This is a genomic window from Halalkalirubrum salinum (assembly GCF_005543295.1).
GTDB classification, from domain to species: domain Archaea; phylum Halobacteriota; class Halobacteria; order Halobacteriales; family Haloferacaceae; genus Halalkalirubrum; species Halalkalirubrum salinum.
On the sequence record NZ_SRSG01000010.1, the window covers coordinates 54,359 to 109,234 of the forward strand.

A 54,876-nucleotide genomic window follows, 5' to 3' on the forward strand; every position below is an offset into this window, starting at 1 on the left:
CAACGGCTCATCGCCGGTAACGAAACCGAGACAGCCAGCGGTCGCTGTTGCGACAGTAACACCGAGTGCGATCGCCCCTCGTCGGGTGTACGTCGGCTGCATTCGGCTATCGAAAGCCCATCGCTTCGATCTGTTCTTGATACCGGTTCCGGATCGTGACTTCGGTGACCTGGGCGACATCAGCGACCTCTCGTTGGGTCTTCTTTTCATTACAAAGCAGTGACGCCGCATAGATCGCCGCGGCGGCGAATCCGGTCGGTGATTTTCCCGACAACAACCCCTGCTCTGCGGAGACGTCGATGATCTCTGTCGCTTTCGATTGCACCTCCTCAGAAAGTCCGAGTGAGGACGCGAACCGAGGGACAAACTGCTTTGGGTCGACCGGTTTGAGCTCCAAGCCGAGTTCCTGAGAGATGTAGCGATATGTCCGCCCGATCTCTTTTTGTGGAACTCGCGAAACCTCGGCGACTTCGTCGAGCGATCGCGGAATTCCTTCCTGTCGGCATGCAGCGTACAACGCGGCGGTGGAGACGCCTTCGATCGATCGGCCGCGGATGAGATCTTCACTGAGTGCGCGACGATAGATGACTGAGGCGACCTCGCGAACCGATCGCGGGACTCCCAGTGCGGATGCCATCCGGTCGATCTCTGAGAGGGCGAACTGAAGGTTACGTTCACCGGCGTCTTTGGTACGAATGCGTTCTTGCCACTTGCGCAGTCGGTGCATCTGGCTGCGCTTTTCTGAGGACAGCGATCGCCCGTAGGCGTCTTTGTCCTTCCAGTCGATCGTCGTCGTCAGCCCGCGATCGTGCATCGTTTCGGTGATCGGTGCGCCAACGCGAGACTTACTTTGGCGCTCAGAATGATTGAACGCACGCCATTCGGGTCCTCGATCGATCTGGCGCTCGTCGAGCACGAGCCCACAGTCGTCACAAACCAACTCGCCCTGATCGGCATCAGTAATAATCTCATCAGAGCCACACTCCGGACAAGAGAGCGTTTCATCCGCTTTTTGCTCCGATTCGCGCTGCTTTCGACGCTGTCTGCTCGGACGCTCCATTATATCCGGTTGTTGTTCGGTGGGTATTTAAATCTTTGCGGTAACTATAAATGTTGAGAGGGTTCTGTCGATTTGAATGTTACGACAAATTCACCGAACATACCGAACGATTTGCTCGTTCGTACAGCTCTCGTATGGTATTACCAACAGGTATGTGACAAATGCTTTTACATAACTATTGAGTATGATAGGGTATGCACGAATTGAACGGGGCCGAACACAGTATGCGCGACCACAGCGGCTCGATCGAACCAGGAGGCGGTAGCTGATGGCAACAAAACGAGCTCTCGCTGGACAGCTGTCGGTCGTAGCAGGATTCGACAATCCTCGAGCAGAACTCGAACAGTACCCAACACCGCCGGAGCTGGCTGCTCACGTGATTCACCTCGCAGATCTCCACAACGATATCGCCGGGCGTACCGTCGTCGATCTTGGGACTGGAACCGGGATGTTGGCACTCGGTGCCGCCCTTCGTGGGCCGGCACGAGTCATTGGCGTCGAGATCGATCGAACGGCGCTCACGACCGCGACGACAAATCGAAAACGGGTCGGGACGACAACACCAATTCACTGGATTCAGGGCGATGGCGGACAGGTTCCGCTTCGCATCCCCGAGCCAGCGACAGTCGTGATGAATCCGCCGTTTGGGGCCCAAAACGGGGCAAAAGGGGCAGATCGTCGGTTTCTCGCCAGCGCAGCGGCGATCGCCGACGTCTCCTACTCAGTCCACAACCGCGGCAGCAAGTCGTTCATCGAAGCTTTCGCTGCAGACAACGGTGGAGCGGTCACACACGCCTTCGAGGCTGCTTTCGACGTGGACAATCAGTACGATCACCACACGGACGAGCGTCGTGAACTCGCGACCGAAGTGTACCGGATCGAGTGGACATCGACAGACGACTGATCGCAGTCGCTATCTCACTCGCCGATCTTCGCCGTAGCGCTCTTTGTCGGCGATCCGGACGATCGTGTCTGTCCGCTCGTGTTCGACGAACAGTCGGCCCTCGACGTTGTGAATCGTAAAGTTTCCCAGCGACGTGTTTTCTCCAGCGGCAGGGATCGCAGTTCGGATCGCTTCGTCGCTGTCGATGCGTTCTGTGGGAGTCACCGAGTGGTTCCGCTCGTTCGACTCGTTCGTCACGTTCATTTCACTCGTCTCATTTGTCTCGGTTTCGTTGACGGCCGTCCTTGCGGGGGTCGCAACGACGACGAACTCCGCAGCTTCTGTAACGATCGACAGCCGACTGCCGGCGACGATCGGCTCTGCAGTCACGGGATCAGCGCGATAGGCCGTACGGGTCGTATTGTCGTGTGAAAGCGTAATTCGGTAGGTTGTCCCGCCGTTTGTCGCGACCCATCCCTCGCGTGTCGCGACCACGGTTTCCTGCCAGCCGATACCGCCGACGCGGACGGTCGATCGTCCCTCGAAGCCGAGCCGGCCGGCTGTTGTCGCGGTCGTCCAGACGTGTTTGTCGGTGTTCCTGACGATCACTCCCGAGGTGTTTACTTGGGTGGTCTCGCCGAACGCCTCGACGTCGACGACACCAACGAGGCCATCTGGGACGTCCTCGCCATAGGTGATCTCATACCCGTCGATCTCGATCGGATCGCCGGGGAGTGCAGCGTCGTCGGCGGTCGTAAGACTGACAGGGATCGTCGGGCCGACGAGCAGTGCGATCGCGACCACAACGACAAGCGCCGCGGCCTGTCGGCCAGTTGCCGAGGCGATCGATTCGCGAATCGTGTTCGGAGCGGTGACCGCACGGGCGGGGAGCAGGGGTCGATCGGGAGCGGTGGCTGCGGCCGCAATCACGGTCGCGAGCACGAACACGAGCGCCAGTCCAATCGCCCGATACAGCACGTACTCCTCGCCGCCGCGGTACCAGTATATTGCCCACAGCGACTGGCTAATCCCGTATAGTAGCGCACCGATCCACAGCCGCGAGGCCGACGGGGGCGTGTCACTTCGATACCACAGTAAAGCGAGCGCACATGCCACGCCAAAGAACAGGCCGATTGCGTGTCCCTGGACCGCGATCCCGGCGAACCACGGGGTGTTGTAGCCGGGCTGGGCAGTCGAAATCTGAACCGGAGTAGAAAACGCATTGTAGAGGCCGCTCAAGACACCGCGCGCCGAGAGGGCGACAATCGTCGCGATCGGGTAGTACACAAGCGCGAAGCCGGCGAACGCGTACACAACGCCCGAAAAGCCGATCGCCGGCCCCAACGAGAAGATCCCAGTCAGTATCCCGACAGCAACGACGCCGGCTGGGAAGACGAGAAACGCTCGCGCACGCGGGTCGGTCCACAGCCACGATCGCACATCGCCGATAGCCGTCGATGCGGGACGGCCGAACACGCCTGCGGCGTCGGATTTTGTCGTCGCGTAGTGGCCGAACGCGTACTCCGCAAGTGGCGCGAGCGCGAGCGTGCCGATCATGTTGCCACGGAGGTGTCCGTAGTTGGCGTGGGCGAACCCCGAAATCAACACCGCACCCGGATCGAAGTAACTCCACGCCCGAAACGGGATCACAGTCGGTTCGTATCGGTCGGAGATCCCGCCCTGGATGAAGAGGTAGACGCCGATCACGATCGCCATCGAGACCAGGGTCCCCCACGGCACGCCGTAGAGAAACCGCGATCGGAGGGCCGAAACCGGCTCCATTCCACCATCGAGTCGCGAGAGGACAACGACCGAAACCACAACTGTCACAGCGAGCAAAATCTCATAGATTGGAACGACACTGAGAGGTGGTAGTTCGGAAATTACAGCGGATCCGATAGCCGTGAGGGGCCCCGCGATCGCCATATCTCATCCATCGACCGAGGCGGTATCAATGCCTCGGTCGAACGCGTGGTATTTATCAAAACACGGGTTCAATCATAGCTATGGCTCCCGGTCATCCACATACGGTGCTCATTGTGGATGACAATCGCGAGTGTGCCGCGTTCATAAAGCGAATGCTCGAACGCGAAGACGAGGCCCTAGCCGTCTCCGTAGAGACCGAGCCCTCATCGGTCGATTCGCACGTGGCCGCCGGCGAGGTGGACTGTGTCGTCAGTGAGTACGATCTGGCGGCGACGACCGGTATCGAACTACTCACGAGGGTTCGTGAGTGCGATCCAACGCTGCCGTATGTCCTGTTTACGGGAGACGAGACGGCGATTACCGCCGGCCGTGCACTGAGGGCGGGCGTCACCGACTACGTACGCAAAGACGACAGCACCGACCAGTTTGCTGTGCTCGCAAACCGGATCAAAATCGCTGTCGAACATAACCGGGACACACAGCGACAACGTGACGGTCAACAGCGCACCCCCGTGGACGACAGAGAGCGCAATCGAGAACTCGAACGCTACACCCGTCTCATCGAGTACTCGCCAGATTTGCTCGTCGTATTGAACGAAGACATGTCCGTCCGGTACCAGAGCCCACCGTCGCCGCTATTCGAGTGGGAGCCGCGTGATATCATGGGTACTGACCCACTTTCGAACATCCACTCTGATGATCGATCGAAGGTTATCGATCACTTCGCACAGATCGTCTCGAACCCTGCCGCCATCGATACCACCGAGTTGCGTGTGAGAGACGCCAATGGGGCGTGGCGGTGGGTTGAGAGTCGAGCACAGAACTTCCTCGGCGATGAAGCGATCGACGGTATCCTCGTCGTACTGCGAGAGATCACCGATCGAAAACAACAAGAGCGACAGCTCACGCGGTACAGCGAGACGCTCGAGGCGTTGCAGACGACAACACGATCACTACTTGAGACAACAAAAACAGATGCTGCAGCACGACGGGCGATTGCTGGGCTCGAGACGGTCTTCGCGTTCGATATTGCCGGCATCTGGCTTCGCGAGGCCGACAAACCGGCACTCAAGCCAATCGCAATCTCCGATCGCGGCCGAGACCTCGTCGCAGATCCACCGACGTACACCGAACACGAACCGTCACTGTCGTGGGCTGCATACGAGGCGGGTGAGATCGACTACGTGTCCGATATGTCTGCCCGCAAATCGGCAGCCAACCCGGACACGCCGATCGCCAGTGAGTTGATCGTTCCGCTCGGCGAGTACGGCGTGTTGAACATCGGATCGACTGATACCGAGGCGTTCGACGAGCAAGAGATCCGGTTGGTCGAGTTATGGGCGGAGACACTCACGATGGTGTTCGCACGAATAACGCAACTCGAGGTACTCGAAGACCGCGAGTCGGCGTTACAACGTGAGCGTGACCGGCTCGACGAGTTCGCAGGGTTAATCTCACACGACCTGCGAAACCCGCTGAACGTCGCCGCTGGACGCGCCCAACTGGCGAGCGAAGAGTGCAACAGCGAGCACCTTCCCACGGTCACTAAAGCCCTCGATCGGATGGAAACTATGCTCGAAGACCTCCTTGAGTTGGCACGGCAGGGTTCAGTAGTCGGGGAGACCGAACCGGTCGACTTGGCGGCTCTTGTTGACGAGAGCGCACAAACCGTGTCGGCTGACGGTGGGAGAATCGACCTGATCGATTCTGCGACCGTGTTGGCCGACCAAAGCCGGCTGTCGGAGGCGCTCGAGAACCTCTTTCGAAACAGTGTCGAACACGCCGGCACCGATGTGACGATCACCGTGGGCGTCATCGCTGATCAGCAGGGGATCTACGTAGCCGATGACGGGATTGGGATCCCGGAACCAGACCGCGAGACCGTCTTCGAAAGTGGCTATTCGACGAGCGATTCGGGAACTGGCTTCGGACTCGCGATCGTCAAAGAGATCTGTACTGCACACGGCTGGGAGGTACACGTAACAGAAAGCGAGGCCGGCGGAGCCCGCTTCGATATCACCGGCATGGAGTTCATCAACGAGCAGTCACAAACCCCGTCAGCGGATTCTTAATAGCTCTTTGCGAAATACGCCGTCTGGGTTGCAGATTCACCACAGATCGCACACGTGTCCTCGTCGTCGACCTCTTCGTCTTCCTCAAAGGGACACATGACGATTTCCGCGGCGATCGGCTCTTTAATGACCGCCTCGCAGGCTTCGTCGCCACACCACGACGTCTTGACATAGCCGCCGTATTGGCCGATCGTACCGAGAATTTCTTCGCGGGAGTCTGCCTCGCGGACGTTTGCTTCGAGGTTCTCCTCGGCGGCTGCGTACAGTTTCGCGTACACCTCGTCGAAGTGATCGAACACGACCTCGTCGATTTCGTTTCGATCCTCGGCGGTTGACTCGCCGTCGGGACGGTGGACGACGGTTACCTCACGGTCTTCGACCTCGTGGGGACCGATTTCGAAGCGGACCGGGACGCCGTTGAGCTCGTGTTCGTTGAATTTGAAGCCGGGATTGCGGTCGTCGCGATCGTCGAGTTCGACGCGGACGCCCGCATCCTCGAGGTCTTCATAGATCCCTTCGGCATAGTCGAGCACGTCGTCTTTCGTGTCTTCTTGATAAATCGGGACGATGACGACCTGCTCGGGGGCGATCGTCGGCGGGAGGACAAGCCCCTGGTCGTCAGAGTGGGTCATGATGAGCGCGCCGATCGATCGCCACGACAACCCCCACGAGGTCGTATGTGCGGGTCGCTCTTCTTCGTCCTCGTCGGAGTAGGTGATGTCGAACGCCTCCGCAAAGGAGGTCCCGAGATGGTGGCTCGTCGCGGCCTGAACGGACTTGCCGTCGGGCATCAACGCCTCAACGGTCGTCGTCGTGTGCGCACCGGGGAACTTGTCGTGTTCGGGTTTACGACCGCGGAGCACAGGGATCGCGAGCAGGTCCTCGTAGATCGACTCGTACTGATCAAGCCGCAGTATCGTTTCGTCCCACGCCTCGTCGTGGGTTGCGTGGGCGGTGTGGCCCTCCTGCCAGAGGAACTCTTTGGTTCGGAAAAACGGCTTCGTGTCGGTCGCTTCCCAACGGACGACAGACACCCACTGATTGACCCGCAACGGGAGGTCACGATGGCTGCGGATCCACTGGGACATGTACGGAGCGATGATCGACTCGCTCGTCGGACGGACCGCAAGCGGTTCTTCGAGCTCGGTGTGTCCGCCTTTCGTGACCCACGCGACCTCTGGATCGAATCCCTCAACGACGTCCTTCTCGCGCTCGAGGTAGCTTTTCGGGATGAACATCGGGAAGTACGCGTTCTGGACGCCGGTCGATTTGAACTTCCCGTCGAGTTCGGCTTTGATCGCCTCCCATAGCGCGTACCCACGCGGTCGGGTGATAATGAAGCCGCTCATTCCTTCGGGCGCGTAGTTCGCGAGCCCGGCCTTCTGGACGACCTCGGCGTACCACTCGCCAGTCTGGTGCTCTTTGGACTTGGTTATCCCAAGCGCTTGCTCGTCGGTCATTACTCCGAAATTCCCGAGCGGACGCTTAAAAGGTGCGAAGCTGTGGGAGACGATGTCAGCAACGCAATCGCTCATTCGTGAAAATATATTCGTGGGTCTCGCGTACGTCAGCGTACCATGAGTACCGGTGTTGAACCGACAATTACGCCCACAGACGATGGTGACAGGTGGGTAGCAAAAGACACCGAGACAGGTGTTGTGAGCCAAGGAAAAACCCGAGAAGAGGCCCTAGCCAATCTTGATGAAGCGGTCGCAGGGTACCACGGCGAAGGGCGATCGCCCACGGACGAGGAACTCCGAGAGGCTGGAATTGATCCAGACAAGAACGTGTCTGGCGAGCCGAATGCCGACATTTTCGAGTCAGGACGAAAATAGGTTCTCAACGATCGATCGAAAACGGATTCTCGCGTTCGGTCCACGCCCAGCCGGGCAGCCGGGTCTGGAATCCAGCGGCGAGCGCGGCGTCGAGGTCGTCCGCACCGGCGTTCTCGTCATCACTCCCGTGAGTGTGTATATCCGCAAAATGAAATGTCGCCTGCGCCAAAAGCGCCAACGGCTGCCCGCCGGCGATCGTCGCCGCAAGCTCGCGACCCAATACTTCGTCGACGATGAATCCCGGATAATCGCCGTCGACATCCAGCTCGCGGAGCAGCCCAACGAACCCGGTGATGTTCACCGCGAGATCGCCGTCGGCGAATACCTCGTCGACCGCCTGTTGGTAGTCTACGGTCGTAACCGACGCGACGTCGGTCTCGAACAGCGTTCCGAGCCGATCGCGCGTCTCGTTGATAAGTGGAACGACGATCGACGCGCGGTCACGGACGCGTCGATGCGCAGCGGCGACTCGTTTCGGAGTGACGTGCATGAGTCAACAACGCAGTCAAGATGCTTCGGGTTTGCGAAGGCTTTTATAACAATAAGCAAGTAGAGAGGACTAAGCGGGTTTTCGCTGCCTGTTCCCGCATTCGTACACCTATCAGACAGTATCAGTATATGTGCTCGAACGGTGCGACTCATGTGGCCGTATGGCCCTGTCGCAGTTCCGTCGATCGGCAACTGCGCATCCTCGCGCCGTCGAGTTTCTCCGAGATATGAGTTCAGTAGATAAACAACTCGACGAACTGAAAGCAGAAGTTGAAGAGCAGATCCCGAACGACATCACCGTTTCGGACGTCAAATACGAGGGTCCCGAACTCGTCCTGTACACGCCCGATCCAAAGCGCTTCGCGAGCGACGGCGATCTCATTCGAACACTTGCGAGCCGGTTCCGAAAGCGGATTACAGTCCGTCCGGATCCGACCGCGCTGACCCAGACTGACGCCGCCGCAGAAAAGATCCGATCGATCATCCCTGCAGAGGCGAACGTCACCGATTTGGATTTCCACCACGATACCGGAGAAGTCGTCATTGAGGCCGCAAAGCCGGGAATGGTGATCGGCCGCCACGGCTCAACGCTGCGAGAGATCACAAAAGAGGTCGGCTGGACCCCGGAGGTCGTTCGGACGCCGCCGATCGAGTCGTCGACAGTCTCGAACGTTCGAAATTTCCTCAAACAAGAGCGCGAGGATCGTCGTGACATCCTCGAACGCGTCGGTCGCCAGATCCACCGCGAGCAACTGAGCCGTGAAGAGTGGGTCCGAATCTCGACGCTCGGGTGCTGTCGAGAGGTCGGTCGCGCGAGCTTCGTGCTCTCGACCGCAGACACCCGCATCCTGATCGACTGTGGGGACAAACCCGGCGCAGAGGGCGAAGTGCCGTACCTGCAAGTCCCGGAGGCGCTTGGCTCAGGAGCCAACTCGATCGACGCGGTCGTGTTGACCCACGCCCACCTCGATCACTCCGCGCTCGTCCCGCTGTTGTTCAAATACGGCTACGACGGCCCGATTTACTGTACAGAACCGACCCGGGATTTGATGGGACTGCTCCAGCTCGACTACCTCGACGTGGCGGTCAAAGAAGGCCGGACGCCGCCGTACGAATCCGAGATGGTTCGAGAGACAATCAAACACACCATCCCGATCGAGTACGGCGACGTAACCGACATTGCTCCCGACATCAAGCTCACCTTCCACAACGCAGGCCACATCCTCGGCTCTGCAGTGTCGCACTTCCACATCGGCGATGGGATGTACAACGTCGCGTTCTCAGGGGACATCCACTACGACGACACCCGCCTTTTCAACGGCGCAGTCAATGACTTCCCGCGCGTCGAAACCCTCGTCATGGAGTCGACGTACGGCGGACGAAACGACTACCAGACTGATCAGGAAGACTCCGAGCAGAACCTGATCGAAATTATCAACGAAACGTACGAGAAGGGCGGCAAAATTGTCATTCCGGCGTTCGCTGTGGGGCGCTCCCAGGAGATTATGCTCGTCTTAGAGGAAGCGATGCGATCCGGCAAGATCCCCTCGATGCCGGTCCACCTCGACGGGATGATCTGGGAGGCAACCGCTATCCACACGACCTATCCCGAGTATCTCCGTGACGATCTCCGCGATCGCATCTTCCACGAGGACAAAAACCCGTTCCTCGCCGACGAGTTCAACCACATCGACGCCGGCGAGGAAGAGCGACAGGAGGTTGCTGACGGCGATCAGTGTATCATCCTCTCGACGTCCGGGATGGTTACCGGCGGGCCGATCATGTCGTGGCTGCGCCACATCGGGCCGGACCCAGACTCACGGCTCGTCTTTGTTGGGTATCAGGCACAGGGAACGCTGGGCCGCCGTATCCAGAACGGCTGGGACGAGATTCCGATCAACGATCGAAACGGCAACGGCGGTCGGAATAACACGCTCTCTTTGAAGATGGACGTTGCGACCGTCGACGGCTTCTCCGGGCACGCCGATCGCCAGGGACTCATGAACTTCGTGCGAACGATGAACCCTCGGCCGGAGAAGGTGCTCTGTGTCCACGGCGACGAGCGATCGGTGCAGGACCTCTCGTCGGCGCTGTATCACAAATTTAACATGCGGACGTTCGCGCCGAAGAACCTCGAAACCTTCCGGTTCAAGTGAGCGGTTCTCAGAGCTATTGCGTCTAAGCGATCGATAAAAACAGATGGCTCTGTTGAAATCCTATTGTTCAGACATATTATTGCCTGAAACGTACGATCGCTGAAGGGTGCGTACCCACCGCAATGATAAAACGGCCCAATACTGTTGTGCCTATATGGATCGCACAGAATTGCTTCTCGCTCTGATTGCGTTCCTGTTAGCTGCGCTTGTTTACGAAACAGGGGATGGAAATACACCAGAATTCATCGTGATTCCGGTTTTGATGATTCTATTCATATTCCCTGTCTACGTTGTAGGAACGGTCATTATCGAGAACATCGTTAGTGGATAGTTCTCCTGTACTAAGCAATTGTAGGTGTAAAACTATCAACTTCTGAGGATTTCAACAACGCCAAACAGATTGTATTCACTCAACGGAGACCGACGAGTACACAACGGTTCGGACTCGACTACGGGTATGGACGAAATCGACGTCGAAGCCGTCGATCGCGTTGACGAGGGCGACGAACCACCCGAGGGAGGCGATACTGTCGACACCGAAGACAACCAGATCGAGGTAACGCCGACAGTCAGCGGGCTCCCTGACGGCGTTGATGCGCCCGAGTACGTGCTCTACGGCGGGAAAGGTGGTGTCGGGAAGACGACGATGGCCGCCGCGACAGCGCTGTCGAGCGCTGCAGGCGGTGTCTCGACACTCGTCGTCTCGACTGACCCTGCGCACTCGCTGTCAGATACACTGGGCGTGTCGATCCCGCCAAAGCCGGCGCGAATTCACCCGGAAATGCCGCTGTACGCCGCCGAGATCGATCCTGAGGCAGCGATGGAGGAAGGACTGTTCGGCGCGGAGGGCGATCCGCTCGGCGGGCTTGGCGCAGCCGGCGAGGAGATGGGCGGATTGTTCGGGCCAGCGGGTGAGGAAGATACCGAGGGCATGGGCGGGCTGCTCGGCGGCTCGATGCCCGGTGCCGACGAGGCGGCGGCGATGCGACAGCTACTCGAGTATCTCGACGACCCGCGGTTCGATCGCGTCATCGTCGACACCGCACCCACTGGCCATACGCTTCGGCTACTCGAGCTTCCCGAACTGATGGATTCGATGATCGGCCGAATTGCGAAGCTCAGACAACAGTTCCAGGGAATGATGGACAGCATGAAAGGCATGTTCGGCGGCGGTGACAACGGGGGTGACCCGATGGCCGACATGGACGAGTTGGCCGATCGCATCGAGCGACTCCGCGGCGTCCTTAGCGATCCGGCACAAACCGACTTCCGAGTGGTAATGGTGCCCGAAGAGATGAGCGTCGTCGAGTCAGAGCGGCTTGTCGATCAGCTCGGCTCGTTCGGGATACCCGTCCAGACGCTCGTCGTGAACCGAGTTATGGAGAACCTCACCGACGTCACTGATGCGACGGTCGATCCGTCGTGGGTTGTCTCGCCGAATCTCGAAGACTGTGAATTCTGTCAGCGGCGCTGGAAGGTCCAACAGAACGCACTGCAGCGGGCGACGGAGCTGTACCGCGGCCGAGACGTGAAGCGGGTCCCCCTGTTAGCCGAGGAGGTACAGGGTACAGAAGCACTCGGGGTCGTCGCTGCCTGCCTGGACTGAGTAGGGGTTCAGCCGAGTCGTCGGGCAAGCGAGAACAGCTGATCGCGAATGGTATCTGGGAGGAATCGAGCCAGTGAACCGTATCGGGCGATCGGTCCGACCGGAACCCGAGCAGGCGGTTTTGTCGCACTCGCGGCGTTGACGATGTCGGCGGCGACTCGATCGGGCGAGACCGCACCCGGACCGTCACCGGCGATGAGTGTGGTGTCCTCGAAAATCGAGTAGAACGCGTCGTATGCACCCGATCGATCAGTCTCTTCGACCTCAGACTGCGCCCGGCTGCGGAATTCGCTCTCGACAGGACCGGGTTCGATGAGCACGACGTCGATGCCGTGCGGTTCAACCTCGCTTCGGAGCGCGTCAGACATCGCCTCGAGCGCGAACTTCGAGCCGCAGTAGGGACCGCCACCGGGGAACGAAACCCGCCCGGCGAGACTCGAGACGTTGATGATCGTACCGTCTTCTTCCCGGCGCATGTGTGGGAGCACCGCTTTCATCAGCCGGTGGGGACCGGCGACGTTCACGTCGAGTTGTTGGTTGAGTTGGTCGGTCGAGGTGTCTTCAACCGGACCAAACAGCCCGTAGCCCGCGTTGTTAACGAGACAGTCGATCCGTCCCTGCTCGTCAAGGACACGATCGATGACTCGATCGACGTCGTCGTCTTTTGTGACGTCGAGGGTTGCGAGTTCGCAGCCGCGATCGCCGAGCGATTCGATGTCCGCAGGGTTTCTGGCCGTCGCGTACACGGTCCAGTCTTCTTCTCTGAACGCGAGCGCCGAGGCGCGGCCGATCCCTGACGAACAGCCGGTGATGAGGACCGTCTTCGGTTGCACAGTCACTTATTGCGCCGAGGGGGTGATAATTATGAGGATCATTAGTCAGCAGAGATTCCGTTTGACCTCATCGGCGTAGCGATCGGCCGCCCGGGTCGGCTCAGGCAGTTTGTAGCCCGCACAGAGCGCCTCGACAACATCGGCGGCAGTTTTAGCGCCCACGCGGTGGCCGGGACTGACATACAGCGGATTGATACTCGTCGATGCGTCGTGATTGTACTGTTTTGATTGTACGGCGTAGCCGATTGTCGTCCCATCGGGCGCATCGACGTTTGCGTCCGCGTGGATCGGCGCTCGCCAGCCGGCTGGTCGATCAGCCACTGGTTCCGCAGGGGCCCCACAGAGCAGCGACTTCGCGACACCGATCGACGGGAGGTCGTAGATGACGCCAATATGCGTCGCGAGTCCCGCCTGTCGGTAGTGGATGCGTCCGCTTCCGTCGAACAGCGCGAGGTCAGGTGTACACGAGAGGGTCGCAAACGCTTCACAGATCGGCCCCCCCTCGCGAAACGCCAACAAGCCCGGGATATACGGGATAGACAGCGGCGAGACCGCGTGGGTTCGTTCAACCACCGCACCGGCCTCGAAGGCGACGATCGCGCTGATGACGCGATCCTCGAGGAAGGACTGATCAACGCCAACGATCGTGAGCGCCTTGGAGCCCGATTGGAACGTTTCGTCGTCCGTGAACATCGCTTCGGCGGCGATCGCACGCTGGAGTGACTCCATCTCCGCTCGATCGAGCGCCGGATCGGGACGAAACTCGGGGCGGGTGGGCTCGATCGGCATCTATCGCCGCGGCCCACGCCCAGGACCGCCAGGACCGCGAGGACCGAGCTGAATTCCGGGCATTCCACCGCTGCGGGCCGGGCCAGTACCCTCAATTCGCTTGCCGTACGCGAGCCCGATGACGAAGCCGATCAAGTGTGCGAGGTGAGCAATGCCGCCAAGTCCCGCCGAGGCGGCGATCGACGGCTGGAGCACGAACACAATCGAGATTGCGGCGATCCCGTAGGTGAGGTATTTGATTTTCATCGGGATGACGAAGAACAAAAGCACTTCCAGATTCGGGCGCAACACCGTGACGACACCCAAAATTGCAAAGACAGCGCCACTCGCGCCGAGGATGATGACAGTATCGCCGATCGCGATCGAAAACAGGACATGCCCGAGTCCGGCAAGGATGCCGCTAACGAGGAAAAAGCCCAAGAACCGCTTCGAGCCGACGTAGCGCTCAACGAGCGGACCAAAAAAGAACAGCGCGATGCTGTTTCCAGCGATATGAAAGAGTCCAACAGGACTGTGCGAAAAGACCGACGTTACCCAGGTCCAGACGTATTCGGGATTCGCTGTCGACAGCGAGAAAATCGCACGGAAGGTCTCGAAGCCGAACAAAGAGAGGACGACGAACTCCAACACGAAGACGATCCAAAAGACACCCAACAGCGCGTACGTGACGTTTCCGCGGAAAAATCCCAGAAAGCCGCCAGTCCCGGTCACGTTCTGTTCGAACGATCGCTTCGCTCGGGCGATCGCCCCGTCATCCGTCGAACCGCCTTCGGCGTGGACACTGTCGTCAAACCCGCTGTCGAAGACGCCGCCGGGATCGTTCCAGTCGCCTAGACCGGGACAGTCGTGGTTCTCTGGGAGCCGATGCTCCGCACAGAACGTCTGTCCACAGCGGTGACATTGATACGGGAGATTCTCATAGGCCCCACACTCGTCACACTTTGCCATTACTCGCCTCTAGAAGCGGTGGGATAAAATGGGTTTGGCTCGGTGACGATCGACAGACGCACCCGAACGGAGCCTCCCCACGACAGCTACGTGTCGCGCTCGCAGATGTCTGAGGCACTGGCGGAATCCAATCGATCGACATCCGTCTCTGCGTCGGGATCGAAGTTGGTGGGGACGACCGTGAGGTGGTTCATCCCAATCGGTTGACGACGTACGGCCATAGTAACAATACGTAGGGCTGTCTCACTCAAAAAATTACCCATGCGCATAACACATCGGCAGCGCGTGGCGTATGTCTAACGTGCATATATTTCCGACTACCACCGATAGAGACACCAATTACTCAAAACGTCGCCACTCGATCGCCGTGAAACCGTTCAGAATTTCTCGTCGTACAGTTCCTGGGAGTGTTCGATTGCGTCGATCGCGGCAGTTTTGTCCTCCCAGCCGAGGGTTTCGACCTCTTTGCCGGCCTCAAGGTTTTTGTAGGTCTCAAAGAACTCGTCGATCTCAGCGCGGAGGTGGTCGGGCACGTCGTCAAGATCTTCGATGTGATCGTATCGTGGATCCTCGATCGGGACGGCAATGACCTTGTCGTCCTGTTCGCCGTCGTCGTCCATCTTCATGAGTGCAACTGGACGTGCTTCGATAACGCAGCCGGGGAAGGTCTGGTCTTCAACAAGCACAAGTACGTCGAGCGGATCGTCATCGTCGTACCACGTCTGGGGGATGAATCCGTAGTCACTCGGGTAGTGGACGTTCGAGTGCAAGACACGATCGAGCACGACACCGGGCAGGTCTTTGTCGTATTCGTACTTGTTCCGTTCGCCTTTCAAACATTCGACGACGGCGTAGATCGTCTCAGGAGCGTCTGGACCGGTTTCGAGATCTTCGAAGAGGTTGCTCATACAGTGTGTCGTTTCGACAACACGCTCAAAGGGTTTTCGAGATTCCTCGGCATCTTTTGAGCCCCAACGACTTTAGAAACGGATAAAACAGCGGCAATATTTAGTTATTGGTGAAAATTACCGAATCACACGAAGACACAGAATCTTGCTGAGAAATCTGTTAAAAATTACCAAACTGTTACACAGCAACGCCTTCCTTTCACAAAGCATCAATAGACTTACGAAACGTTATATATCTCCGTATCCTTTGGTCGAATATGTCAGAGGCACAAGCGATTGCTGACGGGCTAGCTGAAATCCGAGATCTGACCGCATTCCAGCAGAACATCCTCACGATTCTTGCTGCAGAGCCGATGTACGGCCTTGCGATTAAGCGGGAACTCGAATCGTACTACAATGCAGAGGTCAACCACGGTCGACTCTACCCGAACTTAGATTCTCTCGTCGGGTTGGGCTTCGTCGAGAAATCCGAGTTGGACAAGCGGACGAACCAGTACGAACTGACCGAAGAAGGATACCAAGCACTCCTCTCGCAGTTCGAATGGGCATTTGATAAGATCGTCACCAATGACGGTCGCGCCGACGACATCCGGGCACTACTCGACAACTAACGTGCGGCGACCGCTCACAGCGGATATGACGCGTCTGTGAGCCTGAACGCTATGCGGATCGACGCTTCGACGACCGCCTGCTGGCGTTCGCTCGCCCACGCATTCCGTGGATAATACTCCTCGTAGAACACCGTGAGCTGTTCGGCTGTCGCGGTGTCAAGCGGCTGGAGATAATGGTTTCCCATGAAATCCGCGAACGCTCGCACGTTTTTCGCGTGCAACGCTGAAGCGTCTTCGGCAACGGCTTCGACGATCGACTGGTTGTGCGCTTCGACCGCTGCCCAGTTGTCTCCTTCCTGTGGCCCCAGTGGCACCTCGATAGCTCGATCGGTATCGTCGATTCGATCGAACTGGACAGTCCCATCTTCGGTCCACCCGGCAGGATATAACACGAGTGTGGAGTCCTCCTCGCGGAGTCGAGCCGAGTAGTCGTGATCGGCAACGAGTCGATCGCGCTCACGACGATACGCCGCTTTTGCCGCGTTGTCAACCGCATCGGCGGCGAGGGCGGTGAGCCGTTCGGCCTCCGAGACCACATCTTCGGGAAGCGGACTATCCGCAGTGTCGTCGGTCATTTCAGGTGTGTGGTCAGTCATCTGGTTACCGTCCCTCTGCAAACGCCTCGTTCGCGAGATCGTCCGCACGCTCGTTGAGTTCACGAGGAACGTGCTCGATCGACCACTCGTCGAACGACTCGAGACACGATCGGACCTCAATTCGGTACTCGCGAAGCTGCGGATTGTTCGTCTGCCACTCGCCGCGGACCTGCTTGACAACGAGTTCTGAATCTCCACGGATATCGACGACCGAGAGCCCGTAGTCGATCGCCGCCTCAAGCCCCGCGAGAAGCGCCTCATACTCCGCACGGTTGTTGGTCGTCGGGTCGATCCGCCGGCTCCCCTCCGCAGCGATCCCGTCGCCGGTGATAATGACCCAGCCGATCGCGGCCTCACCAGGGTTACCTCGGCTTGCGCCGTCGAAGTACAGATAGCCACGGCCAGCCCCCTCGCGCAATAACAGTGTAAGATTGTCGGGGTTCGATCCCTGCACGACGATCTTGTCGTCGTAGGCCACCGCAACCGCATCTCCCCGAGTTGCCCGCCAGCGCTCGTGGGGGGTGTTTCCGTCGGTGAGTTCGACCCCTGCGGCCGCGAGCGTCTCAGCAGCAGCAGCCGGGTCGGCTTCGATCGTCGGCATACAAAGCGTTTTGAACTGATCGCCGTTATGTCGTTCGCTTCGAATCCGTGGTATCTTACCCGTGTGGCTGTCAGTGGCGTGTGGATCGAGCCCCTGCCACAAAGTTTTAAATATGCGTCGAAGATTACTATATAAATGCGATGAAACGGTCTACCCGCCAGCGGGGGCACCGATCGACAGGCACGCGTGAAGAAGACACGGCCGAGTCGGCGGCCGAGGCAGAATTAGACCCCGAAGAGATCGATCCCGAGGATCTCGTTCGGACGGCTGATGGAGAGCTGATACACGAAGAGACTGGACTAATAATCGAAGAAGACCAGATTGATCGGGGGCCCGAGTGGCGTGCGTTCAACCATTCGGAGCGACAGAACAAATCCCGAGTGGGTGCGCCAACGACGAAGACGATGCACGACAAGGGGTTGACGACGACGATCGACTGGAAGGACAAAGACGCCTACGGGCGATCGCTGTCCTCGGAAAAGCGCAGCCAGATGCACCGGCTGCGCAAGTGGCAAGAGCGTATTCGCACCAAAGACGCCGGCGAGCGCAACCTCCAGTTCGCCCTTTCGGAAATCGATCGGATGGCGTCTGCGCTCGGCGTTCCGCGATCGGTTCGCGAGGTCGCCTCAGTCATCTATCGTCGCGCACTCAGTGAGGACCTCATCCGCGGCCGATCGATCGAAGGCGTCTCCACCGCGGCGTTGTACGCCGCGTGTCGAAAAGAGGGCATCCCACGGAGCCTCGAAGAAATTTCGGAGGTCTCACGGGTCGATCGCAAGGAGATTGGGCGAACGTATCGCTACATCTCCCAGGAACTCGGCTTAGAGATGCGGCCTGTTGATCCGAAAAAGTACGTCCCACGGTTCTGCTCAGAACTCGAACTCTCCGAGGAGGTCCAATCGAAAGCAAAAGAGATCATCGACACCACTGCTGAGGAGGGGTTGTTATCCGGAAAGTCGCCAACCGGCTTCGCCGCTGCAGCGATCTACGCGGCGTCGCTGCTCTGTAATCAAAAAAAGACCCAGCGAGAGGTTGCTGATGTCGCCCAAGTCACCGAGGTAACGATTCGGAATCGATATCAAGAACAGATCGAAGCGATGGGTATCCACAGCTAGGACAGCGCCGATCGTCGCCGATCTTCGATTAGACAATTACTCTCGTCGATCTGCGACTCCACAATCACTCACCGCCGATCTGCGACTCCACAATCACTCACCGCCGATCTGCGACTCCACAATCACTCACCGCCGATCTGCGACTCCACAATCACTCACCGCCGATCTCCGACTCGACAATCACTCACCGCCGATCTGCGACTCCACAATCACTCACCGCCGATCTGCGAGTGAACAACTACTCGTCGGCCATTTCGCCGAAGACGCGGTCTGCGTCGGCGGGGACATCGAAGTCGTGGTAGTGTTCGCCTTTCTCGTTCGAGAGGATATTCAGCGCCGCGGCGGCCCCATCGCCCGCAGAGATCACCGCCTGCCACTCTTCGGCGCGAACCATCGCACCGGTCGCGTAGGCGTTCTCGACGCTTGTCTCCATCGTGACATCAACGTCAACGAGATCACCGTCAAACGCACAGCCGAGTGATTCGGCGAGATCGCGATTTGCACCCGTCGCCAACACCACGTACGCCGCCTCGACGCTCTCGTCATCGGTCTCGATGACGAATCCGTCCTCGGCCTCGGAGACGGTCGTGACCTCCGAACCCTGGCGACGATCGACGCCGAACGAATCGACCTGTGCTCGGGCGGTTTCCAGGAATGCAGATCCGTCAACAGAGCCAATGCCTAGGTAGTTGAACAGATGCGCTTTGTGCATCCACGTAGAGTCGGTGTCGAAGACGACTGTATCAAGGCCGTTCTTCTGGGCAAAAAGCGCCGCACTGAGCCCCGCAGGGCCACCGCCAACGACTGCAACAGTTGTGTCTGACATAACACCTATACTTTGGGCTCCAAACCTAAAACTCCAGCAGTGACATCGGTGTCAGTGGGCGAGCGAGCCGTAACCGATCTATTGGCCGCACAGAGTCAGAGGTCACGGCGGACAAAGAGTACCCGCGCCCCAACGAGCACGGCAGCAGTTGCCACGAGCAACACCGCCGCATCCTCGATCGCGTACGTTTCCTGCACAAGAATCGCCGTCGGATCGTAGTAGCCAGACGGCGTTAGCGACTGTACCACCGAGATCTCTTCAACGCTACCGGCGATCGAATCCAGCAGATAGAGCGCGAATATCGCGGCGATCGCGGCACGCTTGGCCACATCGCCGCGATTGAATCTGACAGAAAAGATGAGCCCGATCGCCGCACAAGAAAGCAGATACGGAATCGAAAGGAGATGTACCATCACGAGTCCGAGGGGACCGATCGGCTCCCCGATTGCAATCGTTCCGGCATACACGAGTGAACCGACGACTACGTTGACCGCGAGGATTGGAACCACCAGCGCGGCGAACTTTTCGAACAACACCCGCGTCCGGGAGACCGGCAGCGAGCACAACAGATCCATCCGATCGCCCTCAATATCGTCGGCAATGAGTCCTGCGGCGAGGTACGCGAAATACAATCCGAGGACAATTACCCAAACAAAATTGTACAGTTCGACGGCCAGAAAGCCCTCGATCGACGCGAGAGTAACGAGGCCGAACGCCTCCCGCATCGCCGGGGGCCACGCCTCAATCATCTGGTCGATGTCAATGTCCGCGGTCTGAAACGACGGATACAGCGCGATGAAAAAGACAGCGACGAGGCTGATTCCCGCGGTCAAAACGACGGTGCCACGGCGTCGGCGATCGACCTCGTACCGGGCGGTCTCAAGCATCTCCTGCCTCCAGTTTTGTTGCGTGATCGTCGGTCTCAGTGTCATCTCCATAGTAGTGCATGAATACGTCTTCGAGCGGCGGTTCGGTGATTTCGATGTCGAGGATCTCAAAGCTGGCTAGACGCTTGAGTAGTTCGTTGTACCCCCCTGCATAGGTAAAGTGCAGTTCGTGGCCAACAGTGTCGAGATCGAAGACGCCATCGAGCGATCGGACACGATCGTGGACGTCCTCGGAAGCCCGAAGATGGACCCGCTTGCCGCCCTGTGCTAACAGGGTATCAATGTCTTCGAGCGCGACGAGCGATCCTTCACGGAGGATGCCGACGCGATCGCAGACACGCCGGACTTCGCTCAGCACGTGTGAGGAGAAAAACACGGTCGTCCCACGATCACGCTCGGCGCGAATGAATTCGTGAAACCGTTCCTGTTTGAGCGGATCGAGCCCGGAGGTCGGTTCGTCCATGATGACGAGGTCCGGATCGTGCATGAACGCCTGGACGAGTCCCAGCATCTGTTTGTTGCCTGTCGAGTACTCCCGGATCGGCCGGTCGATCGGTGGAGAAAACATCGCTAACAGATCTTGTCGACGGCTGTCACCCTTGACTGCCCCGTGATAGTCGAGGACATCCTCGCCAGTGGCTCCTGGATCGAAGCCCAGGTTCGCCGGGAGATAGCCGACGCGTCGTTTGGCCTCGATCAACGCAGCTTCCTCGCGTACATCCGCGCCCAACACGGCGGCAGTCCCGCTGGTTGGCGAAATCAGTCCCAAAAGAAGTCGGATAAACGTTGTTTTTCCGGCGCCGTTCGGACCGAGAAAACCGAACACCTCGCCGGACTCGACGTGAAAGGAGAGCGAATCGACGCCAAGGACCGAGCCATACGTCTTCGTGAGCCCACTCGCCTCGATCGGATGCATACCGGACGTCGACCGCGTGATGGCATAGTGTTTTTGTCGGAGGACTGTCGCGGCGATCGACGGAGTGCATATAATAGCGCGGGCTTTATTCACACGCAACCGCAGGTCATCCGTATGGCACCGACGATCGTGACCGCCGCCCTTGGAGCGATCCTCGCGGCGGCGCTGTTAGGAGCGGCGTTCGATCGCCGCTCGGTTGCGATCGTCACGGCCGCGGCAGTTGTCCCAGATCTGGACGCGATCACGAGCCTCGCAGTGCAAAGCGGGACGAACGCGGTGTTGCACAACGCGTGGATCCCCCTCGCGATCGGCATCGTATTGTACTGGGACACGTCGCGGGATGACTCGTGGCTCCGTACCCAGTATGGCTGGTACGGGATCCGTGTCGCGTGGGTTTCGCTTGCGGCGTTCCTCGTCGTGGGGATCGGCGTCGATCTCTTCGGTGACTCGGGCGTGAACCTCCTGTATCCGTTCCACGACGCGTTCTATCGGATAGACGGACGGTTCCTGTACTCCACCCAGCGCGGAATTGTCCAAACGTACATCGGCTGGGGTGATGGGACGCTCGGCCCGCTGGCGATCGACAACCCTGGCACCACCGCCACCTACCACGTCTCCACGTGGGTCACACCCGAACCGGATGTCGGACTCTCAGCTGACGTTGACCGCGAGGTAACGATCGTCGAAACCGGCTGGCAGGTGGTTCTCGTCGTCTCGAGCGTCGCGTTGCTCGCGGTACGATTCGGCGAATCGTGGGTCGAAAAACGAACGAACAAACCAGCAATCGGAACCGACGGAGGCGATCGCTGATGCCATCAACCGTCGTCCACGTGGCGTTCGGACTCGTGTTGGCGATTGCACTCTTGCGGGGCACAGAAGACCGCGGCGCACTGGTATTCCTCGTTGTGTTGCTCGTACTCCCGGATCTCGACACGGTCCTTGGCCCGATCATGGCCGGCGCACACCGGACGGTATTGCACACGCTGTTGTTCCCGGCCGCGATCGCCGCACTCATGGCGTACGATACGCGGGTTCGTGACCGATCGCTGCTCCGCGATCGTCTGGGTGAGCAGTGGATTCGAGTGGCCTGGGCAGGGACGTTCGCCCTGGGGTTTGGTCACCTGCTCTTGGATTACGTCTATCTCGATGGAATCAATGCCCTGTGGCCGCTTCGCGATCAGTTCTACCGGCTCAGTGGAGAGATGGTCCTCTCGACGAGCGACGGGCTGACCCAGACGTTCGTCGACCTCTCCCCGGACGCCCCTGAGCCCGAACGACGGTCACGACAAACCGTTCACGTCAACAATCCGGTCGAGCCGAGCCGGGATCCACCGCCAGCGGAACCCGTCGATCGGCTGTTTCCGTTTGCTGTCACCGGTCGTGAGCTGTACCTGATCGTGCTCGCCGCGTTCGTCCTCGCCGCGCGGCGGTTACAGCGTGAAGGACCCGACGAAGCGTAAGCGCGTCTACGCAGTCAATGAAGATGGTTCGGACGGGAACGTTCTTGATCGTTGCCGGCGTACTTTCCGGTGAATGCGGCTGGACGACTACATCGAGCTCGAGGTCAACGAGCGCGCTGAGCGTCGGCGCCTCGTCGAGGAGAAGTCCTACGAGATCGTCGATCACCTCTCGGCGTTCGAAACTCGGTTCGAAGAGACCGTCCAGAACGGTGACCTGTTTGGGAGCGTCTCGCCGTCGATCTTCGTCGGGCGATCGAACTACCCGAACGTCTCGACTGGATTACTCTCACCGGTCGGCAACGAACCCGACGCCGCGCGATTCGAGACGAGCGCCGAGTGGTACAGAGAGGGCGTGAGCATCGAGGACGTCTTCGAGCGCCGGACGAGTCTGCTCAACTCGACGAAGCGATCGCCTGTCGAAACGAGCGTGCATGACGCGTGGGACGGCTTTCTGGGCGTTCAGCGAGAGGTTGCGATCGCCGACAGGCCGGTCCAAGTCGAGATCGGCCTCGACGAGCCGCCCGAGATTGATTTTGACGTAACAGCCGAAGATGTTGCGACCCCGACCGGACCGCGGGCGATCGCCAGAAACGCCGCTGTGACAGAGAATCCACACGTCCCGCGGGCGGTCAAAAAGACACTCGAAGACGACGACTGGGCCGCCCAGGGCGCGATGACGTACCTCTACAACCGCGGATTCGACGTCTACGACATCAACACGATCCTCTCGGCGGGCGCACTTGGCCAGGGCGAGAACCGCCGGCTCGTTCCCACACGGTGGTCAATAACTGCGGTCGACGACACAGTTGGCCAGTTCCTCCGAGGGCGGATCTGGGATGCGCCGTCGATCGACACGGTCGAAGTTCATCGAAACGAACACCTCGGCAACGCCTTCTGGATCGTCCTCGCCCCCGGACAATGGGAGTTCGAACTCGTCGAACTGAAAGCGCCGGGAAGCATCTGGAATCCCGATCCAGCCGCGGGGATGTGGCTCGCTGCAGACGCAGAGGGCAAGGAGGGACGAACGAGCTACGTCGAGGAAACCGCCGGCGCGTACTACGCGAGTCGGCTGGGTGTGCTTGAGTACCTCGAGTCGATCGGCCGGCAAGCAAAAGTTCTGATTGTTCGGCACGTCTCCGATGACTACTGGGGGCCGGTCGGCGTCTGGCAGGTTCGAGAAGCCGTCAGAAACGCGTTCGACGGCGAACACGGCGAGGCCGAGACGTTCGGAGACGCGATCCGCGGTGTCGCAGGACACGTTCCCGTATCGATGGCACAGCTTCGGCGAAAATCGACGATGGTTGCAGGATTACAGACGCAGTTGGCTGATTTTTGAAGTTACACTGATTCGAGCCGGTCAGCGATCAGTTCACAGCGACTCCAGACGATCGTACACACTGGCAACGAGTTCCCCGGTGTCAGCGATGATCGCATCCATCTCGTCGGTATCTTCGGCCATGCCCAGCATTTGAGCGATCCGCATAATGCTCACGTGGTAGACGACCTGCTCGTTTGGTGCTCGCTCCCAGACAATCATGTTGCACGGGAACAGCCCACCGATCTTGTTGTCGGTCGCCGTCAGCGCCCGATCGGCGATCGCCGGGTTACACGCGCCGAGGACGTAGTACGGATCGCGGCCCGCATCGACTTTCTCGTTGAGCATGTCGGAGGGTGAGAACTCGACTGGAATGCCAAAGCCCTCATCAAGGCAGATTTCACGGACCGTCTCGATCGCGGATTCGTGGTCGCTTTCGAGAACAGCCATGTGTTCGCCGTACATCTCGGGGGTGATCTCCGTGGGGTCGAACGGAAGCATCATACCACTATATTGTCGGCCGTACGCAAAAGCGAGGGGGTCGTGACTACTCGTCGGTCAACACAGGACCGGTACCGACGACGGCGGTAACCTCGTCGATGAATGTCTGGCGACGGTCGAAGTAGGTCGTATCGATCGATTCGAGCACAGTCGATAGTTCGGTGGCACCATCGGGCGTGCGGATCTCACTGTCGCCTTCCTGTTCGACGATCGCGCTTTTTGTCGCGGGCCAGGTCAATCGCGAGGCAACGCGGGCGAGCGGTGCACCCTCCACGGAAGGGCCCGTTCCGAGTTCGACCGCTGGTTCGTCCTCGGCGTCCTCATCTGACATGTGCGGCGATTCGACGGGCGGGTGGGTAACCTTTTCGAACCACCGCAGCGACGATCACTCGAGTATTATGATACCATTTGTCACACGATCGTCTGACGTACTGTTTTGTATCGGGCGATCGTACCCCCCGGTATGACAAGTCTCTCCGAGGCGTACCACGGGGACGCCGCAACCCGGACGGGCAGACGGCGACTCGCCGCAGGAGCTGGGTTGTTCACCGCGGGAGTACTTCTCGTCGTCGCCGGAATTCTCGTCGCTGGGACCGAGCTGCTTTTAAATCGCGGCTATGGGCTTGGCGACATCCGGCTCTACGGTGGTATTCTCGGTGGGATCGGGGTTCCAGCGGTGTTTCTTGGCATCTTCACCGTGTTACCGGCCAGCCGAAACACCCGGGCGGCGGCGGTCGTCGGGGCATGCCTCTCAGTATTCGGCGTTGCACTCTTTGTTCACGCGTATCCCTGTGGATGGATCGGCAACTCCTGTGCGGTCCAACAAACCGATCTCACCCTACCGACTGCTGGGATGTACTCTCTCGGGGTAATTACGACGTTTTGGTGTCTGTTCACCGGGGTTGTCAACTTCAAGACGCGGAACGATCCCGGCGGAACCGTCACAATGAACATCACCCGCCGTGGCGAGACGAAGGTCGTCGAAGTCGAAAAGCCCCTTTCGGGATTCGGAAGTGTCGGGCTGTTTGGCAGCGATCCAGACGGTGAGGTCGAAACTCAAACCAACGCGGTGTCGCCGACCAGCGACGGCGGCGAGCCCACACAGACAATCTCCTCACCGATGGATCAGCCATCACCGTCCCAGACCGCGAGCACGGACCGGGTTGATACGATCGGCCCGAAGTCCCGATCGAACGGCCAATCGGCAGGGAAAACGACAACAAACCGGCCCTCGGACGCCGCAGGAACGCAGGCTGCCAACACGTCCAACGAAGGAACCGCAGGCGGCATGGCTAACGACGAGTCAGTCGTTGAGTACCAGTCGAGTCCCCAGTCGGATGGACCGGTCGATCGCTACTGCGGCAGTTGCTCGCACTTTCAATACGTTCGGACCGATGACGGCATTCAGCCGTACTGTGGCTACCACTCTGCGCTCATGGACGACATGGACCCCTGTGAGGAGTGGACTCGACGCTGACTAGCCAGCTACTTTTTACGAATCGCTTGGAGCCGATCGCGAACGTCGGCCCAGTGACTTCCTTTCCAGAACAGCTGTCCACAGGACTCACACGCCCAGAGTCGACGGTCTTCAGGAGCGTACTCCGGCACGCTGTCGCCACAAAATCGCGTGACGTGTCCGTTACAACGCCCGCAGTACTGTGGTTCTGCCGGGAGCGTTAGATCGACACCCGCGGCAGCGATCGACCGAAGCTGTTCGTCAAGGGCTGTCGACGCAACGAAGATCGAGCCGTCCGTTCGCTCGGCGAGTTCACGATCACGCGTGAGAAGTGTCCTGTCGGTCCACTTGGCGATTTGACGGAGCCGATCGTCGGCCCCAACCCCGATATCGGGCCCGTAGACGGTATCATACCCACACATCCGAAGATAGGTGACGAGCGTGCCAAACATGGCGTCGACGAGGAAGCGCTGAGAGCGATCGGTCGGCTCGGTAGACGATGCTGCATTTGGGCCACTCGGGACCATCTCAATCGAGGAACGATCGCAGTTCGTCGGGAGACAGGCAGTTGATTACGTCACTGGCTTCGGTCCACCCGCGACGAGCGGTGTAGACGCCGTACCGCACGTACTCGAGCGAACCGGGCCCGTGAGCATCGGTGTTGATCGAGATCGGTGCGCCCGCGTCAATCGCCGCCCGGACGGCCTCGCCGTGCAAATCGAGCCGCGCAGGATTCGAGTTGACCTCGAGGGCTGTCTCGTGTGTAGCTGCGTGCTCAGCGATCTGAACGAAATCCAGATCAAGCCCTTCGCGGCTGTTGATAAGCCGGCCAGTTGGGTGACCAATTACGTCGACTTCAGGGTGTTCAATAACCTGACAGATGCGATCGGTTACCGCCTCGGTCTCGCCTTCGAGCGCAGTGTGTGGAGACGCCACGACAATATCGAGTTCTGCAAGTACGTCGTCGCCGGTGCTGACACCACCGTCTGCGGTAATGTTCGTCTCGACGCCGGCCAAGACTTCGATGTCGCGGTCCTCGTTCAACTGTTCGATCGTCGCGATCAACTCGCGGAGGTCATCGTCCGAGAGTCCAACGCCAGAGACAATTCCGGGGCCGCTGGCGTGGTCTGTCACGCAGTGGAATTCGTAGCCGCGATCGGCCGCCGCGTCAACCATCTCGCGGATCGTGTAGCGGCCGTCCGAGCGATCGCTGTGGGTGTGACAGTCCCCTCGGATGTCCTCGACGGCTACAAGTTCCGGCAGATCACCGGCGAGTGCGGCGTCGATCTCACCGGTGTCTTCTCGAATCTCCGGGGGAATCACCGGCATATCGAGTGCGCCGTACATTTCCGCCTCGGTCTCACCGCCCAGTCGGACACCCGCTCGCTGGCTATCTTCGTCATCAGGCACATCTGAGACATCGAAGACGCCATACTCGTTGAGTTTCAATCCGCGATCGATCGCGACGTTCCGCAGGTGAACGTTGTGGGCTTTGCTCCCGGTGAAATACTGTAACGCTGCGCCGTACTCTTCGGGAACGACAACGCGGAGATCCACCCGAACGCCGTCCGCGCGGACGCTGGATTTGCTCTCACCGGCCTCAATGACCGCATCCGCGCCGTCCCAGTCGGTAAACGCCTCGACAACTGCCTTGCCGTCGTCACTGGCGACGAGGACGTCGATGTCACCGATCGTGTCTTTCCACCGCCGTATTGAGCCGGCGACTTCTGCAGTTTCGACGGCCGATCGACCCCGAATGTACGACAACAGTTGGTCAGCAACTGGGCGGGCATCACCGAGGCGCTCGCGCTCTTGGGACTGTCGGGCGAACGGGATATTCTCGAGAATGTTTGACTCCGTCTTCGCACCGAACCCACTAATTTCCTGAATCTCGCCGGCTTCAGCGGCTGCTTCAAGCTCATCAAGGGTTGTAATCGAAAGCACCTCGTAGAGCGCTCCGACGGTTTTCGGGCCGACGCCTTCGACAGCGGTGAGTCCGGCCATGTCGACGGGTAGCTCCTCGCGAAGTTCTTCGAGTTCCTTGATCGACCCCGTCTCGACGTACTCGATGACTTTCGAGGCGATCGCCTCGCCAACCCGATCGATCGCTTCGACTGCATCTTGCCCCGTTGCAGCCAACTGTTCGATCGCTTCGGGGTGGTCTCTGATGTTTTCGGCAGCCCGCCGGTAGGCGTTGGGTTTGTACTCGACACCCTGGGCCTCCAGCAGGTCAGCGAACTCTTCTAGTCGTGTCGCGATCTCGTCGTTTCTGCTCATATAGTTATCAGGAAGATTACGTCCGACCGCGCGTGCCGCTCATCTCTTCGCGGCCCAAGGCTTTTTTCAGGAAATTCATCCAGCGTTTGGTGTCTGCGGCCGCCTGCCGGTCAGCTTCGGCCTGGAGGTCAGTTGGGTCAAGCTGTTCAAGTGCGTTCAGTGCCCGATCGATCGCGATGATCGACGACGCGATTTCCTGTCCGTTCTCGTAGCTCACCTCGTTGTTATCGATACGCGCGAGCCGCTCGGTTCGTTCGCGGCGGAGGTTTCGCTTTGCCTGCTCAACCCGATCGCGCTCGCCCCGGGGGATCGTGTCTCGACGTTTGATCTCAAAGACAAACGATCTGAGATCGATCTCCTCACCTTGGATCTCGATCGACTCCGGGAGGGTGACCCCAACGGTCGCGCCGTCGCGGCCGATCCGCTCAAGCAGTTGTTTCCGCTGATACTCCTCCATACCATTGATTCGGGCGGTTCGCACTTTGCTCCTTCGGCCCGCGGACCTGCGAGAACCACTCACAAGCCGTCACAGGTCCCGCCCAGTATCTCCGCGAAACTGAAACTACTTATGGCCCTCTCCGGTAAGAGAATGTATGGGTTTGTTCGATCGGCTCCGCGGTGAGAAATCCCCGCGCGTGGCCTTTCTTGGTATCGACGGCGTGCCGTTCAGCCTCCTTACGAACCACGAGGATGCATTTCCGAACCTGACAGCAATGGCCGAAGCAGGCTCGGCCGGGGAGATCGATAGCATCGTTCCGCCCGAGTCCAGCGCCTGCTGGCCCGCGCTGACGACAGGGGTAAACCCGGGGGAGACTGGCGTATACGGTTTTCAAGACAGAGAGATCGGGTCCTACGACACATATGTCCCGATGGGACGTGACGTGCAAGCGACCCGGATCTGGGATCGCGTCACTGAGGCGGGTCGAAACGCGACTGTCCTCAATGTCCCGGTCACGTTCCCGCCACAGCGAAACGTCCAACGAATGGTATCCGGATTTCTCTCGCCCGGCGTCGACAAGGCCGCATATCCGGATGAACTGCGCGAAACGCTCGAATCACAGGGGTACATCATCGACGTGAACGCGAAACTCGGCCACAAAGACGACAAGTCCGAGTTCATGGAGCACGCGAACAAGACGCTCGATCGCCGCTTCGAGGCGTTTAAACACTACTTTGAGGCCGATGATTGGGATCTGTTTTTCGGCGTGTTCATGACAACCGATCGCGTGAACCACTTCCTGTTCAAAGACTACGAGCGCGATGGCGAAAACAAAGAGCTGTTCATGGATTTCTACCGCCAGCTGGATACGTACATCGGTGAGTTGCGATCGATACTCCCCGACGACGTGACGCTCATCGTTGCCTCCGATCACGGCTTTACGTCCCTCGATTATGAGGTCCACTTCAACGCGTGGCTCGAAGAGAACGGGTGGTTGTCCTACGAGGATGACGACCACGAGGAGCTCGGAGACATCTCCGATGATACTCGCGCGTACTCGTTAATCCCTGGACGGTTCTACATCAACCTCGAGGGTCGTGAGCCGCGCGGCACCGTCCCGGAGGACGAGTACGAGTCTGTTCGTGCAGAGCTGAAAGCTGAACTCAAGTCGTTGACCGGACCCGACGGGACGCCCGTCTGTTCACGAGTCGTTGAAAAAGAGACGGCCTTCAGAGGCGATCACGACGAGATCGCACCGGATCTCGTTGCGATTCCAAACGGCGGCTTCGATCTCAAAGCCGGCTTCAAAGGTCACGACAAGGTCTTTTCCACCGGGCCGCGAAACGGCATGCACAGCTTCGACGACACCACGCTTTTGATCGACGATCCAGACGCATCAATCGTCGATGCAGATCTCCTCGACATTGCGCCAACGATCATGGACTTAATGGAGATTGATTACAACAGAACGGCGTTCGACGGCGCGAGCCTCGTGTAGGCCAGACCGCAATCAGAATAGATTTTCGAGTTCGTCGGTTTCGAAGACAGATCGGCGGTCGACCTCTGTCTCTTTTTTTTCTCGTTCCTCTTCGAGTGCCAATCGTGCGCGTTCGAGAAACCGTTCGACGCGGTTTGATCGCTCAACTCCGCCGAGGAGGATGAGTGCAGCGACCCGATCGGACTCGATCGGGAAGTCGCCGCCGCGAACCTGCATGCTTCCAGTTTCGTCTTCAAGCCAGCGCCGCGCCTTCTCGACACCTTTCCGAGAGATTCGCTCAGGATTTCCCGCAATGACTAAGAGTGCGGAGTCTGCATCGGTCGCACCCGGCAGGCTCGATCCCGTGAGGAGCGCGTTTCGAGCTGTGCTCGTGATCGCATTGAGATTCTCGGTCGGATCGTCGCTGGCGAGTGAACTCGCGTAGCCGAGCGCCGCGAGCCCACCCGATCGGAGCGTATTGATGACTTCGCTGGTGTCAACGACACTTTCGGCAACGCCCTGGGTCGCCTCGCCGGCGGCAAACAACAAGCCAAACCGTCTGGCAATGTTTTGATTGATCGCGTCGTAGCCCTCGCTCACGCTCTCACCGCTTTGTTTCCACGCGTCGTTGTCGACCAGCAACAGCGAATCAGCCTCGCGGGCGAGCGTCTTGAGCGATCGTCCGGCATTGACCTGATACAGCGTTCCCTCGTCTTTGCCAGGGAGAATACCGAGGGCATAGATTGGGATATCGTAGACGCGTTTCAGTCGACGGACTAACACGGGCGCACCACCAGAACCCGAGCCGCCGCCGAGCCCAGCAATGACAACAACTGCCTCAGTTCGAGCGTCGATTTTCTCACTGACCGTGCCCATCACTTCGTTGATATCTGATTCCATAACCTCCGCGCCGAGTTCGTTGTCACCGCCAACACCGTGACCGCTCACCTTATCTTGCCCGATAAGAGCAGTGTCCATCGGGAGCTCAGAAAGATCTGCCTTAGCGGTGTTTATTTCGAGTGCGTCGAGAACGGATCCGAACCCCATTTGTGCATCGAATTCCGCGAGCGCAGTGGTTATTTTCCCGCCAGCCTGACCCACACCAACGAGGACTGTTTTCATGCTAACAAGTGAGCAAGCAGTACTCTTCAATATTGCCCCGCGGTTTCTGGACGCGAAGTGACAACGCGATCGATCATGGCCGCTACTTCCAATCAATGGACGGCGGTAGCGGCCGACTCACAGACGATCTTTTTTGCCATCGCGTGCGGAGACACGTACAATGGACACTTACAGCGCGGTCTTGTTCGATATGGACGGTGTATTGATCGACTCTGAGCAGTACTGGGAAACGGTATGGCGTGAAACTATTTTTCCGCACCTCCAGGACGGCACACCGACGGTGGAGGAAGTGACCGGCCGATCGTACGACGAGAGTCTAGCGGAACTGGTCGATCGCTACGACAGCGACGTAACACTGGAAGCGCTCACCCAAATGTTCCACGAAGCGGCGATCGACATATACAGCCGAAAGGTCTCGCTGACGCCAGGGATCGACTCACTTTTCGAATCACTGACGAGTCGAGGGGTAGCGGTTGCGATCGTCTCATCAGCACACCCCGACTGGATCAAAACCGTCGTTGACCGTTTTGACCTTCCAGCTGTCGAGGCGATCGTGAGTGCTATCGAGATTGATGGTCTCGGAAAGCCCGAACCAGATGTCTATCTCGCTGGGGCTTCCGAGCTCGGTGTCGATCCGGCCGACGCGATCGTCGTCGAGGACTCACGAAACGGAATTGAAGCGGCGCTCGCAGCAAGTGCGACAGTAATCGGCTTCGCGAGGGATCATCCAGTCCCGGACGTCGAGGAACTCCATACGATCGCAGACACGCCCGAGGACCTCCGAAAGACGATCGAGTCGCTCCTCGAAGAGTAACCCGAAATAACGGGATGGGCCGCCCGCAAGACAACCGTTTTCTCGATCGACCCTCGAATAAATAGTATGTTGTACGACGCTGCGTCGGAGCCGGCTGCAGGGACAGTGTCCGCCCTGCGGGCAGCATACGACGAACAGCTGGCAGCAGTCCTTGAGTCGACAGACGTAGAGGCCGCTGCTTCGGAGACCGGAATTGCTGCCGAAACGCTGGCTGCGATCGCTGCTGGTGAGTCACCTGAGCTGACTGTTCGAGAGGCCGTGGCCGTGTTGGCACTCGATCCAGAACGGCCGGACGCCGACGCGATTGTGTACGAACTCCGCGATCACTTGCTCATGGGCATGACAACCGGCGTGTTGGACGTGGATACGATCGCCTCGCGGATCGCTATCGATCTGACCGGACAGGAGGTCCAGCAGGCGCTGGAAGGCCGGACTGAAATGACACTCGATCACCTTGCGGCGATCCAGCACGTGATCGAAACGCAAAACGACAGCACATGAGCGACCCAACAGACACCGTAGGTGAGCAGGTCGATGCCGTAATTCTCGGCTGTGGGTACGTCGGCATCGAATTGGGCCGACAGCTGACTGAGGCAGGGTTTGATGTAGTCGGTGTTCGTCGATCCGCCGACGGTCTCGACGCGATTGAGGCCGCCGGATTCACCGCAAAGGAGGCGGACCTGACCGCACCAAAGACACTCGAATCGCTGCCAGACGCCCGGTGGCTCGTCTTCGCTGCAAGTTCGGGCGGCCGCGGTGCCGATGCCGCACAAGAAATCTTTGTCGACGGGCTCGAAACGGCGATCGAAGCGTACGGAACGCGATCGACCCCACCCGAGCGGCTGGTGTACACCTCAAGTACTGGGGTGTATGGCGATCACGATGGAGAGTGGGTCGACGAGTCGACACCGATCAACCCAACAACGGACAAAACCGCGGTGCTCGCGGAAGCTGAACGAGTCGCGATCGAACGCACAGCCGAGCACGGAATCGACGGCACCGTCGTCCGGTTCGCCGGCCTGTACGGGCCCGATCGCTACCGCCTCTCGCGGTATCTTGAGGGACCGGTAACGGAGGGGTACCTCAACATGGTCCACCGCGAGGACGCAGCGGGATCGATCGCGTTTTTGCTCCGTGAAGGTTTCGCGCGCGGAGAGACCGTCTTGGTTGCCGACGACGAGCCAGCCGACAAATGGACGTTCGCAGACTGGCTGGCCGACCAGTGCGGCCGTGATTCACCGCCAAAGCAGACAAAGGCGGAGCGGATCGCCGATGGATCGCTCTCGGCGGCTGCGAAGCGGCGGATCAAGACGAGTAAGCGTTGTTCGAACGATCGGCTCAACGAACTTGGCTACGAGCTTCGATATCCAACGTATCGAGAGGGATATCGAGCGGCGATCGACGCCTATACCGGAAGCGATCGCTGAAGTGCGATGGACGCGATCGACCAATAAGCCTGCTGACTTTCTCGTAGGACTGAATTTCAGGGATAACAGGGTTGAGAGCTACGTGTATGGAATCCTGTCAATCCCTCACAGACTAAGTTTTTTCTTTAATACATATGAACCTTTAAATTAATTATATTATCTCCCCGAGCTATGTGAATAGTATGTCGCAAGACAACAACGGCAAGATGGCACAGTTTCTGGCAGAGCACCCGCGGCTGATCGGCGTCCTGTTTACGATGATGTTGTTATTGACGCAGGCGGGGAACGTTGCAGCGTCGAACTCTTCTTCAGTTGTTGGACCGTAAGTGTAAGATTATAACAGTGATACAAATTCATCACTCCATATTAATTTTCCTTCGTATATCATCGGAATTGAGGTAGGGGTAAAAAATGCATATAAATCGTCTTTTGATACGCTAATCGTATCGATGTACCCTGAAGAAAGGTACCGCTGATTAACTCGTGGGATATGTGGTGTAAATATCGTCCCCATGTCAGACTTCTGAGTCGGATACGTCTCAATCGTCACCTCAAACATATCATCATGTGAATCAACTACTTCACACACAAACGGTGTGACGTTCGTTTCTTCGGCGAGTTGGAGGTTACCTTCGCCGATTACCATGTACTGGTTCCCAACTAGTCGTTCCTGACGAGCGATATCAATCGCCGATCGCAAGGAGAATCCGTCCAACAGGAGCCGGATAAATTTCGCTCCAATCTCGACAGCAGGACCGTTCAACACTTCGCTCGTTGTAACAACACCTCCGACGCAACCCCCATCAACGAGTGCGTGTCCTTGCGTATATGATGCACACCCGTTAAGAATGAATGCATCGACGGAGTATCCTTCGTGATCGCGCGCGTCGAACATACCATCAGAGCACAAGATCCCATCAGGAGTGACGTGACCGACGTAGTGGACGAAGTCAACATCGGAGTAGAGAAGCTCCCGGAAGGCGTCGGTGCTCAAGTTTTCAATAATTTCTATAGAGACGTGTTCACCCTGCAGCCCTTTGAACACCTCTTCAAGACGTTCCCGTTCCGTGTTCATCGCGTCGTCGTTGACAGCCACCGCGATTTCGAGGTCTCCATCGCGTTCCAACTCGCGGCTAAGCCGGTTTTTAAACGAGTCAACCGTCGTTTTTCCGACTTTGATTGGGTCTGCATCGCCGACCCAAGTGTGTTCGACAGAGGCCGCGTCCGGAACGTCGACGAAAGCGGTACGTGGTGTATCGACCGCTCCTGCGTCCCGAAGGAAATCGCCGACAGATTCTGGGGCCGATTTCACTGTCTTTGTTGAGCCAAGTTCTGGACATCGAATGGCAGCGAGATCGCCAGCTAAGTACGGAAGCGCTTCGACGTACTCCGTATCGGGCTGGATATCTGTAGTCAAGCGCCATTCGGGTACAAGATCCACAATATCTTCGAATGGAATCTCCAAGTACTGGCCAACACGATCACCAATCGGAAGTTCGTATAGGCGTCTCCAGTCAAGTGAGTGTCGCTTCTCGAACTCGGATCGTTCGTACAACTGCATCTGGTAATAGCCCTCTGTGCGAGCCAGACAATCAAAGAAAAAGATGTGCTGGAGGGTTCGCGCAACGGCAGAGTCGTACGTTTCTGGACGGTCTGTCGTACCTAAATTGCACTCCCATCCTGGGCCAACCAGCCGAGCATCCGACGACGGAACCATCGTCGCGCCAAGATAGTACGCCAGCGACGTAGCCGGGAAGACGTATCGGTACTCAGGCGGACAGTGCAATTGGATCCCACTATCAGGCCGCGAAAGAGCTGATGGAACTTCGGTCGTTTCGCCAACCGAGATCGTCGGTGGATGCCCGCGGAGCGTCGGATACGATCGCTCCGGAGAGAGCGTTTTGAGCGCAGATCCGAAGTACGAAACGGCATCCATCACCGAGTACGGGTCTGCTTGTACTTGGATCTCCGCGGCAGGATGATCGTGCATAGACCGGTAGCCGATATGGAGTTCCGTCCGCGGGTCGAACTCGATCGTCGTCGAAAAGAAGTCTGACCGGACTACGACAGACGAGTCGACCCGAAGGTACGTCTTGATTCCCTCTGAACAGTCGATGAGGTACGTGTCCTGTGGGAGTTCGACGGAGCTGCCGTTCGTTGTTTCTGCGACGAACTCGCCATCTGCAGTCCAAATATGGACGTCCTGTAGCGAATCGAACTCGATCGCCCCTGTCTCGACACACACCGCATGCTCGACCGGGAAGTGAAACAGCTCGGAATCTGACGATCGGACCTCGACAGCCTCGGGGAAACCGAATCCAACAGAGGAGCGTTCGATCGGATCCCAGATCTCGAGTTCACGGCGATCCTCCGAGGGTCGGACCTCTGGTTTTTTGACACTCATAGTATCACCTAGAGTCGAACCCACTCTGTCGAGTAGTCGATCTGTGGGATGTGCCAGCGCTGTTCGGTCGGGAAGTCTCCTTGTCTACGGAGCTCCACCCTGGCGTCGAAGAGGTGTTTGAACTCCTCAACGAGCGGATCGTCGTCGTCGATCGGCAGATGATAGTGAGCCATCCCCTCGACGCCCTTGACGAGTCCGCCAATGATTCGGATGAACCGCGCGGCGTCGTAGTAATCGAAGCGCTCGACGATCGGCCGGAGCGTGAGGAGACTCATCCGAAGCTGGGAGGATTCGAGGTCACCGTACTCCTCGTCAAGGTCGGCGATCTCTTCGCAGATCCGGGTCTGGAGAGGGCGGAGCCGGCTGTCGATGAGCGGCTTCGGCGTTGGCGTCGATGGGGAGGGATGTTCAGTGGCGCTGGCACCACGCAGCTGGTCGGTTCCGACGTCGATAACGCGCGGCGCTGGAATGTACCCTTGTCTGAGGTAGTGATCGGGTTCGATCGTCAGATCCGTTGAAACGAGAATTCGTTCGCGGCATTTATTTGTCGAGCCAAGCAGCTCCTGGGTCGCGTGGAACGAGACGTTGGGCGCAACTTCGCCGGTGACGAGGATGTTCGATCCGATCTGCTTGAGCTCCGAGAGAACCTCGACGAGCTGTTTCGACTCGCCGCCAGAGAACGATGACCCAGCGCGTTTCATTATTTGACTACTATTTGCAAAGAGCTGTCAAATAACTTGCCATCCCTTCGGGTGTTACCTATTACCAGCGGCCAGAGTGCATAGTAGCTCCGAAACACCGAACACGACGCCGATCGTGGTGTAGATATGGACTACGAGACGCCGCAGTTTTTTCATCTGATGCAATACGCCTCGAACGCCGATCGCGACGTCATCGACATGGTCAGCGGTAATCCCGACTGGGAGCCGCCAGAAGCAATCAGAGCAGGCCTACACAAGTATGCCGACGGTGAGCCGTCGGCGTTTCAGTATCCACCGAGCGACGGACTGGCCGACCTCAAAACCGAGATCGGCGCGCGCCGGAACGTCGATCCAGATCAGATTATCGTCACAAATGGGACCGGCGAGGCGAACTACCTCGGGATGGCGCGCGCGATGGAGGCCTGTAGCGGCGATCGAGTGTTGCTCCCAGATCCGGTGTATCCGTATTACCCAGGAAAAGCGACGCTGCTCGGCGGGAAACCCGAGTTGGTGCCGACGAACGTTGACGGCTCGCTCGACGTTGACACGATGTGTGCAGCGATCGACGACGAGGTCGCGTGTATCGTCCTCAACACGCCGAACAACCCGACTGGCGCGATTTACGACCTCGAATCGATCCGGGCAATCGTTGCGGCCGCAGAGACCCACGATGCGCTCGTCGTCGTTGACGAAGTGTACGACCACTTCGATCTCGCGGGGACCTTCGAGAGCGCGCTGGCGATCGACTCAGCGAACGTCGTCGTCACCAGCGGCTTCTCGAAATCGATGGCGATCACCGGCTTTCGGGTCGGCTACGTGATCTTTCCAGAACACCTCGTTGCTGCAGCGAAGACGCGGCACATGCTCGTCAACGTTGCTGGGAGCAGGCCGGCCCAACAGGCCGTTTACGAGGCGTTGCGATCGACTCCGCCGGCGTACTACGAAGCCGCCAGAGAGACGGTTCGCGATCGCGTCGACGCCTTTACCGCCGCACTCGATGCCGCAGGCGCGGCCTACAGCCGGCCTGAGGGGTCGTTTTATGTACTCGCGCGGTTCGAGGACTTCCCGGGGACGATGGCGAACACAAAGCGACTGATCGATGAGGCTGGGGTGGCAGGTATGCCCGGCGAAACGTTCGGCACCGCTCGCGACGAATGGCTCCGGTTTGCACTCGTAACACCGAGGGTACAAGAGGCTGCAGACCGGCTCGCGGCGTACTTCGAGTGAGGATTCGAGCGAAGATCGAGGCCGAAACGGGTATCATCGCTCAGGATCGTATCATATGACAATGGATCGATCGGCCGCACTCGACCGCGTCGAGACACTCATCGATACCGTCGAATCTGAACCAATGGCAGTCCCGATACGGGAGATCTGGGTATACGGGGATGTAGCTCTGGGGTTAGATCCGATCGATCGACTCGACGTGTACGTCACCAAGGATATCCTTATGCGATCGGACGGCAACGCTGCCACAGAGTTCGAAGAGAGCCACGGGGTCAAAGGAATCGGCAGAACGGTCCGCACAGAGTGGGCCGAACAGTTCCCCGAATACATCCGCGCGAACGACGGCGGCTACGCAGCACCTGAGAAGTGCCTCGCTGCCCATCTGCTTGCAGCCGACGAGCCGATTCACCTCGAGGTCTGTAACGCGAGCTTCGACGACAACGTCACCCAGCGGCTGAAGGGAGCCCTTGCACAGGATGCCTACGAACAGATCCTCGACCCACGCGGGGTCTGTCTGTGGCTCGACGGTCGCCGCGGCGAGGACACGATGGAGAAGCTCCGCGGCGGAGAACTCCCGTTCCCGACGCTTTCTGGAGCGCTCGAGATGCTCGGAATGGACGCCGAGGAGGCGAGCGAAGCAGCCGACGTGGTCCGATCGCGCCGGGCGGAGGCAACGGGTGTAAGCGTCCGCGGCGACGTGGTGTAGTTCAGGCACTCACGGCACTATGTGTCCGAAGGTACTCACGGCACTATGTGTCCGAAGGTACTCACGGCACTATGTGTCCGAAGGTACTCGACCGACCGTGACATCGAACGGAACGACCTCAACGCGGCGGTAGGAGCTGTCCTGCATCTGTTCGACGATCGATCGGCCCATCTCGCGCCACTGCGAACGAAGTTCGTCGTACGACGTTGGTGCTGTCTCGGTGTCGAGCCCTCGCCGTAGTTCTGTGGCGTGATCGTCGAGTCCCGATCCACTGGCTTTCGCTGCTGCATCTGACAGTTCGGCCGAGGAGTACGGTGGCTCTGTCCGCTTTTCGTGGTGATACCGCGCCGTCGAGATTTCTTGGAGACCGATCGAGTCGAACAACGACGGGACGGCATCGCCGATCGAGACGTCTGTGTTGACGCCGCGGACAAACGCATCTCGTGCGGTCTGTTCGAGTCGCTGTTCGGCCTCGACTGTCGAGTCGACTCCGACGTGAGCGTTGTTCGGCTCGATCGTCGCCACGAGATCCGAAGAAACGCGGGCGAACTCCTCGAGCGCTGCGGCTGGCTTAGGGAGGTTTATCAACAACGCCTGGCAGACAACGAGGTCGAACGCGTCGTCAGCAAACGGAAGTGCGGTCGCATCACCCTGAGCATACTCGAGATCAGTCTCAGACTGTGCGACATCGAGCAGCGATCGATCGGCGTCGAGCCCCACGACGCGTGCGGGTGCTGCGTTCGTGTTCTCAGACTGCGACGCGGCTGCAAGGACCTGCGTTAGTTCGCCGGTTCCACACCCGACATCGAGAATCCGACGGCGGTTCGGGAGATCGAGGTCCGAGAGCGCGGCGATCGAATCGGCCCACATCCCCGCACGAGTGCGCGAGAGGTACGCCGCCGAGAACCGACGCATCTCGACTCAGGCCTCGTTACGAAGCGTTCGGACCCGATCGATGTTCCACGCGAAGCTCTTGCCGTCCTCAGTCGGCGTTTCGAGCACCAGTGGAACGTCAGCGATCGCGGAGTGGTTGACAAACGCGTTCATCCCCTCCTCCCCGATCAGTCCCTCACCGATGTGGGCGTGTTCGTCCTTGTTCGTCCCGCAGGCGTGTTTCGAGTCGTTGAGATGGACGCATTTGAGATGGTCGAGACCAACCACGTCGTCGAGTTCTGCGATCGTCTCCTCGACACCCTCTGCGGTCGAGAGGTCATAGCCAGCGGCGAAGGCGTGGGCGGTATCCAGACAGATGTCGAGATCCTGCTCGCTCAGCTCAAGAACCTGGGCGAGATGTTCGAACTTCCCGCCGAGTTTCGTGCCGCTGCCAGCATCAGACTCGATGAGTACTGTGACGCCCTCGGGGATCGACAGCTCGTCGAGCGCGCTTGCAGCGTTTTCGAGCCCACCCTCGACGCCCGCGCCGGTGTGTGCACCGAGGTGAACATTGACGTACGGAATTCCGAGCTGCTCGGCTGCGTCAATCTCTCGTTGCATCGAGTCGATCGACTTCTCGCGAAGGCCGTCTTTCGGGGTACAGAGGTTCACGAGATACGACGAGTGGATAACCCACGGGCCCTCGAGGGTCGCGTCAGTCTCTGATTTGAACAAGTCGGCTTCGCCGTCGTCGATATTGGGGTTCTGCCAGACTTGCGGCGAGTGGGTGAAGATCTGTCCGCAGTTCCCGCCGAACTGTTCCTGTCTGAACACCGCATTCGCGATGTTGCCGTGAGGGGGTTTTTCGGGATCGTTCGAAGCTTTCGAGGCAGAGATCGACACGTGGGCACCGACGCGAACTGTCATTAACTGAGACAGGATTCGGATGAACAAATGAACTTCGATCCGCCGGACGGGTTCGGGACGGATTGCTATGACGGGGTGTGAGCGATCGGTAGGTACTGGTTTTGACACTCGATTGAGACAGTTTGGCTACCGTTCGAGCACCCACGCGTCTGCGTTGTATTTTTCATCGACGCGATCGCGAGCGGCCGACAGCTCCGCGTCGGTCCACTCGCCGGGGACCGCAGCAACCCACGCCGCGAGCGTCTCCTCGAGCGTCGACACCGCCTCCGCCCGCGATATCTCGCTTTCCTCGTCGATTCCGGTCACCCGATCGCGGAATCGATCGACCGACACGGGGACCGAGCCGTCGGGCGCGTCGGGGTCCGCAAAGACGTCAAGGTGGGTTTCGGCGTCAACGTGGTAGGTCAACGAGCCGTGTTGGATCACGGCATCCGCTCGGCGATACTGGGCGTTGCCACTGATCTTTCGCCCGTTCGCGACGATGTCGTGAGCTGGGTGCAGCCCACGGAGGTAGCAGGCTGGCTCGTAGATCGCCGGGTGTGCTTCCCCGACGAACGACGCGGGGACGCCCATCCGATCAAAGGCAGTTAAGATTGGCTCACACAACAGCTCATAGCAATCCATCAGATCGCCCGGAAGCTCGGATTTTGGGGCGACGATCGAGTACGAAATGTCGCCATCGTAGTCATGATAGATGCCGCCGCCGCCGGTCTGTCTGCGAGTCACGTCGATGTCGTTGGCCTCGCAGAATTCCCAGTCAACGGTATCAGTTGCCTGTGCGTAGCCAAGCGAGAGACAACTCGGCTCCCAACGGTAGACTCGGATGGTTCGTGGCCCGCCCGCGGCGGCTGTTTCGGCGGCGATCTCGTCGAGTGCCATCTGCATCGGTCCCGGACGAACGTCCTCGCGGATGAGCCGCCACTCGCGATCGGCCAAGTCGGTCATACCGCTGACAAGCAGGCGATCGGGCAAGGCTGTTCCGCTCGAAAAGCGCAATCACGTAGCCGCCGGACTCGACACCGTACCCGAACGAATAGAGTCCGAATCCTCGACAAACTCAAGGGTTATTTGGGTCTGTCGAATACGCGAGCGGCGGGTCTCTGTATTGGGGGTATATGTAACGACGAACATATTCGGGAGGTGTTCTTGACCGATAGAAACCCGCGTAGGTTATTTACGCCGTGTTCAAACGCTGAATCGTGAGCGGCACTCGACGAAGCCGGCACACAACTCATGTCATCTGAGCAATCCAACCCGACGGCTGGGGAACGCACTGACACGGAAACACGCGAGACAGCCGAGGAAGCCGGCTTTACGCTGCCGAGCCTCTCGGTTAATCGCCGAGGCTTCATGAAAGCTGGCGCAGCAGCCGGCGCACTTGGCAGCCTCGCTGGCTGTACGAGCATGCTGAGCAGCGACGGCAACGGTGACGACGGTACGGTTGAAGCGGCTGGAGCCGATCATACAATCCCACCGAGGGAACTGGACGAGTACTACGGATTCCTGAGCGGCGGCCACTCCGGGAACATCCGGGTGTACGGGATCCCGTCGATGCGCGAAATCATGCAGATTCCGGTGTTCAACCGCGAGAGCGCCCGTGGGTACGGTTTCGACGACGAGACCCGCGAAATGCTCGAAGACGCCGGCGGGTACACGTGGGGAGACACCCACCACCCACGGCTGAGCCAGACCGACAACGACTACGACGGCCGATTCGCGTACGTCAACGACAAAGCGAACGGCCGGATGGCCCGAATCAACCTCAAGTACTTCGAGACGGACGCGATCGTCGACATCCCGAACCAGCAAGGAACCCACGGCGCGTGCGCCCGCTTGCCTGACACCGACCTCATATTCGGCGTCGGCGAGTTCCGCGTCCCGGTTCCGAACGACGGACGCGACCTCGAAGACCCCGACGCGTACGGATCGGTGATCGCGGCGATCAACCCCGAGTCGATGAACGTGGAATGGGAGGTGCTCGTCGACGGCAACATGGACAATGGCGACGGCGGCAAGGAGGGTCGGTGGTTCTTTGCGACCGGCTACAACAGCGAGGGAGCAACAAACGAGGAAGGAATGACCCGCGACGACCGCGACATGGTCAAAGCCTTCGACCTCCCGGCGATCGAGGAAGCCGTCGAGGCTGGCGAATACGAGATGATAAACGACGTGCCGGTCGTCGACGGTCGAAAAGACAGCCCCCTGAACGAGGGTGACGATCCGATCGTCTACTACATCCCGACGCCGAAGAGCCCCCACGGGGTGAGCGTCACGCCGGACAACAAGTACGCGATCGCCAGCGGCAAACTCGACCCGACAGCGTCGGTCATCGAAATCGACATGATCGACGAGGTTGACGACCCCGCAGACGCGATCGTCGGCCGGCCACAGCTTGGATTGGGGCCACTACACACCGCCTACGACGGCCGCGGACACGCGTACACGACGCTGTTCATCGACTCGCAGGTAGTCAAATGGGATATCGAGGCGGCCGTGGAGGCCGAGCCCGGGTCCGAAAGCCCGGTGATCGAAAAGATCGATGTCCACTACAACCCTGGGCACCTGATCGCCGCAGAGTCGTACACTGCCGATCCTGCGGGCGACTGGCTCATCTCGTTGAACAAGCTCTCGAAAGACCGATTCCTCCCGGTCGGTCCGATGCACCCAGAAAATGACCAGCTGATCTACATCGGCGACGACGAGGAGGGGATGCAGCTGATGAAGGACTCGCCGGCGTACGCCGAACCGCACGACGCGTCGATCTGTCACCGCTCGAAGATCGAACCCGCGTCCACGTACGACCCAGAAGACCTCGAGCTGGAACCGACAGCAAAGGGTGATGAGTCGATCGAGCGCGACGGCGACCGCGTTACCGTCGAAATGTACTCCGAGCGGAACCAGTTCGGGTTCGAGGAGATCATCGTCAACGAAGGCGATACTGTCGAGATGAAGGTGACGAACATCGAGACGACGAGTGATATCCTCCACTCGGTGGCGATTCCCGAGTACGATATCAATGTGAAGGTCGCCCCACAGGAGACGCGGAAGGTGACGTTCGAGGCAGACAAGCCCGGCGTCTACTGGTTCTACTGTGGGTTCTTCTGCAGTGCACTGCACCTCGAAATGCGTTCGCGGCTCATCGTTAGAGCAGCGGAATAACCACACACGAAAACACGAGACACAAATCCATGGTACCCTCGATCGATCGGTTCGGCGAACTCAGACGCGGCCTCCCGCTAATAGCCGCAGCGCTGTTGCTCGGCGCACTACTCGTCCCAGTGTGGCGGATCACGCTCACTGCGCCGCAGTATCCGGGCGAGGCGCTGTTTATTGATTTGTACGCGTATCCACGGCTGGGCGGCGATTACCTGGAGGTCCATGGACTCAACAAGTACGTTGGGTTCTACTATCCCGATCCGGTGTTCATCGAGCCGAACTTCCCGGTTCACGAGAAGTCGATCGCGACGCCGGAGTGGCTCCTCGGTCCCATCGTCTTCGTCGCGCTCTCGGCGACGGGCGTGTTCGTCGCGCTCGCCCCAACCGTCCGCAAGCTCAAGCTCGGGTTGACCGCGCAGCTCGTCGGGACGATCGGGGTCTTCATCGCCCTGTTTGCGTTCATCCAGTTCCGGCTCTACCAGGCTGGGCACTCGCTGGATCCAGACGCGCCGATCGCCGGCGTCGAAGGGTTCACACCGCCACTGTTGGGCAGCTACCAGGTGGCGAACATCAGTGGATTCGCGTGGTTTGGCCCCGGCGGCTACATGACGTTCATTGCGTTTGTCCTGCTCGTTGCAGCGTTCCTCGCACGGGACACCGACGCCCGGTTCACAGACGTGCCAGCGATCGTTCGATCACAGACCCAACGGGTACAGACGAAACTCGATCCCCGGAACCGAGACGAGAAACAACTGACTGGAGACACAAACGATCATGCATAATACCGCCACCGAGATCGGGTTCCTTGCGCTCGCCTGCGCGATCGTGCTCGTCGCCGTTGCCGTGCCGTTCGTCGCAGCGACACCGGATGCAGAGCCGATGGACCCGACCGCGGCGGCGGATTTCGCCCCTGGAACGGCCGCAGCCGAGGTGACTGCCCCTGATGCGGCGGGAACCGCGACGATCAACGGCGAGACGTACGAGAGTGTCTCTGCAGCAATCGACGCCGCTGAGCCGGGCGACACAGTCGTCCTCACAGGACGGTTCGACGAGCGGGTGAACGTCTCTGTCGACGATCTCACCATCGTTGCTGATGAGAGCGGTGCGGTCATCGATGGCGGCGACGAGGGACGCGTGGTGACGATTAGCGGCGAGAATGTCACCGTCTCAGGCGTCTGGGTCCGTGGTTCTGGGACAGATCTCACCGAGGAAGATGCAGGAATCTTCATCGCTGGCGACGGCGCGACGATCGAAACGGTTCGAGTGAGCGACTCGGCGTTCGGAATCTGGATCGACGGTGCCGATCGCGCGACGATCGCAGACGTCCGTATCGACGGTCAATCTGACGTGCACCCAGTGACAGAGCGAGGAAACGGGATTCAACTGTTCGAGACGAGCGACACCGTCGTTCGCGACAGTGAGATCACCGACACCCGCGACGGGTTGTACTTCTCGTGGGCGAGCAACGTGACCGCGGAGAACAACACGATGTGGAATACTCGCTACGGCGTCCACTACATGTACTCCGACGGAAATCGTCTCGTGAACAACACCGCAGTCGACAACGGCGTCGGCTACGCACTCATGGTGAGCGACGAGCTCGTGGTCAAAAACAACACTGCGGTGCGAAACACCGACACGAGCGGGCACGGAATCCTCGCGAAGGACATCGAGCGATCGGCGCTCACGAACAACACGATTGTCGACAACAAAAACGGCCTGTACGCCTACAACGCACAGCACAACCGGATCACGGACAACCTCGTGTTGGGAAACGATATCGGGATCCACAGCTCTGCGGGCAGTAGCGGGCAGACCCTTGCTGGAAACAGCTTCGTTGAGAACGGTCGCGCAGTCGCGGTGTCGACCGGTAAACTCCACCAGTGGAACGACACTGACCGTGGCAACTACTGGAGTGATGCACGGATACTCGATCGAAACGGTGACGGGACAAGCGAGATCAGACACCGACCGGCCGGCCTCGTTGAACACCTGATCGCCGAGTATCCGCAGGCCGCAATCTTCGCAGATAGCCCTGCCTTTGAGGCTGTCCGGATGGCCGAAAGCTCGTTCCCGATCGTCGACTCGCCGGGCGTCGTCGATCACCACCCGCTGACCGAACCACCACACGACTGGAAGCGGTACGTCGCCAAAGAGCCGACCAGCCACGAAACATAGCGCACTCAACAGGAAGACCATGGAGATCAACGCAACAAACGTACGGAAGACGTATGGGGACGTGACCGCCCTCGACGGACTCTCAGTATCGATCCCCGACGGATCGACCTTTGGGATCCTCGGGACCAACGGAGCCGGGAAGACGACGCTGTTCAAGCTGCTCATCGGCCACGATCGTCCCGACGAGGGAACGATCACCGTTGGCGGCGAGTCGGTGACCGACGCGGGGCGACGGATTAGAGAGCACGTCAGCTATCTGCCGGAACACATCGGCTTTCCGGCGTCGTTAACCGGACGAGAGGTACTGGCGTTCCACGCCCGCGTCCGTGGGCTATCTGCCGACGGCCGGACCGCCGACGCGATCGATCGAGTTGGCCTCTCACCCGAGGCAGCGGATCGGCCAGTTTCGGGGTACTCGAATGGGATGAAGCGGCGGCTTGGACTCGCGGCTGTGCTGCTCGCCGAACCGTCAGTGTTGATCCTCGACGAGCCGACTGCCGGGCTTGATCCGCGTGGAGTAACCGAGTTTCATCAAATTGTCGAACGAATCGGCGCAGAGACTGAGGCGACGATCGTCTTCTGTTCGCACGTCCTCTCGGAGGTCGAACGCCTCTGTGATCAGATCGCCATCCTCCACGAGGGCACGGTTCGTGCGAGCGGTCCTGTCGCGGAACTCGTCGGAGACTCCGTCGAGTTCGATGACGGTACGATTGAGCGATCGGGGCTCGATGCGGCGTTTCACGAGGCAGTCGGCGGCTCACCAGACGAACGCAATGAACTGGCGGAGGTACCCTCATGAACAATAACGGCACGACAGACGGAGATATGGCCACGGCAGGCGAGATCGATCCGGACGAGCGGGCCGTCTCAGACGGTGGCTATGTCGAGGCAGCGACGGATACGATCGGGCACGTCAACGCCACTGCGTCGACGGATGGCTGGCGAGCCGTCGTCCGTCACATCGGGATCGTCGGGGCGACGGAGTACCGACTGGCGGTTCGCAGTCGCTGGGTGATCGCACTCGCTGGGCTGTTTACCCTCTTTGGTGCGATGATCCTCACATTCAGCGGTTCAGCCGTCGGTCCAGAGGGCTTAGAGCGGGTTGTCGCCTCGCTGGCGAGCCTCGCGGTGTACTTAGTTCCGCTTGCGGCGCTGGCGTTCGGGTACGACGCGATCGTCGGCCGTGAAGCCGACGGGTGGCTCGCGGTCGTCCTCTCGCTGCCGATCGCGAGACGCGATGTCGTCGTGGGAACGTACCTCGGGCGGCTGCTCACCCTTACTGGCGCGGTCGTCGTCGGATTCGGGTTCACCGGCGTGTTGTTGCTGCGAGAGTTTGGCGCGGCCTACTGGGGATCGTACCTCCAGTTCTTCGTGGCAGCGATTGTGCTCGCGGCGGCATTCCTCGCGATCGCGACCCTGATCTCGACGATCGCCCGCGAGAAGACACACGCGCTCGGAGCGGCACTGCTCGTGTGGGTGTGGTTCGTGTTGATCCACGACCTGCTCTCGCTTGGGTTCGTTGCGGCGTTTTCGCTGCCAGACGTCGCGCTGTCGGCGCTTGTGCTCGCGAATCCGGCGAGCGCCTTTCGGGTGCTCGTGTTGAGTGGGCTCGGTGCAACGACCGGCGGATTCGCTGACGCACTCGCGGGAACCGCCCTCTCAACGAGTGTGCTCGCTGCGACGCTTCTCGCGTGGTGTATCCTGCCGATCGCCACTGCAGCGATCCTGATCGATCGCCGGAGGCTGTGATGAACGACATATAGTCTGACAGTATATTCAACGTCGAATCAAAAGAGGCACCCTCGATCGCTGGAACTGAACGACTACTCTCCTTTGATTTTTCGTTCGATCGCCTGACTCGGAACCGAGAGATCATCAATGAAGTTCTTGATGACCGCCTCCTCAGCGCGGTGGAGTGTCTCACTACAGGTCGACTTTGCGATCCCCACAGCATCGGCGAGTTCGGTCAGCGAACAGTCACGCGGAGTATTGTAGTATCCCATCTCGACGGCCCGAAGCAAGAGGCGCTGTTGTTTTTCAGTCAGCAACTGACTCGTGTGCAGCCGTTCTTGGATGTACTCAACCTCGAAGTCGAGTCCGAAGTTCCGAAACTGTGTGCCGAGCGCCGACAGCCGCTCGTGGCTGCCAGTCACATCTAACGTCGCCTTTCCATTTTGCATTTCGACCGGGAAGTCGATCGCCATCCCCGCCGACTGAGCCGAAAGCATGATGAGCGGCGCGGTCGTTTCAAACTGGACGGTCGCTTCCCCCTCAGTCCGCTGGAGAATTTCCATCTCGACGATCGTCTCGTGTGCCTGTGCCTCCGCTAACAGCTCGTCGATATCATCGCTGATGAGCCGAAAGAGGGCAAATCCGGCGTCTTCGCTCGGAACTGCGCTCAGTACATGCAGCGTGGCCTCAGGGTACTTTCGAGAGATTTCCCCAACCCAAAGCAGCTCCGGCATCGTCAGCGTCAGCCGTGCCTGTGTCATGGCTCACTGTTGAGCCACCGGACGTAAAGTGGTTTCGAGAAGAGTCGAACATGTTCGTCCAGAATGGCTGATCGGAGCGGACGTTACAGGTCTGTGACCCAGATCGCCGAGACAACTGCGCCGTCTGTCTGGACGCCGAGGAACGTCGGGCCCGGATCCGTTGCTGTCACGTACGTGTAGCCTCGGTCGTCGAGTTTTGGATAGAGAAACTGTGGGGCGCGATCGTTCAACTGTACTAGTACGGTCTCCTCTGGCAGTTCGGTCAACAGTTCCAGCGTTTCTTTGAGCGGCCCCGGCGGACTCAACTCGCGAACGTCGAGGACCTCGACGGGGCGATCGCGTGGTACCGCTGGCTCTGTGGATGTCTCAGCCATGACAAATAGAGGTAGCCACGGGCAACACCAGTGAATTCCGCCGAACATGTTTGCCCATCTTGTCGCCGGCTGGGAATAATCGTGCGAGGTATATGTACTGCCACCATATCATGAAATGAGATCAATGAGCGACAACAACCGGCTCGATCGGCGTAAGTTCGTACAGTTGACGGGCGCGACCGCAGCGACGGCGTTCATCGCGGGTTGTGCAGGCGGAGACGGTAACGGCGTCGATCCGAGCGAGGATGGGAACGGCGATGACGGCAACGGGAACGGTGGAAACGGGGACGATGGTAACGGCGATGGTGGCAACGGCAACGGCAATGGCGGTGGTGGCGAATTCCTCGACGATGAGCCGGACTATGAGGGCTTTTTCGACGACGTCGAGAACTACGAAAGAACCGTCGACATGACGGATCAAGACTCGGTTACGGTCATGGTCGGTGCCGGCGGCGGTCTGCTGTTCGATCCTCCCGCAGTCGCCGTTAGCCCAGGCACAACCGTTACCTGGGAGTGGACCGGCGAAGGTGGCGGACATAACGTCGCCGCCGAGGACGGGTCTTTCGAGAGCGACACCGTTGAAGAGGAAGGCCACACGTTTGAACATAGTTTCGAGGAAGAAGGCGTCTTCACGTACGTGTGTACGCCTCACGAGGCACTCGGGATGAAAGGCGCAGTCGTCGTACAGTAACGAGACAAGACTGGCGAACAATTCTTACCGATCGTGTGGTCCGGCGAAATAATACACGATCGCGCATAGAACACTGAACTTCGAACCGTTTTTGGGCTCGACCGTCCAACAGCCCGCATGACCAGAATTGTCGTTATCGACAACCACGGGCAATTCACGCATCTAGAGCACCGTGCACTGCGGGATCTCGGCGTGGATACCGAACTCATCGACAACGAGACCGCACCCGACGCGGTTGCGGCCGACGGGATCGTTCTCTCGGGAGGGCCAGACATGGATCGTGCGGGTCGGTCTGCAGAGTATCTCGACGGTGATCGGCCCGTCCTCGGAATCTGTCTGGGGATGCAGTTGATCGCCGAGGAACTGGGCGGCTCGGTCGACTCGGGCGACTACGGCGGCTACGCAGACGTCGACGTCGAGATCGTCGACGCCGACGACCCGCTCGTGGGATCGCTGGCGCCGGAAACACGCGTGTGGGCGAGCCACGCTGACGAGGTTAAAACCGTCCCAAACGGCTTTACTCGTACCGCAAAAAGTGACGTCTGTGGAGTCGAGGCGATGAGTAATCCCGAGGCAGGGTTGTACGGCGTCCAGTGGCACCCAGAGGTTGCACACACGGAGCGAGGCCAGGAGGTCTTCGAGAATTTCCTCGCGATCTGTGACGCCTGGTAGCGGTCAGTGAACACGCGTCCTGCTACGTTCCGCCGCTGGGCTCAATCCCAGGAAGCCGTCGACGCGACGCCGTTGTCTTCGAGTCAACGTCGGCCATCGCTGGATCGTCTGCAGGGCGAATCCGGGTGACAAACACCGGGATCTCTGCAGTCCGAACGACGCGTTCTGTCACGCTGCCGGCGTGGATGAACCGGCCGATCGCCGATCGACCATGGGTCCCAACGACGATGACGTCGGCGTCGTACTGATCTGCGGCCGCGACGATCTCGTCGGCGGGAACGCCCCGGCGAAGGTGTTTGTGTACGTTAATTCCATGCTCGGTCGCGGCTGTTTCGATCGTATCGAGCGCCTTCGTACCTTCGTCTTCCATCCGCTCGACGATCATATCGTACTCTGTCGCGCTCGGGTACCGGTGATCGACGACATACAGCGCTTGGACCTCTGCGTCCGAGAGCCTCGCCAAGCGAATACTATGTTCGATGACCGGCGTAGATCCAGGGCTGCCGTCTGTCGCAACGAGTATCCGATCGTACGAGTCCATGCGTGTCACTGACACGTACGGATGAAAAATAGTCTCCGGTCGATCAGGTTCGACGGAGGCGGAGCTCACGCGTCGATATTGATCCACAACTCGGACAGACGTGGCGGTACTGCACCCGACTGCCAGTCGTCACCGCCTGCCACTCGCCGTCGGTATCGTCATAGCCACACGCTGGACAGGTTCGACTGGCTTTGTCGAGGCGCATTTTGTACCGATCCAGCGCCGTCATTCCAATGATATGTGAAGACATAACAAGATATGCGGCAGAGAGCTACATAATTATTCGGTGGGAATAGTGGTCGGTTGCCCTGCGAGGGGCCGACTACGCAAACAGTTCGTCAACGGCAGATTCGGCCGCGTCAACCGCCTCCTGGGCGATCACGTCCGGATCAGGATCGTCGGGCGCGTTGAGATACACGTCAACCTCCAGCACGCCGTCTTCGAACTTCACCGTGACATCGAAGTCACGAACGTCGGACTGCGAATAGTTCGAGAAGATGACGCCCTCTGCGGCTTCCGCAGCGGCGTTAACGACCTCCTCGTCGGTCGGTTCACCCATCGATTATGCGCCGCCTGCACCGCCGGGGCCGGCCGGACCGCTTGGACCGCCCATGCTGCCTTGCAACAACTGCTGAAGCTCTTCTTGGAGATTTTCGAACTGGCTCCGAACGCGATCTTCCTGTTTCGTGAGCTGTTCGACACGAATTTCCAGACTGTCAACTTTGTCTTCGAGATCGTCGCTGGCTTCCCCGAGGTCCGTCTCGATGAAGAGTTCGCCGACCTCACGGTACATTGTCGCGTCATCGTCGACGTCATCAAGCGCGTTCAGCGCAGTCTGGGCCTCGTTAAGCGCCGTCTCTGTGGACTGTTTCTGTTGGGCGACGTTCTGGGCCGTCTCTTGAAGCTCCTGTAGCGTTTCGAGCTTCTCCTGTGCTTCCGGTGGTAGATTACCCTGCATGGACGGATCGATGGCCGCCAGCGGGAAAAACCCGCGGGATTCCGATAGCGGCCGCACCGTCCGCTATTCGGCGGTTTCCGGCGTTTTTGACCCATTTACAATCGATTCGGCAACAGAGACGAGCCGGGTCCAGCTGTTTGTCCCTGCCCGAAGCGCAATGAAATCGGTTGCGGATACATGAACAATCACGGTTGTGTCCTCGCGATCTACCGTTGCAGTCGCTCTGTCATCATCAATCTCGCCGACTTCGACCGAAACCGCGTCTGCAACAATCGCTGCCAGTTCGGCGGAATCGTAGGAAAATGAAAGCGAAGCGGTGTGGTCAGCGCAGTCCATGCGGTCGATCGCCGCGTTACTTGACGTCGACTTCTTTGATGTCGCGGGCGCGCTCTTTCAGCAGTACCCGGTGGCCACAGTAGGGACACCGAACGCCGCCGTACTCGTCGAGTTCGACGTCGCGTTTACAACGGGAACACTTGTAGCTCATAGTGAGAGGTGGGGTTATTCTTCGTCCGCAAGCGCCGCGCGGATCGATCGTCGGACCTGCGTGCCGCCGGGAGTCTGTGGCTTGTACGCGCCGCCGGCGAACTTCTCGCCGGTCTCCTCGTTGACCCAGATGCCCGTCCCGATCCGCTTGACACTGTCGCCGTCGACGGTCGCCGCGCGCATCTCGGCTTCGATGTCTTTGACCCGTTTTCGGGCGACTCGCCCGTAGCGTGCGCCGAATCGACCGGCGCTGCCGACGCTTCGTGCCTGCTTATCAGCCATAGTGGGAGAGAGTATCCGAGGGGAGAACAAAAAGGTGTTGAGTCGAATCGGTCGTGTGCCGCCGTCACACCCAGCGTACAAACCGTTTTGAGCCAGCGTCCGAATCGACATGTGTCGATCGAGGGGAGCTAGTTGGAGGCACCTACGAGGCTACTGTAGCTCCGCTTCTCGGAGCGCCTCGTTGAGATCGTCGCGGACCCGTTCGCCGGTATCGTGATTCATCGCGGTCGTGACCACCCGATTCTCTTGGACGCTTGAACCGTCACGCAACAACATCCTGACGTTGCCGTTGCTGTCCGCTCGGGTGATCTTCGCGCGGAGCCCAGACTGCGATCCTGTTCCGCCCGCGTCGATCGGCCCCGGGATGATCTTTTTGACGTGTGGGTGACCCGCGACGACGGCGATCGACTTGCGTCCCTTTCGGCCGCCGATCAACGTGGAGTGTCGGCCGCCAAGTTTCTCCCTCGGAGGGGTCTCGACGACCTCCAGGGCACGGGTGCCGCGGCGATCGATCACCGACTGGACGGGTTCATCGTCGGGGACGCGGTAGAACTCGTAGTGCAGTTGGGCGTTGGTCTCGCGGAGGGGTTCGCGCTCGCCGGCCGCGAAGACGGTTTCGGGGCGCTTGCGGCGAACCTCGTCGGCAACCCGGCCGGCGAAGTTCCGAAGTTCGACCACGACGGCGCGATCGTCTCGATTATCGTCGGGTTCGGGCACGGTCGTGATCGTCGTCTCGCCGAGGATATCCTCTCCGTCGAGCATCGTCAATGTCGCCTTGTCACGATCGAACTTGATCACGACCGCATCGCAGTTTGCAGTGTCACACGACAGACAGTAGTCGCCGGGCCGATCGAGCGGGGTGTGACACCGCGAGCACTCCATTGCCCGTTATACGATTGGGACGAGTAAAACTCCGTCCGTTTCCGCCAGCCCCAGTTCGCGAGTTGAGTACCGATGATACGTTTGTCGCCGACATCTCGCCATTGGGTGGCGTCAAACAATGTCGGTGCTACTCGTGGCCGGACACTCGAACCGGCTCGTAGGGTTCTTCGAGATAGTCGATCTCGCTGGTCGAGAGATCAATGTCGACCGCTTCGACCGCTTCTTCGAGATGTTCGACGCTCGAGGTGCCGACGATCGGCGCGGTCACCACGTCTTGGTGGAGCACCCACGCGAGCGCGATTTGCGCCATCGATCGATCCTTCTCTTCGGCGAGTTCCTGTACGCGAGCGTTGATTTCCTCACCGCCGCCCTCCCGATACGGCCGGCCGATCGACGTCTCGTGTTCGCCGCGTGTGGTCGCGTCGTCTTGTTCGTACGGCCGTGCGAGATATCCCGCAGCGATCGGGCTCCACGGAATGACGCCGATGTCCTCGTTTTCGCACACCGGGAGCATCTCGCGTTCCTCTTCGCGGTACGCGAGGTTGTAGAGGTTCTGCATCGTCTCGAATCGAGCGAGGCCGAGCCGATCGCTCGTGTGCAGCGCCGACTGGAACTGGTAGGCCCACATTGAGGAAGCGCCGATGTGTCTGACTTGGCCGCGCCGGATGGTGTCGTCGAGCGCCCGGAGTGTCGTCTCGATCGGAACGTCGTAATCCCAGCGGTGGATCTGGTAGAGATCGACGACGTCCATCCCGAGTCGATCCAGCGAGTCCGACAGCTCCTGTTCGATCGTTTTCCGAGAGAGACCAGCCGAGTGTGGCTTCTCGCCCACACCGAAGCGCACCTTCGTGGCAACGGTGAACTCGTCGCGATCGTATTCGGACAGCGCCTCCCCGAGGATTTCCTCGCTTTCGCCCGCCGAGTAGACGTTTGCGGTGTCGAAGAAGGTGATCCCGAGGTCGATCGCCCGATCGACGAGTTTCCGCCCGTTCTCCGCGTCGAGCATCCACTCGTCGCGGTTTTCTTTGCCGAAGCTCATACACCCCAAACAGAGTTTGCTGACCTCGATTCCTGTCGATCCGAGGGTCGTGTATTCCATATTGGGCGATCGGCGGGGTGCCACATAGTGTTGTGTGTCCACCGCTCCCCGCGATCGTCTGGTGGGTCCATCTCTCCTCGCGATCGTGAGCGATCGGGCGATTACGTAGCAGTCGGATTGCCGGACACACTGCTGGTTTCGCTACAATTAACCCCTGTTCACTGTAGCAATAAATAATGACACACGCGTGGAGAGACACCATTTCTCTGACCGGCGAACAGCGGCTCGTTCGCGACAGCATCCGGGATCTCTGTTCGGACTTCGATGCGGCATATTGGCGCGAAGCCGATCGATCGGAGACGTACCCCTCGGAGTTTGTCGACGCGCTCGCCGACCACGGCTGGCTTGGGATCCTCGTTCCCGAGGAGTACGGCGGAGCTGGCATGAGTACCTCGGAGGTCGTGGTGATGATGGAGGAGATTGCTGCCAGCGGCGGTGGCTTCTCTGCGCCCCAGGCGATCCACGGCGGGATATACAACAGCGTGCCGCTCGTGAAGTACGCGAGCGAGGAGCTCAAATCCGAGTTACTTCCGCGCGTTGCCAGTGGCGAGGCGTCGATCCAGTCGTTCGGACTGACCGAGCCGAATGCCGGATCGAACTCGACGGCGATCGAAACCCGCGCCGAGCGGACCGACGACGGCGATGCGTACATGATCAACGGCCAGAAGATATGGATCTCTCGGGTCGACCAGAGTGACTACATCCTCCTCATGGCCCGAACAACACCACAAGAGGAAGTCGAAAAATCGACTCGCGGTATCTCGATGTTCCTCGTCGATCTGGCCGACGCCTACGAACAGGATGGGTTGGAGATCGAAGCGATCGACAAGACCGCAAGCGGCTTCGTCCACTCCTTCGAGATGTGGTTTTCGGACCTCCGGG

General features: G+C 59.4%; 63 protein-coding genes (2 of these 63 only partly in view). 26 read left to right on the forward strand and 37 right to left on the reverse strand.

Going from position 1 to position 54,876, the window contains the following annotated elements:
* Both E5K03_RS03695 and E5K03_RS03700 read right to left on the reverse strand, forming a co-directional pair.
* Positions 1-102, reverse strand: partial view of a DUF6517 family protein gene (locus E5K03_RS03695; protein WP_138005021.1) — the start only. Its footprint begins 579 nt before the window's first position; only the first 102 of its 681 coding nucleotides appear in the window; the start codon lies at positions 100-102; the stop codon falls past the left edge of the window.
* Between the two features lie 4 nt (positions 103-106).
* Positions 107-1,060, reverse strand: a complete 954-nt coding sequence (locus E5K03_RS03700; protein WP_138005022.1) for a transcription initiation factor IIB — start codon at positions 1,058-1,060, stop codon at positions 107-109.
* A gap of 268 nt (positions 1,061-1,328) precedes the next feature.
* Here E5K03_RS03700 and E5K03_RS03705 point away from each other — a divergent pair, with 268 nt between their 5' ends.
* Complete coding sequence (locus E5K03_RS03705; RefSeq protein ID WP_138005023.1) at positions 1,329-1,964, forward strand: METTL5 family protein; 636 nt, start codon at positions 1,329-1,331, stop codon at positions 1,962-1,964.
* 9 nt (positions 1,965-1,973) lie between these two features.
* Here E5K03_RS03705 and E5K03_RS03710 read toward each other — a convergent pair whose 3' ends face one another.
* A complete protein-coding gene (locus E5K03_RS03710; protein ID WP_138005024.1) occupies positions 1,974-3,773 on the reverse strand; it encodes a rhomboid family intramembrane serine protease in 1,800 nt (599 codons plus the stop codon).
* Positions 3,774-3,949: 176 nt separating this feature from the next.
* Here E5K03_RS03710 and E5K03_RS03715 point away from each other — a divergent pair, with 176 nt between their 5' ends.
* Positions 3,950-5,941 (forward strand): ATP-binding protein, encoded by a 1,992-nt coding sequence (locus E5K03_RS03715; RefSeq protein ID WP_138005025.1) that lies wholly within the window; start codon positions 3,950-3,952, stop codon positions 5,939-5,941.
* Here E5K03_RS03715 and proS read toward each other — a convergent pair.
* A complete protein-coding gene (gene proS / locus E5K03_RS03720) occupies positions 5,938-7,401 on the reverse strand; it encodes a proline--tRNA ligase (RefSeq protein ID WP_138005026.1) in 1,464 nt (487 codons plus the stop codon). The two genes, E5K03_RS03715 and proS, sit on opposite strands and share 4 nt — an antisense overlap.
* A gap of 117 nt (positions 7,402-7,518) precedes the next feature.
* Between proS and E5K03_RS03725 the strand changes: the two genes are divergently transcribed.
* Positions 7,519-7,776 carry a type II toxin-antitoxin system HicB family antitoxin gene (locus tag E5K03_RS03725; protein ID WP_138005027.1) on the forward strand — a complete coding sequence of 86 codons (258 nt, stop codon included), beginning with the start codon at positions 7,519-7,521 and terminating at the stop codon, positions 7,774-7,776.
* Between the two features lie 4 nt (positions 7,777-7,780).
* Here the strand turns inward: E5K03_RS03725 and E5K03_RS03730 are convergent, their stop codons facing one another.
* Entirely contained in the window at positions 7,781-8,266 is a 486-nt protein-coding gene (locus E5K03_RS03730) for a hypothetical protein (protein WP_138005028.1), read from the reverse strand.
* A 226-nt stretch (positions 8,267-8,492) separates the two neighbouring features.
* Between E5K03_RS03730 and E5K03_RS03735 the strand changes: the two genes are divergently transcribed.
* Both E5K03_RS03735 and E5K03_RS03740 read left to right on the forward strand, forming a co-directional pair.
* A complete protein-coding gene (locus tag E5K03_RS03735; protein WP_138005029.1) occupies positions 8,493-10,421 on the forward strand; it encodes a beta-CASP ribonuclease aCPSF1 in 1,929 nt (642 codons plus the stop codon).
* 457 nt (positions 10,422-10,878) lie between these two features.
* Positions 10,879-12,027, forward strand: coding sequence for an ArsA family ATPase (locus tag E5K03_RS03740; protein ID WP_138005030.1), 1,149 nt, complete (start codon positions 10,879-10,881; stop codon positions 12,025-12,027).
* 8 nt (positions 12,028-12,035) lie between these two features.
* On the opposite strand, the gene E5K03_RS03745 is transcribed toward E5K03_RS03740, so the two are convergent.
* The 5 genes from E5K03_RS03745 to E5K03_RS03760 form a co-directional block, all read right to left on the reverse strand.
* Positions 12,036-12,860 (reverse strand): SDR family oxidoreductase, encoded by an 825-nt coding sequence (locus E5K03_RS03745; protein ID WP_138005031.1) that lies wholly within the window; start codon positions 12,858-12,860, stop codon positions 12,036-12,038.
* A gap of 45 nt (positions 12,861-12,905) precedes the next feature.
* Positions 12,906-13,649, reverse strand: coding sequence for an endonuclease V (locus E5K03_RS03750; protein WP_138005032.1), 744 nt, complete (start codon positions 13,647-13,649; stop codon positions 12,906-12,908).
* Positions 13,650-14,597: a rhomboid family intramembrane serine protease gene (locus E5K03_RS03755; RefSeq protein WP_138005033.1), complete on the reverse strand. Its 948-nt coding sequence runs from the start codon at positions 14,595-14,597 to the stop codon at positions 13,650-13,652.
* Between the two features lie 86 nt (positions 14,598-14,683).
* Positions 14,684-14,818 (reverse strand): hypothetical protein, encoded by a 135-nt coding sequence (locus E5K03_RS17665; RefSeq protein ID WP_265338710.1) that lies wholly within the window; start codon positions 14,816-14,818, stop codon positions 14,684-14,686.
* A gap of 156 nt (positions 14,819-14,974) precedes the next feature.
* Complete coding sequence (locus E5K03_RS03760) at positions 14,975-15,505, reverse strand: inorganic diphosphatase (RefSeq protein WP_138005034.1); 531 nt, start codon at positions 15,503-15,505, stop codon at positions 14,975-14,977.
* Positions 15,506-15,762: 257 nt separating this feature from the next.
* Here E5K03_RS03760 and E5K03_RS03765 point away from each other — a divergent pair, with 257 nt between their 5' ends.
* Positions 15,763-16,116, forward strand: a complete 354-nt coding sequence (locus tag E5K03_RS03765; RefSeq protein ID WP_138005035.1) for a PadR family transcriptional regulator — start codon at positions 15,763-15,765, stop codon at positions 16,114-16,116.
* A gap of 14 nt (positions 16,117-16,130) precedes the next feature.
* Here the strand turns inward: E5K03_RS03765 and E5K03_RS03770 are convergent, their stop codons facing one another.
* Complete coding sequence (locus E5K03_RS03770) at positions 16,131-16,712, reverse strand: DUF7108 domain-containing protein (RefSeq protein ID WP_240729927.1); 582 nt, start codon at positions 16,710-16,712, stop codon at positions 16,131-16,133.
* A 4-nt stretch (positions 16,713-16,716) separates the two neighbouring features.
* Positions 16,717-17,313 (reverse strand): ribonuclease HI, encoded by a 597-nt coding sequence (rnhA, locus tag E5K03_RS03775; RefSeq protein ID WP_138005036.1) that lies wholly within the window; start codon positions 17,311-17,313, stop codon positions 16,717-16,719.
* 140 nt (positions 17,314-17,453) lie between these two features.
* Between rnhA and E5K03_RS03780 the strand changes: the two genes are divergently transcribed.
* On the forward strand, positions 17,454-18,428 hold the full coding sequence (locus tag E5K03_RS03780; RefSeq protein ID WP_137197224.1) for a transcription initiation factor IIB: 975 nt from the start codon (positions 17,454-17,456) through the stop codon (positions 18,426-18,428).
* A 238-nt stretch (positions 18,429-18,666) separates the two neighbouring features.
* Here the strand turns inward: E5K03_RS03780 and E5K03_RS03785 are convergent, their stop codons facing one another.
* From E5K03_RS03785 to E5K03_RS03795, 3 genes are all read right to left on the reverse strand, one after another.
* The gene (locus E5K03_RS03785; RefSeq protein ID WP_138005037.1) at positions 18,667-19,254 is read right to left on the reverse strand and encodes an NAD(P)/FAD-dependent oxidoreductase; all 588 of its coding nucleotides are present in this window, start codon (positions 19,252-19,254) and stop codon (positions 18,667-18,669) included.
* Between the two features lie 95 nt (positions 19,255-19,349).
* Positions 19,350-20,141 (reverse strand): ABC transporter permease, encoded by a 792-nt coding sequence (locus E5K03_RS03790; RefSeq protein ID WP_138005038.1) that lies wholly within the window; start codon positions 20,139-20,141, stop codon positions 19,350-19,352.
* On the reverse strand, positions 20,134-21,057 hold the full coding sequence (locus E5K03_RS03795) for an ABC transporter ATP-binding protein (RefSeq protein WP_138005039.1): 924 nt from the start codon (positions 21,055-21,057) through the stop codon (positions 20,134-20,136). Before E5K03_RS03795 ends, E5K03_RS03790 begins: the two co-directional genes overlap by 8 nt.
* Before the next feature lie 114 nt (positions 21,058-21,171).
* On the opposite strand from E5K03_RS03795, the gene E5K03_RS03800 reads away from it, so the two are divergent.
* The 3 genes from E5K03_RS03800 to nreA all read left to right on the forward strand — a co-directional run bounded on the left by E5K03_RS03800 (position 21,172) and on the right by nreA (position 23,853).
* Positions 21,172-21,867, forward strand: coding sequence for a hypothetical protein (locus tag E5K03_RS03800; protein WP_240729928.1), 696 nt, complete (start codon positions 21,172-21,174; stop codon positions 21,865-21,867).
* Positions 21,867-22,517 (forward strand): metal-dependent hydrolase, encoded by a 651-nt coding sequence (locus E5K03_RS03805; protein WP_138005040.1) that lies wholly within the window; start codon positions 21,867-21,869, stop codon positions 22,515-22,517. The genes E5K03_RS03800 and E5K03_RS03805 overlap by 1 nt, the downstream gene beginning before the upstream one ends.
* A 73-nt stretch (positions 22,518-22,590) precedes the next feature.
* Positions 22,591-23,853, forward strand: coding sequence for a DNA repair protein NreA (nreA, locus tag E5K03_RS03810; protein WP_138005041.1), 1,263 nt, complete (start codon positions 22,591-22,593; stop codon positions 23,851-23,853).
* Between the two features lie 33 nt (positions 23,854-23,886).
* Here the strand turns inward: nreA and E5K03_RS03815 are convergent, their stop codons facing one another.
* Together E5K03_RS03815 and E5K03_RS03820 are read right to left on the reverse strand one after the other, a co-directional pair.
* Entirely contained in the window at positions 23,887-24,336 is a 450-nt protein-coding gene (locus E5K03_RS03815; RefSeq protein ID WP_138005042.1) for a DUF302 domain-containing protein, read from the reverse strand.
* 43 nt (positions 24,337-24,379) lie between these two features.
* Positions 24,380-24,664 carry a DUF5789 family protein gene (locus tag E5K03_RS03820; protein WP_138005043.1) on the reverse strand — a complete coding sequence of 95 codons (285 nt, stop codon included), beginning with the start codon at positions 24,662-24,664 and terminating at the stop codon, positions 24,380-24,382.
* 132 nt (positions 24,665-24,796) lie between these two features.
* Between E5K03_RS03820 and E5K03_RS03825 the strand changes: the two genes are divergently transcribed.
* The gene (locus E5K03_RS03825; protein ID WP_138005044.1) at positions 24,797-25,810 is read left to right on the forward strand and encodes a DUF7139 domain-containing protein; all 1,014 of its coding nucleotides are present in this window, start codon (positions 24,797-24,799) and stop codon (positions 25,808-25,810) included.
* 8 nt (positions 25,811-25,818) lie between these two features.
* Here the strand turns inward: E5K03_RS03825 and E5K03_RS03830 are convergent, their stop codons facing one another.
* Genes E5K03_RS03830 through E5K03_RS03840 form a run of 3 tightly spaced genes read right to left on the reverse strand, consistent with a single transcriptional unit; the run spans position 25,819 to position 28,523 of the window.
* A complete protein-coding gene (locus E5K03_RS03830) occupies positions 25,819-26,316 on the reverse strand; it encodes a Mut7-C RNAse domain-containing protein (RefSeq protein WP_138005045.1) in 498 nt (165 codons plus the stop codon).
* A 1-nt stretch (position 26,317) separates the two neighbouring features.
* Positions 26,318-28,066 (reverse strand): DNA polymerase/3'-5' exonuclease PolX, encoded by a 1,749-nt coding sequence (gene polX / locus E5K03_RS03835; RefSeq protein ID WP_138005046.1) that lies wholly within the window; start codon positions 28,064-28,066, stop codon positions 26,318-26,320.
* A 16-nt stretch (positions 28,067-28,082) separates the two neighbouring features.
* Positions 28,083-28,523 (reverse strand): DUF5788 family protein, encoded by a 441-nt coding sequence (locus tag E5K03_RS03840; RefSeq protein ID WP_138005047.1) that lies wholly within the window; start codon positions 28,521-28,523, stop codon positions 28,083-28,085.
* 136 nt (positions 28,524-28,659) lie between these two features.
* Between E5K03_RS03840 and E5K03_RS03845 the strand changes: the two genes are divergently transcribed.
* Positions 28,660-30,003 (forward strand): alkaline phosphatase family protein, encoded by a 1,344-nt coding sequence (locus tag E5K03_RS03845; RefSeq protein ID WP_138005048.1) that lies wholly within the window; start codon positions 28,660-28,662, stop codon positions 30,001-30,003.
* A gap of 12 nt (positions 30,004-30,015) precedes the next feature.
* Here the strand turns inward: E5K03_RS03845 and E5K03_RS03850 are convergent, their stop codons facing one another.
* Entirely contained in the window at positions 30,016-31,104 is a 1,089-nt protein-coding gene (locus E5K03_RS03850) for a tubulin/FtsZ family protein (RefSeq protein ID WP_138005049.1), read from the reverse strand.
* Between the two features lie 160 nt (positions 31,105-31,264).
* Between E5K03_RS03850 and E5K03_RS03855 the strand changes: the two genes are divergently transcribed.
* From E5K03_RS03855 to E5K03_RS17075, 4 genes are all read left to right on the forward strand, one after another.
* Entirely contained in the window at positions 31,265-31,918 is a 654-nt protein-coding gene (locus E5K03_RS03855; RefSeq protein ID WP_138005050.1) for an HAD family hydrolase, read from the forward strand.
* 66 nt (positions 31,919-31,984) lie between these two features.
* Positions 31,985-32,419: a DUF5791 family protein gene (locus tag E5K03_RS03860; protein ID WP_138005051.1), complete on the forward strand. Its 435-nt coding sequence runs from the start codon at positions 31,985-31,987 to the stop codon at positions 32,417-32,419.
* Positions 32,416-33,345, forward strand: a complete 930-nt coding sequence (locus E5K03_RS03865) for an SDR family oxidoreductase (RefSeq protein ID WP_138005052.1) — start codon at positions 32,416-32,418, stop codon at positions 33,343-33,345. Before E5K03_RS03860 ends, E5K03_RS03865 begins: the two co-directional genes overlap by 4 nt.
* Positions 33,346-33,527: 182 nt before the next feature.
* A complete protein-coding gene (locus E5K03_RS17075) occupies positions 33,528-33,671 on the forward strand; it encodes a DUF7503 family protein (protein ID WP_171006585.1) in 144 nt (47 codons plus the stop codon).
* 8 nt (positions 33,672-33,679) lie between these two features.
* On the opposite strand, the gene E5K03_RS03870 is transcribed toward E5K03_RS17075, so the two are convergent.
* Both E5K03_RS03870 and E5K03_RS03875 read right to left on the reverse strand, forming a co-directional pair.
* A complete protein-coding gene (locus E5K03_RS03870; protein ID WP_138005053.1) occupies positions 33,680-35,749 on the reverse strand; it encodes a hypothetical protein in 2,070 nt (689 codons plus the stop codon).
* Between the two features lie 8 nt (positions 35,750-35,757).
* Positions 35,758-36,450 carry a DUF7504 family protein gene (locus tag E5K03_RS03875; RefSeq protein WP_138005054.1) on the reverse strand — a complete coding sequence of 231 codons (693 nt, stop codon included), beginning with the start codon at positions 36,448-36,450 and terminating at the stop codon, positions 35,758-35,760.
* 126 nt (positions 36,451-36,576) lie between these two features.
* On the opposite strand from E5K03_RS03875, the gene E5K03_RS03880 reads away from it, so the two are divergent.
* Positions 36,577-37,677, forward strand: a complete 1,101-nt coding sequence (locus tag E5K03_RS03880; protein ID WP_138005055.1) for a pyridoxal phosphate-dependent aminotransferase — start codon at positions 36,577-36,579, stop codon at positions 37,675-37,677.
* A 61-nt stretch (positions 37,678-37,738) separates the two neighbouring features.
* On the forward strand, positions 37,739-38,383 hold the full coding sequence (locus E5K03_RS03885; protein WP_138005056.1) for a DUF7095 family protein: 645 nt from the start codon (positions 37,739-37,741) through the stop codon (positions 38,381-38,383).
* 69 nt (positions 38,384-38,452) lie between these two features.
* Here E5K03_RS03885 and E5K03_RS03890 read toward each other — a convergent pair whose 3' ends face one another.
* The 3 genes from E5K03_RS03890 to E5K03_RS03900 all read right to left on the reverse strand — a co-directional run bounded on the left by E5K03_RS03890 (position 38,453) and on the right by E5K03_RS03900 (position 41,128).
* Complete coding sequence (locus tag E5K03_RS03890; RefSeq protein WP_138005057.1) at positions 38,453-39,298, reverse strand: class I SAM-dependent methyltransferase; 846 nt, start codon at positions 39,296-39,298, stop codon at positions 38,453-38,455.
* A 6-nt stretch (positions 39,299-39,304) separates the two neighbouring features.
* Positions 39,305-40,183, reverse strand: a complete 879-nt coding sequence (locus E5K03_RS03895) for a deoxyribonuclease IV (RefSeq protein ID WP_138005058.1) — start codon at positions 40,181-40,183, stop codon at positions 39,305-39,307.
* Between the two features lie 126 nt (positions 40,184-40,309).
* Positions 40,310-41,128, reverse strand: coding sequence for a lipoate--protein ligase family protein (locus tag E5K03_RS03900; RefSeq protein ID WP_138005059.1), 819 nt, complete (start codon positions 41,126-41,128; stop codon positions 40,310-40,312).
* 288 nt (positions 41,129-41,416) lie between these two features.
* Between E5K03_RS03900 and nosZ the strand changes: the two genes are divergently transcribed.
* Genes nosZ through E5K03_RS03925 form a run of 5 tightly spaced genes read left to right on the forward strand, consistent with a single transcriptional unit; the run spans position 41,417 to position 47,266 of the window.
* On the forward strand, positions 41,417-43,342 hold the full coding sequence (gene nosZ, locus E5K03_RS03905; RefSeq protein ID WP_138005060.1) for a TAT-dependent nitrous-oxide reductase: 1,926 nt from the start codon (positions 41,417-41,419) through the stop codon (positions 43,340-43,342).
* Positions 43,343-43,371: 29 nt separating this feature from the next.
* Complete coding sequence (locus E5K03_RS03910; RefSeq protein WP_138005061.1) at positions 43,372-44,121, forward strand: hypothetical protein; 750 nt, start codon at positions 43,372-43,374, stop codon at positions 44,119-44,121.
* Positions 44,114-45,517 carry a nitrous oxide reductase family maturation protein NosD gene (gene nosD, locus E5K03_RS03915; RefSeq protein ID WP_138005062.1) on the forward strand — a complete coding sequence of 468 codons (1,404 nt, stop codon included), beginning with the start codon at positions 44,114-44,116 and terminating at the stop codon, positions 45,515-45,517. Before E5K03_RS03910 ends, nosD begins: the two co-directional genes overlap by 8 nt.
* Before the next feature lie 19 nt (positions 45,518-45,536).
* Positions 45,537-46,316, forward strand: coding sequence for an ABC transporter ATP-binding protein (locus E5K03_RS03920; protein WP_138005063.1), 780 nt, complete (start codon positions 45,537-45,539; stop codon positions 46,314-46,316).
* Positions 46,313-47,266 (forward strand): ABC transporter permease, encoded by a 954-nt coding sequence (locus E5K03_RS03925; protein ID WP_138005064.1) that lies wholly within the window; start codon positions 46,313-46,315, stop codon positions 47,264-47,266. The genes E5K03_RS03920 and E5K03_RS03925 overlap by 4 nt, the downstream gene beginning before the upstream one ends.
* A 74-nt stretch (positions 47,267-47,340) precedes the next feature.
* Here the strand turns inward: E5K03_RS03925 and E5K03_RS03930 are convergent, their stop codons facing one another.
* Positions 47,341-48,009, reverse strand: coding sequence for a helix-turn-helix domain-containing protein (locus E5K03_RS03930; protein WP_138005065.1), 669 nt, complete (start codon positions 48,007-48,009; stop codon positions 47,341-47,343).
* An 83-nt stretch (positions 48,010-48,092) separates the two neighbouring features.
* Positions 48,093-48,383: a DUF2249 domain-containing protein gene (locus E5K03_RS03935; RefSeq protein ID WP_138005066.1), complete on the reverse strand. Its 291-nt coding sequence runs from the start codon at positions 48,381-48,383 to the stop codon at positions 48,093-48,095.
* 124 nt (positions 48,384-48,507) lie between these two features.
* Here E5K03_RS03935 and E5K03_RS03940 point away from each other — a divergent pair, with 124 nt between their 5' ends.
* Both E5K03_RS03940 and E5K03_RS03945 read left to right on the forward strand, forming a co-directional pair.
* Complete coding sequence (locus E5K03_RS03940) at positions 48,508-49,074, forward strand: halocyanin domain-containing protein (RefSeq protein WP_138005067.1); 567 nt, start codon at positions 48,508-48,510, stop codon at positions 49,072-49,074.
* A 117-nt stretch (positions 49,075-49,191) separates the two neighbouring features.
* Positions 49,192-49,746 (forward strand): GMP synthase subunit A, encoded by a 555-nt coding sequence (locus tag E5K03_RS03945; protein ID WP_138005068.1) that lies wholly within the window; start codon positions 49,192-49,194, stop codon positions 49,744-49,746.
* Positions 49,747-49,768: 22 nt separating this feature from the next.
* Here the strand turns inward: E5K03_RS03945 and E5K03_RS03950 are convergent, their stop codons facing one another.
* The 9 genes from E5K03_RS03950 to E5K03_RS03990 all read right to left on the reverse strand — a co-directional run bounded on the left by E5K03_RS03950 (position 49,769) and on the right by E5K03_RS03990 (position 53,994).
* Positions 49,769-50,287, reverse strand: coding sequence for a universal stress protein (locus tag E5K03_RS03950; RefSeq protein WP_138005069.1), 519 nt, complete (start codon positions 50,285-50,287; stop codon positions 49,769-49,771).
* Positions 50,288-50,330: 43 nt separating this feature from the next.
* Positions 50,331-50,537 (reverse strand): HVO_0649 family zinc finger protein, encoded by a 207-nt coding sequence (locus E5K03_RS03955; RefSeq protein ID WP_138005070.1) that lies wholly within the window; start codon positions 50,535-50,537, stop codon positions 50,331-50,333.
* Between the two features lie 72 nt (positions 50,538-50,609).
* On the reverse strand, positions 50,610-50,846 hold the full coding sequence (locus E5K03_RS03960; protein ID WP_138005071.1) for a DUF3194 domain-containing protein: 237 nt from the start codon (positions 50,844-50,846) through the stop codon (positions 50,610-50,612).
* Between the two features lie 3 nt (positions 50,847-50,849).
* Complete coding sequence (locus E5K03_RS03965; protein WP_138005072.1) at positions 50,850-51,245, reverse strand: prefoldin subunit beta; 396 nt, start codon at positions 51,243-51,245, stop codon at positions 50,850-50,852.
* A 63-nt stretch (positions 51,246-51,308) separates the two neighbouring features.
* Positions 51,309-51,581, reverse strand: a complete 273-nt coding sequence (locus E5K03_RS03970) for a KEOPS complex subunit Pcc1 (protein ID WP_138005073.1) — start codon at positions 51,579-51,581, stop codon at positions 51,309-51,311.
* A gap of 16 nt (positions 51,582-51,597) precedes the next feature.
* Positions 51,598-51,732: a DNA-directed RNA polymerase subunit P gene (locus tag E5K03_RS03975; RefSeq protein ID WP_137197263.1), complete on the reverse strand. Its 135-nt coding sequence runs from the start codon at positions 51,730-51,732 to the stop codon at positions 51,598-51,600.
* Between the two features lie 14 nt (positions 51,733-51,746).
* Positions 51,747-52,013 (reverse strand): 50S ribosomal protein L37ae, encoded by a 267-nt coding sequence (locus E5K03_RS03980; protein WP_138005074.1) that lies wholly within the window; start codon positions 52,011-52,013, stop codon positions 51,747-51,749.
* A gap of 150 nt (positions 52,014-52,163) precedes the next feature.
* A complete protein-coding gene (locus E5K03_RS03985; RefSeq protein WP_138005075.1) occupies positions 52,164-52,895 on the reverse strand; it encodes a DUF2103 domain-containing protein in 732 nt (243 codons plus the stop codon).
* A gap of 127 nt (positions 52,896-53,022) precedes the next feature.
* The gene (locus E5K03_RS03990) at positions 53,023-53,994 is read right to left on the reverse strand and encodes an aldo/keto reductase (protein ID WP_138005076.1); all 972 of its coding nucleotides are present in this window, start codon (positions 53,992-53,994) and stop codon (positions 53,023-53,025) included.
* 176 nt (positions 53,995-54,170) lie between these two features.
* Between E5K03_RS03990 and E5K03_RS03995 the strand changes: the two genes are divergently transcribed.
* Positions 54,171-54,876, forward strand: partial view of an acyl-CoA dehydrogenase family protein gene (locus E5K03_RS03995; protein WP_138005077.1) — the 5' portion only. 506 nt of this gene lie beyond the right edge of the window; only the first 706 of its 1,212 coding nucleotides appear in the window; the start codon lies at positions 54,171-54,173; its stop codon lies beyond the right edge, outside the window.

Coding starts and splice junctions, on each gene's coding strand:
- E5K03_RS03700 (WP_138005022.1), bottom strand. CDS start 1,060: ATGGAGCGTCCGAGCAGACAGCGTCGAAAGCAGCGCGAATCGGAGCAA.
- E5K03_RS03705 (WP_138005023.1), top strand. CDS start 1,329: ATGGCAACAAAACGAGCTCTCGCTGGACAGCTGTCGGTCGTAGCAGGA.
- E5K03_RS03715 (WP_138005025.1), top strand. CDS start 3,950: ATGGCTCCCGGTCATCCACATACGGTGCTCATTGTGGATGACAATCGC.
- proS (WP_138005026.1), bottom strand. CDS start 7,401: ATGACCGACGAGCAAGCGCTTGGGATAACCAAGTCCAAAGAGCACCAG.
- E5K03_RS03725 (WP_138005027.1), top strand. CDS start 7,519: ATGAGTACCGGTGTTGAACCGACAATTACGCCCACAGACGATGGTGAC.
- E5K03_RS03730 (WP_138005028.1), bottom strand. CDS start 8,266: ATGCACGTCACTCCGAAACGAGTCGCCGCTGCGCATCGACGCGTCCGT.
- E5K03_RS03735 (WP_138005029.1), top strand. CDS start 8,493: ATGAGTTCAGTAGATAAACAACTCGACGAACTGAAAGCAGAAGTTGAA.
- E5K03_RS03740 (WP_138005030.1), top strand. CDS start 10,879: ATGGACGAAATCGACGTCGAAGCCGTCGATCGCGTTGACGAGGGCGAC.
- E5K03_RS03750 (WP_138005032.1), bottom strand. CDS start 13,649: ATGCCGATCGAGCCCACCCGCCCCGAGTTTCGTCCCGATCCGGCGCTC.
- E5K03_RS03755 (WP_138005033.1), bottom strand. CDS start 14,597: ATGGCAAAGTGTGACGAGTGTGGGGCCTATGAGAATCTCCCGTATCAA.
- E5K03_RS17665 (WP_265338710.1), bottom strand. CDS start 14,818: ATGGCCGTACGTCGTCAACCGATTGGGATGAACCACCTCACGGTCGTC.
- E5K03_RS03760 (WP_138005034.1), bottom strand. CDS start 15,505: ATGAGCAACCTCTTCGAAGATCTCGAAACCGGTCCAGACGCTCCTGAG.
- E5K03_RS03765 (WP_138005035.1), top strand. CDS start 15,763: ATGTCAGAGGCACAAGCGATTGCTGACGGGCTAGCTGAAATCCGAGAT.
- E5K03_RS03770 (WP_240729927.1), bottom strand. CDS start 16,712: ATGACTGACCACACACCTGAAATGACCGACGACACTGCGGATAGTCCG.
- rnhA (WP_138005036.1), bottom strand. CDS start 17,313: ATGCCGACGATCGAAGCCGACCCGGCTGCTGCTGCTGAGACGCTCGCG.
- E5K03_RS03780 (WP_137197224.1), top strand. CDS start 17,454: ATGAAACGGTCTACCCGCCAGCGGGGGCACCGATCGACAGGCACGCGT.
- E5K03_RS03785 (WP_138005037.1), bottom strand. CDS start 19,254: ATGTCAGACACAACTGTTGCAGTCGTTGGCGGTGGCCCTGCGGGGCTC.
- E5K03_RS03790 (WP_138005038.1), bottom strand. CDS start 20,141: ATGCTTGAGACCGCCCGGTACGAGGTCGATCGCCGACGCCGTGGCACC.
- E5K03_RS03795 (WP_138005039.1), bottom strand. CDS start 21,057: ATGCATCCGATCGAGGCGAGTGGGCTCACGAAGACGTATGGCTCGGTC.
- E5K03_RS03800 (WP_240729928.1), top strand. CDS start 21,172: ATGGCACCGACGATCGTGACCGCCGCCCTTGGAGCGATCCTCGCGGCG.
- E5K03_RS03805 (WP_138005040.1), top strand. CDS start 21,867: ATGCCATCAACCGTCGTCCACGTGGCGTTCGGACTCGTGTTGGCGATT.
- nreA (WP_138005041.1), top strand. CDS start 22,591: ATGCGGCTGGACGACTACATCGAGCTCGAGGTCAACGAGCGCGCTGAG.
- E5K03_RS03815 (WP_138005042.1), bottom strand. CDS start 24,336: ATGATGCTTCCGTTCGACCCCACGGAGATCACCCCCGAGATGTACGGC.
- E5K03_RS03820 (WP_138005043.1), bottom strand. CDS start 24,664: ATGTCAGATGAGGACGCCGAGGACGAACCAGCGGTCGAACTCGGAACG.
- E5K03_RS03825 (WP_138005044.1), top strand. CDS start 24,797: ATGACAAGTCTCTCCGAGGCGTACCACGGGGACGCCGCAACCCGGACG.
- E5K03_RS03830 (WP_138005045.1), bottom strand. CDS start 26,316: ATGGTCCCGAGTGGCCCAAATGCAGCATCGTCTACCGAGCCGACCGAT.
- polX (WP_138005046.1), bottom strand. CDS start 28,066: ATGAGCAGAAACGACGAGATCGCGACACGACTAGAAGAGTTCGCTGAC.
- E5K03_RS03840 (WP_138005047.1), bottom strand. CDS start 28,523: ATGGAGGAGTATCAGCGGAAACAACTGCTTGAGCGGATCGGCCGCGAC.
- E5K03_RS03845 (WP_138005048.1), top strand. CDS start 28,660: ATGGGTTTGTTCGATCGGCTCCGCGGTGAGAAATCCCCGCGCGTGGCC.
- E5K03_RS03850 (WP_138005049.1), bottom strand. CDS start 31,104: ATGAAAACAGTCCTCGTTGGTGTGGGTCAGGCTGGCGGGAAAATAACC.
- E5K03_RS03855 (WP_138005050.1), top strand. CDS start 31,265: ATGGACACTTACAGCGCGGTCTTGTTCGATATGGACGGTGTATTGATC.
- E5K03_RS03860 (WP_138005051.1), top strand. CDS start 31,985: ATGTTGTACGACGCTGCGTCGGAGCCGGCTGCAGGGACAGTGTCCGCC.
- E5K03_RS03865 (WP_138005052.1), top strand. CDS start 32,416: ATGAGCGACCCAACAGACACCGTAGGTGAGCAGGTCGATGCCGTAATT.
- E5K03_RS17075 (WP_171006585.1), top strand. CDS start 33,528: ATGTCGCAAGACAACAACGGCAAGATGGCACAGTTTCTGGCAGAGCAC.
- E5K03_RS03870 (WP_138005053.1), bottom strand. CDS start 35,749: ATGAGTGTCAAAAAACCAGAGGTCCGACCCTCGGAGGATCGCCGTGAA.
- E5K03_RS03875 (WP_138005054.1), bottom strand. CDS start 36,450: ATGAAACGCGCTGGGTCATCGTTCTCTGGCGGCGAGTCGAAACAGCTC.
- E5K03_RS03880 (WP_138005055.1), top strand. CDS start 36,577: ATGGACTACGAGACGCCGCAGTTTTTTCATCTGATGCAATACGCCTCG.
- E5K03_RS03885 (WP_138005056.1), top strand. CDS start 37,739: ATGGATCGATCGGCCGCACTCGACCGCGTCGAGACACTCATCGATACC.
- E5K03_RS03890 (WP_138005057.1), bottom strand. CDS start 39,298: ATGCGTCGGTTCTCGGCGGCGTACCTCTCGCGCACTCGTGCGGGGATG.
- E5K03_RS03895 (WP_138005058.1), bottom strand. CDS start 40,183: ATGACAGTTCGCGTCGGTGCCCACGTGTCGATCTCTGCCTCGAAAGCT.
- E5K03_RS03900 (WP_138005059.1), bottom strand. CDS start 41,128: ATGACCGACTTGGCCGATCGCGAGTGGCGGCTCATCCGCGAGGACGTT.
- nosZ (WP_138005060.1), top strand. CDS start 41,417: ATGTCATCTGAGCAATCCAACCCGACGGCTGGGGAACGCACTGACACG.
- E5K03_RS03910 (WP_138005061.1), top strand. CDS start 43,372: ATGGTACCCTCGATCGATCGGTTCGGCGAACTCAGACGCGGCCTCCCG.
- nosD (WP_138005062.1), top strand. CDS start 44,114: ATGCATAATACCGCCACCGAGATCGGGTTCCTTGCGCTCGCCTGCGCG.
- E5K03_RS03920 (WP_138005063.1), top strand. CDS start 45,537: ATGGAGATCAACGCAACAAACGTACGGAAGACGTATGGGGACGTGACC.
- E5K03_RS03925 (WP_138005064.1), top strand. CDS start 46,313: ATGAACAATAACGGCACGACAGACGGAGATATGGCCACGGCAGGCGAG.
- E5K03_RS03930 (WP_138005065.1), bottom strand. CDS start 48,009: ATGACACAGGCACGGCTGACGCTGACGATGCCGGAGCTGCTTTGGGTT.
- E5K03_RS03935 (WP_138005066.1), bottom strand. CDS start 48,383: ATGGCTGAGACATCCACAGAGCCAGCGGTACCACGCGATCGCCCCGTC.
- E5K03_RS03940 (WP_138005067.1), top strand. CDS start 48,508: ATGAGCGACAACAACCGGCTCGATCGGCGTAAGTTCGTACAGTTGACG.
- E5K03_RS03945 (WP_138005068.1), top strand. CDS start 49,192: ATGACCAGAATTGTCGTTATCGACAACCACGGGCAATTCACGCATCTA.
- E5K03_RS03950 (WP_138005069.1), bottom strand. CDS start 50,287: ATGGACTCGTACGATCGGATACTCGTTGCGACAGACGGCAGCCCTGGA.
- E5K03_RS03955 (WP_138005070.1), bottom strand. CDS start 50,537: ATGTCTTCACATATCATTGGAATGACGGCGCTGGATCGGTACAAAATG.
- E5K03_RS03960 (WP_138005071.1), bottom strand. CDS start 50,846: ATGGGTGAACCGACCGACGAGGAGGTCGTTAACGCCGCTGCGGAAGCC.
- E5K03_RS03965 (WP_138005072.1), bottom strand. CDS start 51,245: ATGCAGGGTAATCTACCACCGGAAGCACAGGAGAAGCTCGAAACGCTA.
- E5K03_RS03970 (WP_138005073.1), bottom strand. CDS start 51,581: ATGGACTGCGCTGACCACACCGCTTCGCTTTCATTTTCCTACGATTCC.
- E5K03_RS03975 (WP_137197263.1), bottom strand. CDS start 51,732: ATGAGCTACAAGTGTTCCCGTTGTAAACGCGACGTCGAACTCGACGAG.
- E5K03_RS03980 (WP_138005074.1), bottom strand. CDS start 52,013: ATGGCTGATAAGCAGGCACGAAGCGTCGGCAGCGCCGGTCGATTCGGC.
- E5K03_RS03985 (WP_138005075.1), bottom strand. CDS start 52,895: ATGGAGTGCTCGCGGTGTCACACCCCGCTCGATCGGCCCGGCGACTAC.
- E5K03_RS03990 (WP_138005076.1), bottom strand. CDS start 53,994: ATGGAATACACGACCCTCGGATCGACAGGAATCGAGGTCAGCAAACTC.